Here is a 57,671-nt window from a genome sequence, read left to right as displayed (position 1 = left end):
CAGATTGATATCACCCCAGAACTAGATGGGCTGGTACTCACCGTAGCCGGTCAGTAAGCCCAAATAATTCAGTGAATAGGTAATAAACCATGATGAACGCTCAGCTTCCCCAAGAGACTTGTATTATTGTTGGTGCCAGCCATGGCGGGGTGAACTTAGCTTTTGCATTACGCAAAGAAGGATACACGGGGCGCATTCAGTTAATTGATACTGACAAGCGCGTACCTTATCACCGGCCTCCACTATCCAAAAAACACCTCATTAGTGATGAGCCAGCAGGGCAGTTGCTTAAACCCCTTCAGGCCTATGAAAAAGCTGACATAGACTTACAGTTGGGCGTGACAGTGATTGATGTTGACCCCAGTGAAAAAACCGTGACACTTGATGATGGTTCGTCTCACGTTTACACGCAACTCGTGCTTGCTACTGGCGCGCAGCCGATTATTCCGCCCATTTCTGGGGTAGCGAGCGCAGCGCATTTGTATACGCTTCGCACTGCTAATGATGCGCAGGCAATCGCACAGGCATTTAATACCTGCCAGCAAAAACGCGTGGTGGTAATTGGTGGCGGCTATGTCGGCCTTGAGGCTGCTGCGTCACTGCGACAGTGCGGGGCTCAGGTGACAGTGCTAGAGCGTGAATCTCGTTTGCTTGCCCGAGTGACTGCTCCAGATATGTCTGATTACTTTTATCGTTTACATCAAGAAAATAGGGTTGCCGTATTCAATGCCAAAAACGTCAGCGAAATACAGACCCATAACAACGAAAACCTCGTTATTTGTAGTGATGGCAGCCAATACCCTGCAGACATCATAGTGGTGGGGGTTGGGGTGCACGTGAATACCCATTTGGCTGAAAAGGCAGGGCTGAAAATAGACAATGGCATCGCAGTCGATGCCAATAACCAAACCAGCGATGACAGTATTTATGCGATTGGCGATTGTTGTGCCCAGTTCAATACACATTATCAGCGTTGGTTACGCTTAGAGTCAGTGCAAAATGCCCTTGAGCAAGCCAAAGTGGTTGCGGCAGTGATATGTGCCAAACCCCCAAAAGTGAATGCCATACCTTGGTTTTGGTCAGATCAATATGCGGTGAAACTGCAAATGGTCGGGTTGTCGCAAGGTTATGACAAGGTGGTGGTGCGTCACGAATGCGACAATCCTCAGAGTTTTTCTGTTTGGTATTTTAACGGTGATGAACTTCTCTCAGTGGATGCAGTAAATCACGCCAAGGCGTATGTGCTAGGCACAAAATTTATTACCCAGCGTCAACGGGTAAACATAAGCAAACTACAGGACAGTTCACTTGCTTTGAGCAGTGATTTAGTTGTGCAAGTTTAAACGGTCTTGTTCAAGGCGCTGCGCCAAAGCGTGCATTTTACCCAGCGCATGACCAATCGTCTTTATACTCGTATACACGTCTTAAACTGAAAGCGGCTGCACCCTTTAAATAGCCGCGCCCGATAAATAGCTGCGCCCTTAATAAAAAAGAGCTTGGGCGTTAAAAACCAAGGGCTATACGTTACAGGCTAAAAATACTGCTTTTCAGGTGTTTAACGCTAGCTAGCGCGAATAATGCGAATTTACTTAGGGGAGGGGCCTTAGCCGTACTCCCCGTTATTATGTGGCTAGGCTACACGGCGACCTTTGGTAAAATAATCTCTACTTTAAGCCCGCCATCATCAGGGGTAGACATACGTAATTCGCCTTTATGCTTGTTAATCGCTTTTAGCGCGATGCTCAATCCTAAACCAAACCCATTGGTATGCATTTCATTCCCCGCCCGATAAAAAGGTTGGAGTAACTTCGACATTTCTTCTTCGTTCACACCCGGCCCATGGTCGCGAACGGTAATGAGTACGCTAGTTGGGCGACTTAAGGTCGTTATTTGCACCAGCTCACCGCTTGCAGAATACTTGCATGCATTGCCGATAATATTGTCTAAGGCCTGTAACAAGGCTTCTGGAAATCCCGATATATGCGCTTTGCTATCTGGGGTATATTCCACAGGAACTCCAGGGTAGGTAACCGCCATATTATCAATCACTTGATTGCACAGTGCGTCAATATCGCATGGCTCAGGACTGGGGTTGCTTTGCTCAAGTTTTGAATAATCCAGTATTTGTTGAATAAGCTGATCGATGCGTAAACAGTCGCTGTGTATCTGTTTTACATGTCGGCTGTCCGGCGATTTTTGCTCTATTAACGCCGCTGATACCTGCAATCGTGCCAATGGGGCGCGTAATTCATGAGAAACATCGTGCAGTAATTGTTGCTGAGTACTGGCGGCAGCGTGGGTTTTGTTCACCATAAACTCAATATCAGTGGCCAGATCAGACAGCTCGTCTCCCCGGGTCAGCAGTGTTCTTGGCAGAGGTGTTACTTCCTGTTCATTGGCATAACGGCGGCTAAATGAACCGAGGTAGTTCAGTGGTCGCGTGATGCTCCAACTGAGTAGCGCACTGACCAAAGCGGATGCGAAAAAGATAAACACAAACTGCAATGACTGAAAGCGATACATCAGTTGGGTGTATATTCTAGGTGTTTGCGGCTTTCTACTGAAAACGCGATAAGTGCGACCAGAGGGCCCTAATACTTCATATTCTAAGCGGTCTTCAGGTTTTACTTTGTTAAGCCGGTAGTGATAAATACGCTGGTTAACATCATCTGATATCAGCATAGGCATTAAATGCCCGCGGCGATTTTCTTTTTTGGCAATCCAACTTTTTAATTTTATTGGGCGGCTCGTTTGTACAGCAAGGGCTTGCTCATAACGCCACACAATACGCTCCGCTTGAGTGAGCACATCATTGCGATAGCGCTTGGTGTATTCTTCAGACGAATACTTACTGATGATAACAAAGCCTGTGGCAATCATGACCAACAAGCTTGATAACCAAAAACAAATAAAAATGCGCCAAAATAAACGCTTAAAACCTAGTTTTTGATACGCAGTTGTCAATAAAGCACTCAATCTTCGCATCTTTAGTCGTCGCTTTGGCTTGGTTGTTGTTCAGTTAACATTTGATAGCCGACACCGCGAATAGACTTAATCACATCGTTGATCCCCTCTGACGAGAGCTTTTGACGAATACGGCTGATATGAACGTCCATGGCGCGATCGTATGCCTCAAGAGGGCGATTCAATACTTCTTGGGTCATGTCTTGTTTTGATATTGTTTGCCCTGCGCGCGTCATCAGTAAACTTAACGCATTAAATTCCGCACTGGTTAGCGGCAAGGGGGTGTTATTAACTAAGGCGGTGCGCGTGCCAGTATCTAGCTCGATACCGTGTAACTGAGTATGCACAATTGGCTTTGTGTTCAGACCATTGCCAAGGGAGTTTTCAGTGCGGCGAATAATCGCCTTAATGCGCGCACTGAGTTCTCTGGGGTTACAAGGCTTACCCAAATAGTCATCAGCGCCCATTTCAAGGCCAACGATTCTGTCAATGTCGTCGCCTCTACCGGTCAGCATCAGTATTGGCACTTGGCGTTTTGCGCGCACGCTGCGCAATACATCGAGACCAGACATGCCGGGCATCATTATATCAAGTACGACCGTGTCGAATTCATCGCTTTGCAGTAAGCGTTCTGTGGCAGCATCGCCGGTATGAAGAGTTTCAACCTCAAACCCTTCTGCTTGCAAAAATTCGCTGAGCAAGGCACACAGGGTTTCATCGTCGTCTACTAATAGGATTTTGTATTTTTCAGTTTTCATAAATCAAGATTAACCGCTTTATTTTTATCTGGGGGTAACTTTACTGAACTTTACACTAGCTTAACCCTACTTATCGAACCGAATGTGCATACTGAGCACCGTTGATTAAACAAACTCTTTACCCACGTCATTTATTTTAATGACCCAAACCAAGTAGGAATATTAAGATGAAAAAATTAATTACTGGCGTTTTATTAAGTGCATGTATCGCAACAACTGCCTTTGCGGGCGGCAAACATTCAGACGGACATCGCGGCCAAGGCTTTTTGCCGATCCATAAAATGGTACGCGTACTCGATTTAAGTGATGAGCAAAAAGACCAACTTAAAGCGTTAAAAGCAGAAATGCGCGCAGACCGCCCTGAAAAAGGCTCGCAAACCTCATTAAAAGCACAGCTGGCTGCACTTGATGCCTCTGATGCAAACTATGAGCAAGATTTAAATGAGCTGGCTAATCTTAGTGCTGAACGCGCGAAAGAACGTGTATTAAAAATGGCTGATATGCGGGTCAAAGTGCAACAAATCTTAACCGCTGAGCAGTTAGAAAAGTTTAATGCTATGGCTGAAAAACGCGCCAAACGTCATAACAAAAAACGTCAAGATAACGCTTAAGCACAGCGGCCTAAGCTATCAAAGCTAGGTATTATTTACACCTGTATTTACACCTATAGAATAAAAGAGCATCTTGCACAAAGATGCTCTTTTTTTTGGCTCTCGCTGAGAGAAAACTGATTAACGTGAAATGCTGTAATCTTCGCTGTTCGTTTTTATGGGCTTTCACGCGCTAGCGGGTATGTGAGCCTATGACTTAGTCAGATTATGATTTACTTAGTCTTCTAACACGACGAAGTTACCCTTATCGTCTTTTATAAATGCCATTCCAATGTCGCTTTCGGTAAGTGCGAGGAAACTGTCATCTTTTCGCAGCACAGCACCAAGTGACACATAAGATGAATTACTGGGGTCGAGCATATATTCGTCTGTTTCATTACCCGCTGTGATCCGCCATCCACTGTCGTCATCATACTCGGGTTGTTCTCGATATAAGAAACCCACTGGCTGGTCTTGGTGAAGTATATTGTGGGTTACGAAGCAGCGCTTAATATATTTATCGGGGAGCGAAGGCACAGGATCATCTAAATCTGTGTCCATGATATGGCACTCTCGAAACTCAATGCAATCTCTGTGCTTTAGGTCTGTTATGTACATTGGCTCGTTATTAAGATATCCAGAATACACACCGTTTTTGTGATCGTGTATTTCTACCCACATGCGCTCTGCTGACGGTGCTTCAGGGTCATCGGATGCAAACTCAAATATCAGTTTTACCTGATTACCTGGCTGAAGTTTTGACACCACTTCGTTTGATGGTTTGTAAAAGGTATACGGAAAATCAGCGGCTAATTGCTGCGCATCTTGTAATGTCCAACTTTTGCTTTGCAAAGTATCTCCTATCGTTTTTGCTATCAATTGCAGGGTTATTTTGCCTCATGGTACGTGAACGAATACGGGTTTTCACTAGCAAACTAAGTTGCAAGCGGTTGTACTTTTGAATTATTCAAGGCGTTGTTTACCCGAAGGATTATCTGAGCGAACTCGGTAAAATATGCGTATCAGGGTATGAATAATTTACCCTTAAATACCTGTGTTTAGTCACGTTAGCGTTGCTAGCTACCATTTGCAAAGTAGCGGTCACCTTGCTGTACATGGGCTATAGCGCTTTGTGCATTATGGATATAATTTGGTGTGCTTTATGCTCTTACCTGTTTGCACAACAATAGTTTCTGCAATATCACGTTCTTTAAGGTTGGCAGCTTAGGGTTTGCCGTTTTTCAAAGACGATATCGCAGTGACCAAGACAGTATAACGGAGGACGTAATGAAGAAATTTTTACTACCTATATTAGCGGGCTCAATTTCTTTGGCGCTAAGTACAGCAAGTTTTGCTGGCGATTCCGAAGATGGCAAAAAAATTGTTATGAATGATCTTAAAACTGGCGAAAGCATCGGCAGTGTCATGGTGCGTGATTATGATGATGACGGTGTCGTCTTCACTCCTGAGCTTAGTGGATTAACACCGGGGATGCATGGTTTTCATATTCATGAGAACGGTGACTGTTCTTCGGCAATGAAAGACGGCAAAAACGTATTAGGCGGTGCTGCTGGCGGCCACTTTGACCCTGAAGACACAGATAAGCACAGTGTACCTTGGTCAGAAAAGGGCCACGAGGGCGACTTACCCACATTATTTGTTGATAATAATGGTAAGGCAAGCAAACCGATATTTGCGCCAGAATTGGAACTAGATGATATCGAAGGTAGAGCACTGATGATCCATGCAGGTGGTGACAATTACTCTGATTCCCCCGAAAAGCTCGGCGGTGGTGGAAGTCGCGTAGCCTGTGGTGTTATCGGGGATTAATACCATTTAAGCAAATTAATGCGTACTGGATAAACCTGCTTTTAGCAAAGTCCGGTTTTCATACAGTCCGGTATTAGCATAGATAGAAAAGCGACGTGTTAGTCGCTTTTCTTGTGTTTGTATTCTTGAAATTCAAGCCACAATAAAAACTCTTGGTAAGCAGGGCTGTTTTCGGCTTTAGCCGATTTCCACGCTTTAAACAGGGTAAACTCATCTTGTTTTGAAGACGCGTGCGTGTTGGTTTGATTAGCAGGATTTGCCTTAGCAAACGCGCTGTTGTTGCTGAGCGTATTCTCAGCGGGCTTAACAATCGTACCGCTTGTTTTTTGTTGCGGGTTATCTTGCGTATGCTCCTTGGCTGAATTTTTCTCTTGAGCTGGGGCTTGAGCTTTGCTATCCGCTTCTTTGTCAGAGAATATGTCGCTTAACGAGAATTCCCCTTTTTCCCCTGAAAATATCCCAGGGCCTTCCAGTTCTTCTTGGGCGAGGGCAGGGCCGCTGACGCTCAGCAGCACAGCAAACATGGAATTAAGCACAGCTTTGCTGTGTGGTGGGCGCGGGCTCATTTGTGAACCTTGCGTTATAGCGCGATATAGTGACATTCTAAAAACCTTACCTGATGAAAACGTATAGCCTAGGCAACAATAACGCGATGGGCGTTATTGTTGCGAGACATTTTTAATGCAAATGCACGGCTGAGTTAAGTGCACAGCGGTGATAAGTGCACAGCTTTGAAAGCGCACAGCGATGATAAAAGCGCAGTGCCAAAAGCCTGTGAACTAGCTCAGACGCAAACTAGAACTGCACCATGCCACCAACAGCGAAAGCATTGAAGCTTTCTTCTTCGTCTGTATCGCCCTTCGTTGCCTGTGCCCAGAATCTCACCCCCGCGACGGGTACAAAGTGATACGCAACAGTGGTTCTAGTGTGATCAGGCCCATCAATACCGCTGGCATCTTCAGCGCCATAATTACCCATACTGTAACTAACTGCGTGTTTACCTTGGGTATAGCCTAACTTCCAGTTTAAGAAATCGCTGTCACCACCTGCCACTCGATCGGCCACGCCATAAGTCGCACTAAAGTTAACACCTGAATCATGTAAGTACCCCGCTAAAATACCGTAGCCACTTTCCGAACCAAAGAAGCCTTCAGTGCTATTGCCGTCGATGTTAGCTTGAGGATCTTCATCGTTATCGGCATCACCAAAATCGGTAGACCATGCATTAACACGCCAACCATTAGCCTTGTATTTGACCGCTATTTCATAGCTGCTGTCTTCACCGTATTGGGCGTAAAACTTAGCACCGTCTAAAAACGTAGGTGACTCATACACAAAGCGCTCAAGGAAGATTGATTGCGTTGTGATAAATGGCGTTTGGCTTTCACCAGCAGGGCCGCGGCGGGTTGAACCGAAGCGTTGGCTCATACCTAGAGGGTCTGACCACCAAGTGCCTGACTGGTCAACGTCTGACACAATCCAGGTAATGCTCGCACCTGTGCCCATTTTCACTTTACCAAATTTGCCTTGCACCCATATTTCTTGAATACGGTTTCGCGAGTTCGTACCATCGTGCAGGATATTGGAAACACCTTCATCTAGGCCAATTTCAACCTGTGCACCAAAGGTCAGGTCATTGTATTCAACCGAGCCTTTTACCCCTATGGTCGATTCTGCAAACTCATGGCGACCAAAGTACAGATCGTCAGTCGTGTCGTCTTTAATAATGTTATATAGCACTCGGCCATAAGCGGTCACCTCAGCGTGTGCTGACTGGCTTGCTGCAAGGGGAGAAAGCATGGCTAACGCGAGCATAGATTTTTTCATGTGTGTGTCCTATGTGTGTGTTATTGCAATATAAGATGTTCAGGAAATATCACGACCAGCAGCAAGACCAATACTTGCATCAAAATAAACGGCACTACGCCTTTATAAATAGTCGTGGTTTTAAGAGATTTAGGGGCCACGCCTTTGAGGTAAAACAAGCTAAAACCAAAGGGCGGGGTTAAAAACGATGTTTGTAGATTCATTGAAATTAAGATGGCGAACCAAATTAAATCAATATCTAACACCATGGCAACCGGGGTCAGAATAGGCACTATCAAAAAGGAAATTTCAATAAAGTCGATGAAGAAACCAAGCAATAAAATGGTCACCATGGCCAGCACGATGAAGGTCCACTTATCACCGGGTAAATCTAGAAAGAAATCTTCGACTAAATATTCACTACCAGAATAACTAAACACCATTGAAAATGCTGTAGCGCCAACGAGTACAGCGAAGATCATGGCAGTCACTTTGACCGTTTCGCCAGAAATTTCGTGCACCCCTTTAAAAGAAAAGCGGCCATACATAGCAGACAAAACTAATGCACCCACAGCGCCGATGGCAGATGATTCAGTTGGGGTGGCAATCCCTGTGAATATCGAGCCCAGTACGGTAACAATAAGTAGTAACGGCGGAAAGATGTCTTTAATAGCTTGTACAATGATGGTTCGCTTATCTTCTGTAACGTCAATCGGAGGGCAAAACTCAGGCTTTATTTTTCCTAACACGAGGATGTAAAGGGTATAAACCACTATCAGCAATACGCCTGGAATAACGGCTGCACGAAACAAGTCGCCTACCGGTACGCCCATCACGTCACCTAAAATTATCAAGATAATAGACGGTGGAATGATTTGCCCTAGCGTGCCGGCCGCGCATATTACACCAGCAGCGGTCGGTTGGTGATAATTATTTTTCAGCATGACAGGTAAAGAGATAACGCCCATGGCGACCACGCTTGCGCCTACTACACCGGTTGAGGCCGCTAACAACGCACCCACGATTATGGTTGATACCGCCACGCCACCAGAGATACCGCCAAACAACTTAGCGGAAGACTCAAGTAGACGCTCCGCAAGGCCGGTTTTTTGCAACACAATGCCCATAAAGACAAACATGGGGATAGCCATCATGGTGGTGTTTTCCATGATGCTCATAATGCGATAAGGCATAAAAGCAAATAAGTCTGCACCTAGCACAATTACGCCAATTAATACCGAGACACCGGCGAACGTAAACGCCACTGAATAGCCCAAAAATAAACACAGCAGGGCAATGCCAAATAAAACTAAACCCGTCATTAGATGGCATCCTTATGTTCTGTAGAAGAAGGCGTACTACCCGTGAGGCGTTGCAGTTGTTCAAGCACTACGTACAACGCACATACAATAAGAAACACAGATGAAACAGGGATAACGCCGCGAATAATAAAGCGATGGGGTAACCCGCCGGGATCGGCGCTGCCTTCACCCATTTCATAGGCTTCAAGGGTGTAATCCCAGCTGTAGTAAAGGATCAAGAAGGTCACAGGCAGTACAAAAAATAACGCCCCAAACAGATTGATGTAGGCTTTTACGCGCGGACTGAAGTTGTCATAAAATACATCGACTCGCACGTGGCCATCGGCTTTTAAGGTATAACCAATACCGAACATAAACATAGCTGCGAATAAGTGCCATTCGAGCTCTTGCATACCAATGCTGACTTCATTGAAAAAGTAACGCATGATCACGTCGTAAAACACGTTCAAAATCATTAACATCATCAGCACGCTGCATAAATGGCCAACACCATCGATAAACTTGCCTAGTAACTTAACGACTGAATTCATAATAAATCTCTGACACAGTGGTATCTGCGCTGTCTTCCAAATAACTTATGGAACAGCCAAACAACCAAAGATTAAAAAATGGGATAGGAAGTAAGCTTAGGCAGTCACGATTGCGCCACTGCCCAAGCTAACTAATTACTCGTTTGACTCAAAGCTTTCTAAGTAGGCTTGGTCAGCGAACTTGGTCCAGGCGCGAACTTGTTCTTGGTAGCGCTTGATAGATTTTAAGATTTTGTCTGTTTCTTCATCTTTCGCTGCAAATTCTGCAAGTAGCTCGTCGTTTGCTTCACGTATGGCATTCATGACAGGCTGGGGAAAGGTACGAATTTTCACATCTGGGTATTCAGTTTGTAGCGCCTTAAGATTCACACCATTTTCGTGCGTAGACTGTGAATACATATCGTAAGCGGCGGTTTTCATCGCGATAGTGAGTATTTTTTGTAGATCAGCAGGCAATGAGTCATAAGCTTTTTGATTAACCATAAACTGCAACTCAGTGGCGGGCTCTTGCCAGCCTGTGTAGTAATAAGGCGCTATTTTGTGAAAGCCCATGCGTAAATCTAGCGATGGGCCAACCCATTCTAAAGCATCAATAGTGTTACGCTCTAGGGCGGTGTATAACTCAGCAGAAGGGATATTGGTTGGGCTGGCTCCTAGTTTTGCTAATACCTCACCGGCAAAACCAGGGATACGCATTTTAAGCCCTTTTAAATCTGCAACTGTGTTGATTTCTTTTCTGAACCAACCACCCATTTGCACGCCAGTGTTACCACCAGGGAAAGATAAAATGCCATATTTGTCGTAGGTTTCTTTCATTAACTCCATGCCGCCGCCGTAATAGAACCAAGCATATTGTTCAGGCGCGGTCATGCCAAAAGGCACAGTAGTAAAGAACATGGTGTTAAAATCTTTGCCTTTCCAGTAGTAAGATGCAGAGTGGCCCATTTGGTACTGGCCGCTTTTAACAAAGTCAAAAATACCCAAGGCAGATTTATGCTTATTGGCTGAATCAATTCGAATGGTTAAACGGCCATCTGACATTTCTTTGACCATTTTTGCCATATTCTTGCTAGCATCACCAAAAATCGGAAAGTTAGGCCCCCACGTTTCCGCGAGACGCCAGCGGTATTTTTTGCCATCAGCAGCGCCGGCATTCGCACTAAGCCCTAGGGTTAATATGATGGCACTGAGTAGTATGTGTTTTGCTTTCATTGAGGGTTCCTCTTAAGCGTTTAAAAAGTCACTTGGCTAATTGCTAACATCAAGTGAAAAACTGTTAGAGGAATGTTAAATGTTTGTATGTGTGTAACTATTCGTATGAATGCCCATTTTAACTAGGTAGATTTACCTAGGTAGAAATAGGTTAGCGCGCTAGCGTAAAGCCTGAAATAATCCCATCTTAATATTTACAATAAATTAACACGCTGATTAAGCTCGGCTTCAAGGCTACATCAAGATGACTTTACCCTTTCGCCTGCTGTTTATAGCAGTACTGCAAGTGGTGTTAACCTCTATATTGACTTACTTTTTAGTCACGGATGAATACCGAGATCTATCGAGTCAGAGTGTAGACACGTTAGAAAGTTTTCTTATTGAGCAAAAACATCGAGAACTTCAAAACTATACCTTACTCGCCGTTTCAGCAATGTCTGACGCATATGAAAACAGTGCCATTGACGACGATGAAGCAAAAGCACAAGTAACCGAAATCATCCATGCGATGACTTACAGCGGTAATGATGGTTATTTCTTTGTATATGATGGTGAAGGCAATGGAGTCGTACACCCCAAAGAGCCATACCGCGTGGGGCAAAACTGGTGGGAGCTTGAAGGTGAAAACGGTGACAAAACCATTCAAATACTCATTGAAAATGCCAAAGCGGGTGGGGGATTTCATCGTTACCCTTGGCGTAAACCATCGGCAGATGAAATGTCAGAGAAAATGGGTTACTCAGTTTACTTAGAAAAGTGGAATTGGATGATTGGCACAGGTGTTTACTTAGATGATGTGAACAGCCAGCTAAATAAACTACAGCGTGAAATTGACCAACACATTAATAAAACGAAGCAAATTATTTTAGTCGTCGCGATGTCATCTATCTTTGTTATTTTCTTGCTGGGTTTGATCCTGAATTTGAGCCAAAAGAAGAAGACCGATCAAAAAATCAGTGAGTTAGGGCTAAAGATCATCAATATGCAAGAAGAAGAGCGCCGCCATATTTCCCGAGAATTACACGACGGCATAGTGCAGGTTTTGGTCTCGATTAAGTACTCGTTAGAAGCGACCGGATTGTGGCTTAAAAAGGCTAAGGTAGACAAACCACAACCGCTGGATCATGCACAAAGCAATTTGCAAGATGCGATCAGTGAAATACGTCGTATCTCTCATCATCTGCATCCAAGAATATTAGATGAATTAGGCTTATCAGCAGCGATGGACGCACTGGCCACTGAGTTTAGTGAACAAACGGGTATCACGGTGAATGTAACAAAACCGGCGGTACGCAAATTGGTGCAAAACAGCATTAGTACGACCCTGTATCGGGTGGTGCAAGAATCGCTGATCAATGTGCAAAAGCACGCACGCGCCAGTGAAGTAAATATAGAAATGACCATAAAAGATAAATGGTTAACCTTAACTATCAAGGATAATGGCCAAGGGTTTGACGCCGACAACAACAGTAAAGGCGATGATTATGGTATTGGTTTACGTAACTTAGCGGAGCGAGTGGAATACCATTTAGGCGAGTTTAGTGTGCACTCGTCACAAGCAGGGACACAGGTAACAGCACGCATCCCGAAAACGAGCTACGCTAACACATTACCCGTCAAAGAAGGTCCAGCAGAATGAGCCAGACACAAACCGAGCAACCCACGCGTCTTTTATTGGTCGACGATCACCCTATGGTACAAGGCGGGCTCAGCGCGTGTTTATCATTTTATGACGACATAGAAATAGTCGGCATGACCCACGACGGCAAAGACGCCCTAGAAAAAGCCTTAGCGCTAAAGCCCGATGTTATTTTGATGGATATCAGCATGCCTTCAATGAATGGCATTGATGCCACCGAGATCATTACAGATAGCCTACAAGATACCAAGGTACTGATTTTCAGCATGCACGACAGCCCAGAGTTTGTAACCAGTTCGATACAAGCGGGGGCATCAGGTTATATTCTTAAAGACACCACATCAGAAGAGGTTTATTACGCTGTTAAAGCGGTAGCGAAAGGGCAAACCCATTTTAGTAGCTCAATAGCCAAAATGCTGATTGATAAACCTGCACGAGATACCAGCCAAAAGCTGACTACGCGAGAGCAATTGATTCTAACTCATGTGGCGCAAGGGAAATCGAGTAAAGAAATCGCCCGCATTTTAAATATCAGTTTTCGCACGGTAGAAGCACACAGGCGCAACATGAAAAGTAAGCTTAATATAGAATCTCTAGCCGAACTGATTTGTTACGCCGTTGACCACGGCTTAGTGGAAAAATAAGCCAATTACACTAGCTGCGCCTCGGCCTTACATTTTGATAGATAAGATCTGACAAAATATGCTGCGCAAATCAGTGTCATATGCCAACTTTGGCATAGGCATTTTGTGCATCAAAAGTTCCTATTTAAACCAATGATAAATTCCCTGACTCGTTAAGATTCTAGTATTTAATGGGCTGTACAAGAGGGCAGGTATAAAAGAGCAGGTATAAAAAGCAGGCATAGTGAAATGCAGTGAAGAATGCCGATGTTGCTTGCTGGTATGCTCATCCCTGTTATGTCATTTTGTTTAGTCTCGTTTAGTTTCCCTCAAAAGCACTAAGAGCTTAATTTAACTGTGGAAAATATTTTTCACATAGCATTTAATAGCAAACGGTAAAGTCGGGTTATGGTCAAAGCGACCCCGTCAGCTCTTTTTTGCTCTTGCAATTCTGGGCTTAATAAAGCGCGTGATGGTATGAAGTAAAACCAAAAGGTAGGTGCTGAAAATGACCGGAATAAACATCAATTCGGGAAGTGAACTATGCGGCATTCTCGATAATAAGGGTTAGCATTCAAATCAAGTATGGAGTAAAAATGAAGTATTTAGCCTTAATAACAGGATGTATTTTATTAACTGGATGTGCAACGGGCTATCAAGCACATACTTGGTCTGGCGGTTATAAAGATAAAGAGCTAGGTGAAAACCATTACCTCGTCGAATATTATGGAAATGGTACAACTTCAACTGAAATGCTTAAGACCTTTTGGAGTAAACGCGCTTCAGAGTTATGTCCTAACGGTTATGATGTAATTGGGGAGAACACAGGAAAAACTGATGGTGGTATTTTTCTAGGCGGTATCACTTCTATAGATCATCCTTGGCTAAAGGCCGAAGTTCAGTGCAAATAAATGCTAACAAAAAACATCATGGTGGGAATTTTGCTCGCTGAAAAAGCGCTCCTAAAATCCCCATATGTTAAGCGTTAGTGGCCAAAAGTACCCTTGTATATTTGCTGCAAAATTTAGTTTACTCATCGTTTATTTAATCACAATTTTCTACAATACTTAGGTGGTGTATGGAAGCAACCAGTTTTATTTCTACAAAAGTAGCGACCAAGTTATTAAAGGTGTTAACAAAGGTTTTAAAGAGCAATATCGACAAACGAAATCAAGAACTGGTTAGAATTAATGATATTTTCGGTAACTTTGAAGAACTTGCCAAATTTTATATTCAGCCGAACTGTCAACAAGTTAATCCTGCAGACGAGCTTGAAGATGAAACAATCTCAACAATAAGAGCCGGTATTTTTGAAACTATAAATAAGTTTTTTAATCGAGACTTAATCACCAGAGATGGTGCTAGTCAGATGTTTATTCTCGCCGATGCAGGCATGGGAAAGACTTCTTTGTTGATGATGCTCAAACTTAGTCATTTGATGGCGTTCTGGCCGAAAGATTACCAATGTCATCTATTGAAATTAGGAGCTACGACTTTAGACGATATTAATAAAATTGAAAATAAAACCCAAACTATTCTATTACTAGATTCATTGGATGAAGACAGTCAATGCAAGAAAGGTGGAACATCTGAAAGATTAACAAAGATACTTGAGGCTAGCAGCTGCTTTTATAGGGTAATAATAACTTGTCGAACACAGTTTTTCCCACAAACTACTGAATCTGCTTTCAATACCATGGGGAAAATATCTTTTAATAATTATGATTGCCCCTTGGTTTATCTTTCTTTATTCACTAATGAACAAGTTGATGCATATATAGAAAATCGCTACCCTCGGCGTTTGAAATTTATTCTTAATAGTTTTGATGATCCAAAACAATATAATGCAAAACAAGCAATTAAAAACATAAATTCACTACAGTTTCGTCCTTTCTTGTTGTCTCATGTGGAAACCTTGTTAGAAAGTCACAATAAAGGCGCAACAGAGTACGAATTATATAAAGGTTTGGTTAACACTTGGTTAAATCGTGAAGTTATTAAACTAAGGCAGCACCACAATAAAGATGTAAACAAAGAAGACCTTCTCAAAGCATGTATTTGGTTAGCTGAAACAATGCAGCGGCTAAGTACTCACACAGTAGCTCTAAAGCACTTAATGCAATTATGCCATCGTGAATCAAGTATTGTTTTATTACAAGACCCCGCGGAACGAGTCATTGAAGGAATTGATCACATTGATATAGGGACAAGCTCTTTACTTAACAGAAACTCATATGGAGAGTTTCGCTTTTCTCATTTAAGTATTAGAGAATTTCTTATTGTTTATGGAGTAGAACTCGAGTTCATCGAAGATAAAAGTAATCCTTTTAATAAAACGGATAAGATGTTGACTTTTATTAAGGCAGTTAACCAGTTCAAAATAGGTTTATTTTTCAATGAAGAAAAAGGGTATTTATTAACAGGGTTTAAGTTATTGGAGAGGCAACAATTAGCCAATATTGATTTAAAGTACGCTTCCTTAGAGTACAGCGATTTAAATAACGCTTCGCTAAACAACGCAAACCTTGAAAGTGCAAAGCTTCAAAAAGCGAATCTTCAAAGGGCAAAGTTGCGAGGTGCGAATCTACAAAGGGCAAACTTAAAAGGAGCGGACTTGCAAGGCGCAGATTTAAAAGGAGCGGATCTACGAGAAGCGGACCTAGAAGGAGCTATTTTAAATGGTGCGATTCTGGATGGTGCTAATTTAGATAATGCCAAGTTAATAAATGCTCAGTTAACCTCTTTTATTAAACAGGGAAATACGCCGAGTATAGCTAGCTTGAAAAATGCATCGCTCGAAACAGCAGACTTGAGCAAAGCTAATTTGAATGGTTCTGATTTGACTAATACGTGCCTAGCTGGAGCTAAGCTAGTGGGCTCTCTCCTTTCTGGAGCAAACCTAAGCTTGGCTCGATTAAATGGAGCTGATTTTAAAAGTTCAGATCTAAGCAAAGCTAGATTAGAAAACTCAGATCTCACAAAAGCAGACCTCTCTGGTGCAGACCTAACAAGTGCGCATTTAAATGGAGCAAAGTTGGTAGGTTGTGACCTTACAGAAGCTCACCTAGTTGGTACTGATATATCTGATAGTCAACGAGATGTAGCAATATTTAGACGCTATAAAAATGAGGAACCAAATAAAATAGTCTCTTAATCTGCTAACTATTTTATTATAAATTATGTTAAAGCTACTTAAAGTTAAATGGCCACTAACAAGTCAATTCAGCAGGACAAAAAACAGTTGGCTTTGCTCCTGCGTCGCTAATTTTAACCAACTATTTTTTGCCTCTGATTGAGGCGTTATATGCCAAAAGGATTTTGAATGCCCAAGAATAATCAACTAATAATCGCTGGCAGTTTAAGCATCGTGGCTGCGTTAATTCACATTAGTTGTATTTTCGGTGGCCCAGACTGGTATCTCTTTTTTGGTGCTGGTCAAAGAATGGCTCAACTCGCTGCTCAGGGCGACCCGTATCCCACAATAGTAACGTTGGTAATTGCTTCAATTCTTACTGGCTGGGGCTTATATGCTTTTTCTGGCGCAGGCGTCATTGTTAAATTACCACTACTAAAAACTTGTTTGGTTTTAATCACTGTCATCTATTTGCTGCGCGGTGTCGCAGGCTTAATTGGCCCATTTCTTACATCAGATCCTGTGGTACATCAAAATTCAATCACCTTTTGGTTAGTAAGCTCAATTGTATGCTGTATTTATGGTACGTTTTATTTATTGGGCACAGTAAAGTTATGGCGGCAGTAGAAAGCGTGCTGGCACACCACTACGCGGGCTGGGACGCAAACGCGGGGCTGCTCACTTCGTTCGGATTTTAGCCCACATGTCCGCACTTCTTATTTAAAAGTTATTTTTCAGGGAGGGTTAAGTGCGACTTTATATAATTTTGATTTTTTGTTTTAGTTTATTTTCGTGTTCTAGCACATCGACCATAAACTATGAGCCAGTGTGTTTTGATACTGAAGATGAGGCTAAAACAATAGGTAACATTGTATTTAACCAAGGTTTTAATAATAGAGTCAGCTATTGGGTCACCGGAGATAGCAATATCACGATACCAAGCTTAGGTCTTCTATGGGCTGGTTTTGATCCGCAACCATACTGCCCTTCAGGCGGATATCCAATATTGATTGCCTTCGACTCTAAAAATTCTACTTATGACTCAGATAATGTTCTGCGTTGGGCAAAAACGGTACTTAAAGCAATGCTCAAAGAGCAAGCAATTGAAACATAACAAAAATTCAAGAGAACATTGGCAAGAGCGAGTACCGCAGCTTAATTTGGTGTTATGACCTAGGAGAAAAATTATCAAGTTACTTACGTGGATCACGTTCACTTTCTTATTGTCTAGCGCTGTAGCTGCTCAGTCAAACGAGGAGCTCAAGAGATATTTTCTTGCTGACCAAGAATCGCGTTCGCAAGAAAACTTGAAAAATAAAATATTTCCAAAACTCAAAGATGAAATCGGAAGAAGGATATTTGTTTTCGAAGCCATTTCAAATGGAGGCCTTGTGACGGCAGAAGACTATTTTTATGCTTCTATAATTCTGCAACACACTAATCTTGAATATGTAGGTGAACATTTGAAAAGTATGGGAAATGAAAACCACCTACTTGCCCACTTTTTAGCGAAAAGAGCGTTTGAATTAGGCCATGAGAATGGAGCATGGCTGATGGCCGCAACCTATAATAGGTATCTTGAAAATGTAGGAATAGATTTAAGTAAATACGGATTAAATCATAAAAATAACAAGCTCTTGGCTAATGATGAAACGATTACAGATACGGATAGAATTGAAAAAGGTCTTATCCCAATTGCACGCAAAGAAAAAGTGCAATAGAAAAGTTGGATGCGGTTTTATCAACGCCGGCATAATTAGAGGGGAAGTCGGAAAATTTCCGTGTTAAATACGCGGATGCAATTACAGATTTTATCCGGATAATAATATTGTTAGGCTTTAAACTAGATCGGGAGTCTAAAGTAAAACAAGAGCTGCAATAACGGAGAGTTAGATGTTTAAAAAAGGAAGTTTGTTGGCGATTAGTATAGGTGCTTTAGCTGGGTGCAATCAGCAGAATATAGCGATAGATCAAGAAAGCCTCTGTGAGGTCAAGGGATGGCAAAAAGATGTTACAGCTGCTTCATGTGAAGTAGGCCAAAAAGTTGTATATCTTCCAAGCTCATTCGGTAATGAACAGCTTCCTATTATATTTGCAGCTGTGAATTGTGACCACCGCTTTAGTATCGCGCTCACAAAAGGAGGAGTTTCTTGCATTTATTCTCCCCTTGAATCAGACGAACAGAAAGAAACGACAAATTAAGCCTACGATGCGCTGTTGTAACTTACTTCGTTCGCTGGGACGCATTCTGAGGCGGTCACTTATTAATGCGGATTGGTATTATAGTTAAACTTCAAGGAAGCGTTGTGCAAGCATCACGGAAACTCAAAGACTACTTAACAGAAAGACCAAAACCAAAAGGCATAGATGTTCTTTGTGGTTTGAAGCATTTCGCAATCATTACCTACGCCGTTCCTACTGAAAGGTTTCAAGGTATATTTCCTGATCGATTTAAATTGGACACCGTTGAAATAGATGGTCAGGAAATGGGGCTTATCTCAGTGGTTCCGTTTATCGATGTTGACTTTACGTCTGCAGTATTTCCTTTCCCCAAATTTACAATGGGTCAAACAAACTACAGAATATATATTATCGATACCGAAACAGGGGAACGCTGCGTATGGTTTCTTGGTACTACCTTAGATTCTTGGACGTTAGCGGTGCCAAGATATCTTTGGAATCTTCCTTGGTATGCGGGGAAGGTTAACTTTGACTGTACTTTGAACAAAGCTAATGGTTTGTATGAAAAATACAGTATGAAAACACTATCCGATTGGGCTGAAACTTCTGTTGATTTAGTTCAATCTGAACATGGTAGGTTAGAATTTCCAGGCTTTCCCGACGTCGAGTCAGCTTTGGTCTATTTGACCCACCCTCTAGCTGGGTTTTATTATCGAAGAGACGGCAAGCTCGGTATGTATCGAGTATGGCACAAAGAACTAGAGGTTAAGTCTGCCCAGTTAATATCAGCAAATTTCATGCTTTTATCTGATCTGGGCATTGTAAAAACAGTTGAGCAAAACTCACCGTATAGCGTTTTAATTGAGCCAATAAATGAGTTTACTATTTACTTGCCCCCAGCCACCATTGGGTGAAAATTTAACAAACGCGTCAATTAGGACGCTCAGAAGCTCGCCCCATACTGGAACGTTATATTTTCAAAAGGATTTCGATGAAATTTCTAGTCTTACTACTGGTATTCACATTCAGTGCTTTAGCTCAAGAAGCCCGAGTTAACTCTGAAGTAACTAAGAAAATAGAATCAATTAACAACTATCCACCTCTTAGTGGAGAATGGGCCGGTGAATACTTAATTAAAAGTGCACCTGACGGATTATTAGAAATTATAGCTAAAGCTAAGGAAGGTTTTGCATATGTGTAAACTATTTACATCAATATTAGCTGTATTCGTTTTATTTCAATGTACGAGTATTGTTCAAGCCTCGACTTTGCAAAGTGCATACGAAAATCATCAAAGTAATGTTCAGGTCAAAGGCAGTGGCACCGTTATTCGCATTCTTAAAGACGATAACAAAGGTTCACGGCATCAAAAATTCATATTAAAGCTTTCATCTGGTCAAACAGTTTTAATCGCGCACAATATTGATCTTGCCCCGAGAATTAATTCAATTTCATATGGTGACACGATTCAATTTTACGGCGAATACGAATGGAATAATAAAGGGGGTGTAGTTCATTGGACTCATAGAGATCCAAATGGTCATCATGTTGGCGGTTGGTTAAAGCATAATGGTCGTACGTACCAATAGTTTTATAAATTTCTACTTGGGCATAACTCAACAACGTTGGTATTTTCCTCTCGGCACGGGCGTATGTGGAACAAAGGCAATAGAGATTTATGGGTACTCGACTGGGCAGATATCTGTGCCTAACAAAAGCCCATACTTAAACACGCTAGATCAGCGTTTTTCGAAAGACAGATATTGGCACAAACAAAGCACAATACTTATTCTTTTAAACATCTTGCTTCATAGTCATTAGGTAGGAATAAACGCTAACCAACAACCCAGCCCGACTAATAAACTTCCTGCTATACGGTTCATCCAGCGAATGTTATTGCCGCGATTTAAAAAGAGTCGCAAGCTTTTGCCCCCAGTGGCATAGATCAACATACACAGGAACTCGCTGAGCATAATTAAGCCAACAAGCACCGTCAGTTGACCAGACAGCGATTTGGTTACGCTGATAAAAGGTGGCAGTAGGCTAATCATAAAGGCCCAACCTTTTGGGTTGGCAATAGCAGTAATAAAGCCCTGTGATGCGAGCTTGCCTCGGGATGTAGCACTGATATTTTCGCCCGTTGTAACCTGTTCATGGGCAAAAAACATTTTTATGCCTAAATACGCTAAATAGGTACCACCGACCCACTTAAATACTTGGAATACGCTAGGGTAGTTGAGCATAATGCTGGCAACACCTACCACGGCCGCAATGGCAACCAGCGCCACGCCGATGACTTCACCGGCCATCATCCACAGGGTTCGACGCACACCCACGCTCATACCCAGCGTCATGGCCAATGTCATGCACATACCTGGGGTGATAGAAACAAAGAAAAAGGTCGGAATAAATACCGCTAAAATGGCGAAATCAGGCATAAAACTGCATCCATGTAACTCATGTCATAAGGCTCTAAGCAAGTCTACTTATATTCTTGGGCGGTGCTAAGTAAAATAGTGCCCAAGAGAAAAATTATGTCACGCAGTGTATAGAGTACAGCATAAGGCACAAGGTTTGAGTTAACCTTGTGCCTTATGCGCCCATTGAGCTTACATAACTTGCAGAGCAGAGCAGCGCAGGGCCATTGCCTTAAAAGCCATTGCTCGAATGTACTTGAGCTAATCGAATAAGCTCAGGGCTATTTTACTAGCTACTCAGGCTTACTTAGCCACCTGCTCAGGGCTATTTTACTAGCTGCTCAGGGCTGCTCTCTTGATCTAATGTCTCGGTTAACAGCTCTGGGGTGATGTTGTCTTTTGCTAAGCGAACGGTTAACAACTTGCGCAGCGCTGAGACGATAAAGAAGGTCGTTTCCATTGGCGAGCGATGATAAAAGCTATCCCATGCTTGGCCTTTAAACTCGGTGTAATTATCCATACGTTCAGGATGCAGCTCACTATAAGCAAGATGCACAGCGTGGCCAATTGTGACGTCTATGGTCAGTGCTTCATCGATTTGCAAACTGGGGTTTTGCTCGAAAAAACTACCCAAAGCGCTTAAGGTTTCAACTGTAAGCTGACGGTATTCTGGTGCTTGAATATTATTCAGCATTTGTTCAATGAGTAATGCAAACGCGGCTTCACCCTGCGTCATATCACTGAGCACCATGTCACTGGCAACGCGGTTGCGTTTATCCATCTTGTTACCGATCACCAAGCCTGTTGTATGCTTGAATATACTCCACACTTGCGGAATAAAGCCGGCTGGGCGTCTGTCAATTACACCTTGGTGTTGACGCCATACGTACCATCCTTCAGTGGGTTCAGATAATTCTTCTAATCCTAAATCTTGGTCCCAATCTAACTTACCTGAGTGACACTCAGCGTGCAGCTCTTCGAGTTTGATAGGTAAATCGGTTAGGTTTTGGTATTCCTCAAGCACGGCTTCAATTTGATCTTGAATTTCCGAGGGCGCTAAATTCATGATGTGCTCGTACGCCTCATCAGGGGTTTTGTTGTGCTCGCGGGATATTTGGCTGGTTAACAACACAATAAGGTAACTGACTCTTACGGTAAGTAACTCACTGAACAACTTAGGCCGTGATTTAACAAGCATACCTAGGTTGAGTAATACCTCTTGTGTCAGCACCTGATCACGCACATCTTCTCGGCAGAACTGTTTAATTTTGGTTAGTAGTTCATCATCTTGCAGTGGCTTAGAGATGAGTGATTCATCGCTGTACGCTCGGCCAACTTGTATGAACTTCTGTGCGACTAATAATGCACTGACTGACAAGCCTAAATCGCCATCGACTTTTCCGAGCAAACCGGATGCGTGACGAAGCACTGACCATAAGCGCAATCGCCCTGCTTGCAGGTAAACCTCTTCAATCAATGACCCAACAGTGTGTTGCTGTCCCTGATAGGTTATTTGAGTATCTAAGCTTTGCAATTTACTTAGGGCATCTAACAACGCGATTTGCTGGTAGAGGTTGTCTGACTGCTCTAAGCGGGCGTGCAGGGCGTCAACGTCACTTAGCACACCTATTTCCCGCTCTTGATCGGATGACAAGGCCACATGGTGCCCCGCAAGCGACAAGGCACAAGAGTGCGAAAATAAATCACTTAGGGGCTCTTTGGGTAAAACTAAATCATTGAGTTGCTCGACTCGCTCCACGGCAGAGGTGGGTGCTAATTGCGCCATAGTGCCATGTTTAACCGGTATACCATCAACTTCACCTGTGGCAATTTGCGCCATTAGTTCGAAAAACGAACTGCGATCGCCACCCAACAAATTGTGGGTGAGTAGCACGGTCATTGTAGGGCGACCCACTTCGGTCCAATTGCGGTGCAGGTAACTCAACTCGCTGGTAAAGCGGCGCACGAGAAAATCGATGTCGTAACTTAAAAAGTATTCGTGTTGCATAAATGACGGGGTTAAACAGACCGCACGTTGTTTATTAAACATGTAAAAACGGCTGGTCGTCAGGCTTTTTAGCATACGCGGAATACGGCCCGTCAGGCCTAAACTATCACAACGGCCTACTTGGCCATGCACAGCAGCAATGTCTTCTGGGCGATACACTTTCACTGGCGCAATATCGCTTAAGGTTTCTGTTGCCACCCCATGTGTGGCAAGTTCTTGTTGCAGCATTTCATCTTCAGATAAGAAAATTAATTGCACCACAGGTTTCTTTTTCGGCTTAGCATGGCGGCGGCCTAATGGGTCTAAATCACCGGGGCGCAGCAAGCCATCTTCTAACATAGAGCCCAACAGAAATAGACTTTGTGCCCATACCAAAGGTACGTTTTCATTGGGTAAACGATTTTGTGATTGCGGCTCTGCTCGCTCTGCATCAATCGACTCTTGGGGAACATAGTACAGTTCAGGCAATAGCTTAAAGCCATTTTGTTCTACCAGTACTTTATCTAAACGAGCGCGGTAATGAACAATATTTGGTTTATTGTCAGTGAAAATGGCATCTAAGTATAAGTAGGCATAAAACAGAGGCCATTCAGATTCAATGTGTTCAAATTGCTTTAGTTCTTTATCTTCGTAGTGTAACCGGCCTTCATCTTCAAGCACTGTTTGATGACCATCGCGTAAAAAGCGTTTCAAGCCGAAACGACCTTCTAGCTTATTTACGATGTCGTTTCTTACTTTGTCCGTCAGGGTTTTGTCTTGCACCGCAAAGGCAGGAAAGCCAATAACGCTAAGCAATGCTGCATCGATTTCTTTGGTGTTAGACTCTCTGGGTAACATGGCACTTAAGGTTATGTTGGACTGCGCGATGTTGTCAGGAATAACGTGAATAACCGAGCTAAGGGAGCCTTTTGCACCGTATAAGTTAAAACCAGATAGGGCTTCTAGGGCCGCTTTCGCCATGCCCAAAGAGCTAGCGTTTAGTTCCACGCTACCGCTGTTACTTTTTGCTCCGCGCTCCCAAATGCCGAAATCTGGCGTGCGATAAGCGCGTTCAATGTAGTACACCAGATTTTGGATAAAACAGACTTCTTCGTCAGACCAAATCACATCTAACCCAGAGGCAATCATTTGTGTCAGGGTTAATAAAAAGACCGAGGTCGCATCAATTTGTAAATGCCCCCATTCGGCATCACCCACGACGCTGTCACCAGTGGCGGTATCATACTTGGCGTGCAGGGAATCAATTGGATGGCGTGATGTTTTGAAGGCTTCGACTTTGCTTGATTGCGCCATCATGGAGCGAAGCAGGGCACGCATGAGTTTTACGGTACGCTGCTGTAATTCATATTCACGACCATTGTCGCTGTCTACATTACGATAGGCTAGGGCTAAGCCCCACACGGCTAAAATGCTATATACGTTATCTCTTACCCATGCATCTTGATAATTTCCATGTATGGTAATGGCGGTGCTGGCCGGTAATAGGCCGCTGACCGGGTGTTGTTTATCAAGTATGACCGATTTAACTTGTTGATAATAAGCGTCTAGTTTGGTGTTTAGTTCTAAATTGTGCATACACGATCCTAATTAATTCATAGGAAGCGAATCAATCTGCTTCCGTCTATGCGCAGCGTATCTAATTTGTGATACACAAATATGATACCCACGCTGAAAATGAGTAATGCCAAGTTGTGAATGCTTATATCATCTAACTTGGCTGGCTAATAGTGAACAATAGGTTAAAGGCCATTTCTGTGTTTCTTCGTTATGTCCATTAGCGATGCAATATAACGATGCAATATGGCAAAAATACCAGCAAAGATTGCGCCACGGTGCGCTTAACTTATCAAGCAGTACTGCTAAAGGCCGTGTTTACGCGGGCAAAGCGCAATACACCTAAGGGCGCAAAGCGCGTTATACCTACCAGTGCAAAGCGTGATGGGCCTTGGTGACCGTCAACCATGCTTGTTTACTTAACAACAGTCTATTGTTTTAAGGATGTAACATAGCGCATATAACGCCTAACTTAAACGTTTAAGTTTTTACGGTGTTTTTTATTTCTCTTTTACTGTTGTTCGAGAGTGAACGCTCGATAATGGTGCAAAGCAGTGCTTGAAAATGGCAAGATTTACATTTGTCGTTACAATTAGATGCAAATAAGAATTATTACTATTATGGTATTTGTGAGATACTAAGTTTCGAAACTTGGAGGAACTTAACGAAATGCGTAATGTGATTAAAGAGTGCGTGACCTTCGTTCACCACTGGAATGAAACACTGTTTAGTTTTAAAACGACTCGACAAAAATCTTTTACCTTCGAAAGCGGTCAATTCGTGATGATTGGCCTTGAGCTTGCCGGTAAACCGCTGATGCGTGCATACAGTATCGCCAGCGCCAACTACGCCGATGAACTTGAGTTTTTCAGCATCAAAGTACCCGATGGTGCGCTTACGTCGCAGTTACAAAAAATTCAGGCGGGTGATGAAGTTATGCTCACTACTCGCGCAACCGGTACCTTGGTACCTGGTTACTTACAGCCCGGTAAAAACCTGTATTTATTGAGCACAGGTACGGGCTTAGCGCCGTTTATGAGCATTATTCAAGACCCCAATATTTATGAGCAATACGACAAGATCATACTGGTTCACGGAGTGCGCTGGGCGTCAGAACTGGCTTATCAACAAGAGATTGAAGTGTCATTGCCGAACAATCCGTTCTTTGGCGATCTTGTGCAAGACAAACTACTGTATTACCCAACTGTGACTAGAGAGCCTTACCAGTACAACAGTCTAAAGACAGACGATGGTTTGTGCACCCATGAAGGACGCATCACAGATTTACTGTTGTCGAATAAACTCACAAACGATTTGAATTTAGCAGATATCGACCCAGAAAATGACCGATTCATGCTTTGTGGTAATGACGCGATGTTAAAAGATCTGGCTGGAATATTAGATGCCAAAGGCTTTATGAAAGCCAACTCACGCTCACAAGGGCATTATGTTATCGAACAGGCATTTATCGAAAAATAACGCCATGGCTCTTTGGCAATAGCAGAGCGGTCTAATGAGCGCGATGATAATAAGGTGGTGAGCACTAGGCTCGCCGCACTGCTAATATCAATGTTAACTACAGGCTCTTTACTGCCAGTTTACTGTCTTACATTTCCTTTCTTTTTCTGTCCTGCTAACGCTTTTATTTATGAAGCTACTTTTGTCCATCAAGCAAGTTAACGCACTCGTCCACAAACGCTAACGTATGCTCCCTGCTTTGGCTGTTACTCACTATGACTGAACCTTTAGTTTTATTTATGGGCGAATGGCGTATTTCGTTCTTATATTGAAGGGTTTTGCCTTAGTTGTTATTTACTTTGCCTATATATATTCTCAATACCCAATTAAAAACCCCTTAAATTTAGTTCCGTCAAAATACATGGCAGACGAGGGTTTTAGCATTAGGGAAAATGCTTTTGGGGAGGTGCTATTCTCTTATCAGAAGCTATAGCTATCATGGGCAAGTTGGGTATCAAATTGTACTTCTCAGAGTATGGTGAATAAAGTAAACATAACTAAAGACTGTACTGAAAAGCGTCTCGCTTAGTTTCAGTCATTAGAGCGCGTATTTTCCAGTGAAATAAAACGTTAGACTTCTAGGAGAGATAAAGGTGATTTCACATCTGACGCTAGGGACCAATAACCTGCAAAAAGCTCAACAATTCTTCGAAATAATATTGAAACCCTTGGGGGCAAAACCGGTCGCCAAGACAAGTGAAGTTGTTTTCTTTGCCTTTTCGAATTCGGATACAAAGCTCGCTATAACAAAGCCATTTGACGGAGACTTAGCGACTGCAGGTAATGGCACTATGCTAGCGTTAAAGGCGTCTAGCCAAAACATTGTAAAAAGCGTGTACAAACTGGCAATTGACTTAAAAGCAGAATCCGAAGGCGAACCGGGCCCAAGAAACAACGGAGCCTATTTTGCTGCATATTTTCGTGATTTAGATGGCAATAAAATTGCGGTATTTCATCGAAGTGACGACGCAAATACCTAATACCAATCCACATTAATAAGTGCCCCCTCAGAATGCGTCCAGCGGTTTTTGATTAAGGCGTCGCTATGAAGTAATGGTTGTTCCCTTTCGAATAGTGAGAACGCAGAGCAAAAGCTGCTGGGGCATTCCTTTCAGGCGAGTTTTAAAAGGGCTTACACTGCTTTGCATGACTTCGAAAGAGAACAACTATTCATTCAGTCATGCGCCTTGTTTAAGCCCTTTTAAACTCTCGCTGAGTGATCACTTATTAAAGTGGAATGGTATAACAAACGCATACTAGGTTAAAGATACCATGGCGTGCTGCGAGTATCTTGCCATTGTATTTCAGCTCGCTATGAAGGCGTCATGCTTTAAATACCTGTGCCGTTTAACACTGAAACATAAGAAGGTTATCGTGAAAATACTATTAACATCGCTTTCATTGGGGGCTGCTCTAACATTAGGGGCGGCTGATGCCAACGCCGCTGAAGTAATCGCTATAGAGCAAACTGACCAGGCGCCATTATTCGACGGTCGTTGTGGCAACGAGGAGTGGAAACTAGCAACCAAGATTGAACTTCCAGCGCAAGTAGCCGTTTATCTCATGCACGATAGAAATTCCCTATTTGTTTGCGCCAAAGGCAAAGCAGAAGACTATACGGTCATCGATCTCTATATCGAAGACGCCCAAACGGGGCATTTTCACAACCTTCATGCATCAGCTCAGTTAGGGCAGCGATTGCGCACAGACAAAGAGTGGAGTGAAACCAAATTCTGGGAACTGGAAGACTGGAGCGGATTCTGGGTGCCTTATGCAGGTAATGAAGAAACCGAAGAGGGAGTCCGAACTAAGTTTCTAGAGGGATCACATCGGGAAATTCAGGTTTTGCGCAAGAAATTCCTAGGTAACAGCTGGAAAATGATGATTGAGGTCAGCGGCGTTCATCACGAAGGACAGTATGGCGCCCAATTCATTTACCCTGACAATGCAGTTGATATCGATGAGTCGACCTGGGGGACATTTTCATTTTCGAATTCTAAATCCGTTAGAGACTGAACCTCAAGCCATACAATTTACTTCAGGCGGATGGATGCTACTCAGTCACCGCTCATTTCAACCGATATACCTAAAAAGGACAGCAGGTTAATATGCAAATCTGGAAAGCGAATAATAACCATATCGAAGAAGCATCAAAAATTTTTGACCTTTATCGTCAGTTTTATGGGCAAGAATCTGATATTGATGCTGCATCTGATTTCCTGTCTGAACGCTTTTTAAAGAACGACTCTGAGTTCTTCATAGCAGTTGATTCAGACGGTTTAGCTTTAGGCTTCATTCAGCTATACCCCTCATTCTCATCTGTCGCCATGAAAACAATGTGGTACTTAAATGACTTGTTCGTGTTACCCAACGCGCGAGGGAAGGGGATAGCGAGTGGCCTACTAAAACATGTAGAAGATTTCGCCAGAAACAACGCTAGCTTTTCGCTTAAGCTAGCGACGGCTGTTAATAATGAGGCAGCGAAAGCACTATACGAAAAAAATGGCTATTATAAAGTGACTGCATTTGACCATTATGTACTTCGAACAGACACGGTGACACAATCAAATTGAGCGGTTCAAGGCCTCGTTAAGCCACTAATGCGAGGCTAGCGCAAACTAACGACTGTCTATTACTGCACGGCATTGTCACACATTTACACGCGGGTTCAGTCGTATCGCTGCTATTGATGTCAATTTGTTATTGCTTTTGTTTGCTGCTTTAGCGGTCATTCCATGAAGGGGTTAAAAATGAAAAAAGTAGATTATGCTTCTGGGCTTTGCGCCTTATTTTTAGCACTGATTTATATCGCTGCATTTTTATATTTTGGCGCTTTTTGGGCCTATCCGCACTCTGCTGAGGTATCTGAACAGCTTGAGTATCTTTCGCGTAATCACCTTTCAATAAGCATTGTTTACTTTTCAATCTATATCTTATTTGGTGTTGTATTGTCGGTCTTGGTTTTAGGGCTTTCAGAGAAACACGCCACACTCAGAACACTTTATCTAAGTAAGCTCGCTACTTTATTTGGCGCGTTATGGGTCGGCCTTGTTATCGCGAGCGGCATGATATTTATTATAGGCTTGGGCTCGGTTGTTGAGCTGGCAGCTATAAATAGTGAACGCGCATCAGAGGTTTGGTATATCGTATCCTTGCTTACAGAAAGCTTAGGAGGCGGCAATGAATTAGTGGGTGGTGTGTGGGTGCTATTAATCAGTCTATGTAACTTGTTTAGCAACATATTTTCTAGATGGCACAATTACCTTGGTCTATTCGTTGGTGTTGCTGGTATAGCAACTGTCTATCCAGCTGGCATTTTCACTGAGATTTTTGGTGTTTCGCAAATAGTTTGGTTTATTTGGTTAGGTTTAAGTTTCATTGGGCACGCGAACGTGAACACGAACGCTAACACGCAAAATCAGGCGGTCACCTAAACGGGCGGCTGTTTATCCCTTGGCAAAATCTACTAAAGAGCAGACGTTATTGGAAAGTTGAAATGTACAGCTGTGTAGAGCAAATAACGGTGTGGCTGTGCATCACCATGAGCATGATAAGAGTCCACCCGCTAAAAGTATTGGTCCTTAGCGGGTTTACGACTTTAGCGGGTATCGCTACGTACACGTTTTATTCGCCGTTTTGCACCGGCATTCTCCCAGAGTCACGATTTTCCCAACCATGGCCATTAAATGGGTCAACACCTAGCTGCTGCATAATATAAGGAAAATCAACGTTTACCCAGTTATCTACAATTTTACCGTCTACCACTTTCCAAAAATCCATGTAGCGGATCTCGACCCGCTTTCCTGTCGGCTCAATGCCCATGAATGTGCCAGAATGCACGGCTTCTTGGCGGCCAAATGCAGCACACCATTCTCCTTGGGTAACACGGGCTTCATCAATACATACTTTGTCAGAAAATGCGGCTTGAAAAGGGCGCTGCCAATTGTCTTGGAACTCTTTCAAACCTTGCTTAAATCCACATCCGGCGTTACCCATCCAGCGAAAATTTTCACTGAAAAAGCGGCCCATGTTGTCAATATCATGGTCGTTTAACCCATCCACCATTGAATCAATGGTATCTATGGTGTCTTGCGTTTTTGATAAGTCGTTGTCTTTTGTAAGAATGCCTTGTTCTGGACGAGAACCTTTCATTTCATATCTCCCGAAAAGTGATAAGTGTATTAAGTCGTCAACCTAGCTCGAATACCGCTACAGCGGTGTGTTGAGCAAGGAGTTAAATGTAGGTATGCACCTAATAAAACTGGGTAAATCACTCACGCGATTACCCAGTTTTAAAAGTTAAGTAAGCGCAGCGCGCTTAATTATTCAAATTTGTATTGTAAGCTAACACCGTATGTACGCGGGTTATTCCAGTTTGCTTGAATAGAATTGATTGGCAAACTATTCAGAACCTGCGATTGAACTACCGCACGCGTTAACACTTCTTCATCAGTTAAATTGTTGGCAAAGAAATCGATGTTTAGGTTTTCGTTTACTTCCCACGAGACGCGGGCCGTCACCATGGCGTGAGCATCAACCTTAGTTTCTGGGATGTTAATGTCGAAAGCGTAATGGTCATCAACAAAGTTTACATGTAGGTAAGGCGTAACATAGCCACCATTTGACAATGCATATTCATAACGTGCGCTCAAACCAAGGGTATAGTCAGGCGACATGGCAGGGGAGTAACCTGCAAAGCTAAACTGACTATTCGGGTCATTGATATCTTGACGACCATCAATATTTCCCAAGCCCAATAATGGTTGAAGCTGTGAATTGCCTACCGCGAAATCATCGGCAAACTCGGCGTCAAGTAACGATAGCGTGGCATTAAGAGTAAGCTCGCTAAGCGGGCGCCACTCTAAATCAGCTTCTAGGCCATAGGTGTCAACCTGTCCACCGTTTTCATAATACTCAAACGTTGTACTTACCCCTGTCGCTACACACTGACCAACCGTTAGGTCAGAAGTCGTGTCGTTACAAGACACTGCAAAAAGCTGTGCTTTTACATCATCATATTGGTTAGCAAATGCCGACACGTTAAAGCGCACTGTGTTGTCAAACAAAAAGCTCTTTAAACCGACTTCATAAGAGATAACTTCTTCGTTGTCATACAAGGCGTTAGCTCCGCGATTGACTACGCGTGCGTCGTTCGCTCCACCTGTGCGATAACCAGTGGCTGCGCTGGCGTAAACCATCACGTCTTTTGCAACATCAAGCTCGTAAGCTAATTTCCACAATACTGCAGAATCGTCCCAATCCGGAATTGAATCGCCAGTAAAGGTTTTTTCGTCTTCATTGTAACGAAGCCCAACTAACAGGCGGTTGCTATCGTTAATTTGATAACGCGCTTGACCAAATATGGCTATCGAATCTACTTCATGTGGATCGTGGTTCGGGTTGCCCCACGATGGAACCGTAATTGAATCAGGTTCACCATTGCCGGTTGTGTCTTCAGGCCACAACCATTCCCAATCCGCTTCTTGAGAGAACAAATACACGCCAGCTATCCATGAAAAGGGGCTCTCACTTTCAACTGATGACAACTGTAGCTCAGTAGAGAAGGCTTTTTGGTCATCTTGACGGCCAAAGCCACCCACAAAATCAACACCGCCGTCGCTGTAATCGTTGTCGTAAAACTGCTCGCCTGATAATTCAGAATAGTTGGTGGTCCACTTAGCGTTGACCCATTCCAGCGCCCAATCAAGGGTCAGGGTTGCCGACCATGCTTCTTGATTATCAAAAGACACGGCGTTTCTATAAACATCGTAAGGACCCTCATCATCACGCTCGGCATTAGCAGGCTGATAAATATGCCCAGGTGTTACCGTGGCATTCGGGTTATAAATACCCGAGCCTGGCTCGGTTTCAGATATTTGGTAGCCGGCTGTTTGTTGGTAGCCCCAAATTGCTTCTGAGTTAGCATCTTTTTTGCTGTAATCAACCCGCAATAGGGCAGTAAAGTCTTCTGAGAATTCGTATTTTGTGGTGTTGCGTAAGTAGAATTGATTCTTCTCACGTAAATCATCCGACGAGCCTGGAAGAAAATGGTTTTCAATCATGCCGTCGTGTCGGTCATGGCTCATTACAAAACGCGTCGCCGCTTTATCACCAAGCGGCAAGTTTAATATGGCTTCATAAGCTGAACGGTCATAGCTACCGTGAGTCAGTTTAGCTGAGCCGCTTGTATAGCCAAGTTCTGGCTGCTTTGATATCACGTTAATACTGCCCGCGAATGTATTTCTTCCGTATAAGGTCCCTTGTGGCCCGCGCAATACTTCTATACGTTCAACATCAACATACGCTCCCAATCCACCGGTTGTGGTTGGCACGTAAATACCATCTTGAAAAATACCCACGACTTGTTCTGCAATACCGGTTCCTGCTACACCAACCTCATTGGTACGTGCACCGCGCATAGCGGGGCGAACTTCACCGCCGGAACTACCGATTCTTAATCCAGGGACGACATTTTCAAGACCATTTATACTTTCAATGCCATTGCGCAGTATGTCATCTGCACTTAACGCACTTACAGAAGATGAAACTTCCTGCAAATCCTGAGACTGCCTGTTAGCTGTTACTTCAATGCGCTCAACACCCGTTGAAATTGCTTCGTTGTCAGAGGTTTCTTGCTGAGCGTTTGTACAAAAACTAACACCAATTAGAAGTGCACTTTGTATGGCACGGGAGAGGTATGTTGTATGGTACGTTTGTTGATCTCGTTTCATCGTGATAGTTCCCGGAGTTGTAAAACCTTATTTGAAGTAACAGTGAATACACTGCGCTTTTCAAACCATATATAACGCTAATTAACACTAGGCCACATCGGTTTGTTTAATTCTTGTGCTATAAACATACAACTCAAATAACTTCGAAGTCAATAAAAAATGTTCAAGACTTGTTAATTCATAACTTTTAAGTTTTTGTTAATAACCATGAAGCATTCATAACTAATTGTTATGTATGAATTATTAATTGATTTTGAGTGGTAAATAAACTGATGTAATGATCGATTCCGAAGTATAATAACGTGACTTAAAGTCATTGTGACTGGTCTTATCAGAGCGAGTGTTTGCGTATTTTATACCGTGTGCTGAGAGGCAGGGAGAGAGTTAATTAAGCAGATGTAGGGCAATATTTTTGCTTAAAGCCAGCCCGTTACAGAGGTCTTCTATGCTGGGCTGACGGTAACTGAATAAGACTACTTTTATAGGTAGTCTGATACTTTTTATGGGGGTAAACGTGAGACTAGCTGTAAGTAGTCGTGCGCGTTAAAATATCTAAACCTTGCTGTTTTAGCCAGTAAGGTACATCCATTAGCACCCAGTTTTCCAATAGCTTATCGCCTTTGCGATAGTACACATCAACTACTCGCATATCAGCTCGGATCCCCGAAGCTGGCATACCAAAAAGGCCTCCGCTGGCCGTGTTTGATAAGTTCGGCCATCCAAAGAAACACGCGAAATTACCTTCACTAAAACGCGCCACATGACCATTAAAAACCTTATCTTTCAGCCCCTTACGAAATGGAAACATGTGTTGCTGCTGATAACGTTCGATAGTATAGGTAGCACCTATACCCGCTGGTCCGTACCACACCATGTCTTCGCTCCAGCACTTAGCTAATAGCTCAGGAGGGCAATTGTCGTTGCCGGATTTATTCAGTGAATCGAGATCTTTCACCATCTCTTCGACGAGCTCTATAGTCTTTTTAGACTCAGCAGGATCTTGGTCTTCAAATAGCAATCCATTGTGGTCACATGGGCCTGGGTAAACAAAACTATGACCAGTCTCAACTGGTAAAGGTTGAAGCCCAACCTGCTGCATTAACGCGATTAAATCGAAGAAAATAGCGTGACTTATTATCTTATTGTTTTCGACTTCGAAAAACTCAGCATAGCGCAAGAATGTTAGTTTCCCTGTGCTTCTTATATTAAGAAACGGGGCGTCAAACAGACCAGCAAAGTGGCCCATAGACATTACCCATTTACCGTTACCGACTCCGTTTTCACCTGCCATAAAAATGTCTTCACGGCGCTTCATACGTGTAAAGCTCTGCTTTAAAGGAACCCACAATTCTTGTACTAATTGTGCTGGCGTTGTGCAGCTATCAAACGGATACCAAGCATAAACTTTAGCATTATCAGTAATATAAGACTCAATCACTTCTTTTACATCACTGGCCTGACTTTCGTCAAAGGCTGCTTGGTAGGACCTAACAATGGCTTTTTCGCTACTAAAATTCATGTCTCGCACCTTGTTTGTTTAAGAATTTGTAAATTTCGACTGAAATAATTAATGACTTCGAAGTCATTATGTATTAGGTTGAGTATTATTGTAAATAGAAAGCGCGCTTATTAAACAGACAGAGTAAAGAATATGACTGACAATTTTGGCGTTTTAAACTGGTCTATCCTAGGTGGATACATCATTGCAAACCTTCTACTAGGTTTGATCATAGGTAAAAATATAAAAAATTCCGACGATTTTTATCTCGGCCAGAAACAAACCCCGTGGTGGGCGATAGGTATTTCGGTTATCGCCACATACGTTAGTGCCATGACTTTTCTGGGGGCACCTGCATGGGCCTATTCAGAAGGTCTGTCAGTGGTCGCGTTGCACCTAAATTATCCGCTGGTCATTATGGCGGTCATTATCTTTTTCTTTCCTTTCTTTTATAACGCAGGCGTGGCGTCAATCTACGACTATCAAGAGCGAAGATTCGGAAAACGGGCCCGAGCCATGGTGTCGAGTATTTTCATACTAAGCCAAATTATGAGCTCAGCGGCCATTCTCTATGCCACGTCTCTTGTATTGTCTTTTATAACCGGTGTGCCCGTTATGTGGTCTATTGTCATGGTAACTGCAATCGCACTTATCTATACCATGATGGGGGGGATTACCGCGGTCATTTGGACGGATGTTATTCAGTCGGTCATCTTATTTGTGGGGGCTGGTATTATCATGTACGCCCTTTTGCAAAGCGGTGATACTACGCTTTCTTCATCAATGAGTGAGCTTAAATCGCAGGGCAAGCTTAACCCGCTTAATTGGGACTTTGACTTTACCGAAGAGACCACGGTCTGGAGCGGTATTATTGCCATGTCGCTCTATCACATCACCGTTTATGGTACTAACCAAATGATGGTGCAGCGTACATTGGCAGCGAAGAACATCGGTGATGCGAAAAAGTCTTACTTGCTCATGGGTTTCTGTGCGTTCTTTATTTACTTCTTTTTTATTGTGCTTGGTGTGTTGTTTTACGACTTTTATCAAGGCAAAGAGTTTGAGAACAGCAATACCATCATTCTACAATTTGCTGCTGACTACGGTTTACCCGGGCTTATGGGGGTTATTGCCGCCGCAGTAATGGCTGCATCTATGTCGAGCTTAGACTCGTCGTTTAATTCCTTATCTACTGTGGCCACAATCGATTTTTACAGAAAGTACTTTAAAAAAGATGCCTCTGAAGCTCACTACCTTAAAGCTTCACGTTTCTTCACTCTATTATTCGCTGTACTTATCATCTTTCCGGCCATTGGTTACCACCTGTACAGTGAAGGGTCAATTTTAGAGATTCTTTCTAAAGTCGGATCGTATTTTGTTGGTGCGCAAATGGGGATGTTCTTTTTGGGCTTTTTCTCGAAGCAAACCACTGAGAACGGACTCATTGTCGGCACGATAAGCGGTTTTATCGTAGTGACATTAGTCGCGCTAAACACTGATATTGCATGGCCTTGGTACTGCATCATAGGTGCAAGCGCCAACATTGTGGTGTCTATCGTTGCCAGCCGTCTGATTGATGGCGTTCAACATGACTACAACGCCTATACCATTAAAGGGCAGCAAGCATATTTTGCGCGCGAAGGGCTTAACGAGAAAGAGCAGGGATGGTATCGCGTACCGGGTCGTATCGATCCTATCAACTACATATTGTTTGGGTTCTTCATACTCACAATTGTGTTCTTATTTTCAATTCAATTTATGTTTTAAAAAGCCAAACTCAGCGCTTTTGAGGAAGATTCTATGAGCGAAACATCCATCGCAAAAACGGTGTATTGGCAGCCTCTGCATGACATGCTGGACCCTGCACGAAGTAAAACGCAAACCTTAGCGGGTTTTGACGACGAGTTTGTCGATTTAGCAGACTACATATTGCGTATCACCCATCGTATTTGGGAGCAAAAGAACATTGGGGCCTGTTACGATTATTACGCTGACTTCTGCCCTGTGCATACGCTAGGAGGCTACGCTGACAGTGTGGATGTGGTCATACAAAATACCCTGAAAACCATTGCGGCGTTTCCAGATAGATCGCTTATTGGGGAAGATGTAATTTTCCGCGAAGAAGCTAACGAGGTGTATTACTCATCGCACCGTATTACCAGCATTATGACGAACAAGGGCCCGTCTGAATTCGGCGCTCCTACTGGTAAAACGGGCCGTGTTACCACCATCGCCGACTGTATGTGCAAAGACAATAAAATCTTTTATGAATGGCTGATGCGCGACAACAGCTTTCTTATTGCGCAGCTAGGTATTTCGCTTGATGACGCGGCGGCGTTTCAGGCTAACTTTTCGCTATCGAATACGTTTACCCAATGGATAAATGAAGAGTATAGCCGCACCGCTGCGAATGAGGCGTCTCTCGGGGATGACTTGTCTGAGCAAGATAAGCCGTGGGGAGATTTCGCCAAGGCCTGGGCAGAAAATCTTTTTAATAAACGTATGTTTAATCAACTGTCTCATTTTTATAAACCTAATGCTGCTGTGCAATGGCCTGGAGGACGTCAAGCCACAGGCAATGCAGCTATCAGCGGCATGTTGATAAAATGGTTAGCCAGTTGCCCCGATGCCAACATGGTAGTCGACCATGTGTGTGTCACCCATTATGACCAAAACCGTGTTCATCTAGCGCTGCGCTGGGGCGTAGCGGGGCATTACAATGCCACCGACGCCAAGTACGCACAGTTTAATCAGCAGCCTCATTATATTTTGGGGGCGTCTCATTTTGAAATCGAGGGTGGACGCATCGCTAGAGAATGGACCGTATTCGATGAAGTTGCTGCACTGGCGAACCTTATGCGAAAACTACCAAATGAGGCGGAGGCATAAGCATGCTAAGTACAATTCAACAATTGCTAGAAAAACGAGATACCAAAACCTTAACCCATGCACTCATCCACTCAAGCCGCTGGTTATTGGGTGAAAGGTTACATTATGGCCCAGTGCAACAGCGGGGGTTAATGGCAAATTGGCTAGACATAATGAGCCGCTCGGGCAGTATTGAACAAGTCGCAACCTTACAAAGTGGTGATATTGATGCTGGTCTATTTTGTCTTACCTCTTCGTCGAGTAAAACGTATTTCGTAACCATGTGCGAACACAGTGACGGCGCAATAAAGCAGCTACTTCAATGGGTAGACAGTGCCTCTTTAGCCAAACACTGCGCCGATGATGAAAATGTAGCAGGTTCGACTAACGCCACATCAGTGGACTTTTGGCCCGAGCCTGATCCACTGCAACTAAGTGAGTTTGACCCGCAACTTCATCGATACACCACCCACGCGGGCATTAGTGATGTGCTCAATGGCAGCTTAAGCGACGCTCTCAACACCAAGCTGACTGCTTGGTGGCAGATATGGCAAGGTTTCGATTCAGCAGGGATCGAAAGCGTTTACACAGGCGAGAGCCATTTAAGCGTGAATAGTACAGTGGTAAACGGCGAGGGCACTACCTCGTCTTCTATTACTTCTTGGCTTACGCAGCTTGAAGGCAAGCTGCACCGCCGCTACAGCCAGCTTGAGCAGGTAGTGGCAGATAATAATAGTGCGCTGGTAAGATGGCGCATAGACGCAGATATTAAGACAGACAATGGGCTTGTGCGGGTTCGTTTACCCATTGTCACTATGCTGACATTTAAGCAAAACAAAATTGAAAGTGAATACTGGGTAATTGACGCGCTAGCCTTTGAAAAGCGCTTTTCAACGCCACTACCGTTCTAACGTCGGTAACTAACGTAGAAAACGTTAGTCTTTCGCGCCTCTCAATGTAGAGGCGCTTTTTTTTGGGAAGTTAAACTGTTTTTAAAAAGCCTGAATAGTTAGATCATCCATATATATCGCCATCCAGTGTGACTTGTTAAAAAAACCTCAGATTTAGAGGCTGCTGAGAGCGAAAAGCAGTCATTAGCGAATTAGTAAGCAAGGCCGTTTATTTATCCAAATAAGCTGAGTCGCTCCCATATTCAGGAAAGTGACCCAATCGCTCGTTTTTGTTCTTGTCATTTTATCCAGATCGCCAGTTTTCCTTTATGTAGCAATATGATAGTTAGTTTGGTATTAATAGCGGAAGTATAAAAGTGAGCGATGCGTCGGCAGAAAAACGCGCAAATCGCGCTATATTAAATTGTTAGCACTCTCAGGAGAAACATGGACGATTCAACTAGATTGAGACAGGGACTTTGTCGTCTTCTCACACAAGCAGAAATCGATTTCGAAATGTGGCAGGCAATGCGTGATGAAAAGCGCAACAAAAAGTTTCAAGGTAAGTTAAAGCGGTACTCGAGGTTTTATATAGCGGCCGAAAACGCTTTATTTAATTCGCTAATAATTATTCTTTATAAGACAGTCGAAAACCGAAAGGACACTATTAATATTAACAGTTACAAGAAATCGTTGACCGGCAACATTTCTGAAGATACTCAATTCGCTTTATCCGAAACTGAAAAGAGGATAAAGCCACTTGTAACTAAAATTTGTATCCTCCGTAATAATACAGTTGGTCATCAGTCAGTGAGCCTCGCTGCTGGAGATGTTTACGACAAAGCTGATTTATGGGTAAGTGAGATAAGCCAGCTAATTAATGATTTACAAGAACTAGTATATATATTGGCAAAAGACGTCCAAGATACCCATGTAACATTCAATTTAAAAGGTACGCAGTCGTTTAAAAATTTAGTGGATGATTTAACGTGCTAACAAACAAATGTTGCTGACCCAAACCCACTGGCTGCGGCTCGTGCCTCACCAATTATAGCCAGTAAGTTTGTGCAGCAAATTCGGACGTTATGTGAACAAGGAAGTTATGAGCAAACTATTCATTATTTTATCCCTAACAGTATTCATTTGTGCTTGCTCTCAAGAGTCCAGCTATGACGAATGTATCTTAAAGCACATGGAGGGGGTTAACAGCGACCAAGCTGCTAAATTAATTCATAACTCCTGTCGGAGTAAGTTCAAAGGTACCAATCTCCCTGATTCTTCTATTTTAACAAATGAGCAGACTTCAAAAATTTCTGGTAAGGCTGGGCCAGGCTTTCAAGCTAATTATTTTACGGGTGATATATATAACGGAAATCAAGAAGTAACCATAACGTCAATTGAAATAGCTATATATTCTGAGGGTGGCGACTTTGATGAAATCAAAAACTATAATGCTACTGCATATATTCCGCCTCTCAGTACAGGGACTATCGGCTTTAGTTTTATTCCTGTGAGCGGGAAAATTAAGTGGCATATCATTCGTGCAAAGGGCTTCGCAAATACTAACAGAGACAGCCATCTTTAGAATCGTATAAAAAACTCTGCTGCTTAGGGGAAAATACCCCTAAATAAGCGTCAAAGTACTTTTGCTCTGTATGATTAGGGATTTTTACTGGAATATTAAGCGTTGAGGGAGAAAAAGGCGTGAAAGGTCAATTTTTAGGCAAACGCCTACGTTACAAGAGATGCATTAGATGTGTTAGTTACAATGTCTTATGCGCGTTTTAACAACGCTTTAGCTTTGGTCATTCCTCTCAGTCGTTGATGATGAGTATGACGCTTAAACGCATTCATCATTTGTTCTGCGCCTGCTGCGTAGCAGAAGTGTTTTTCAAACTCAGTGGTTAAGGTTAGCCATTGAGCAGAATTTAAGCCTAGTCGTTCTAAAATTGGGCTTTGAGTATTATCGATATGACCGGCCTTATCATCACGAATGCATCGGCCCGTAGTGTCGACGAGCTCACAATAGTCTTTCAGTGAGTAGGGGATACCTTTGGGCATATTTTCACAAGGGTTTCCCACAAAGGGTGTTACTACTAACAGAGACAGCCATCTTTAGAATCGTATAAAAAACTATTCTGCTTAGGGGAAAATACTTGCTCAATAAGCGTCAAAGTACTTTTGATCTGAGTGATTGAGAATTATTACTGGAATATTGAGCATTGAGGGAGAAAACGGCGCGCAAGGTCAATTTTTAGGCAAACGCCTACGTTACAAGAGATGCATTAGATGTGTTAGTTGCAATGTCTTATGCGCGTTTTAACAACGCTTTCGCTTTGGTCATTCCTCGCAGCCGTTGATGATGGGTGTGGCGTTTGAACGCATTCATCATTTGCTCCGCACCTGCGGCGTAGCAGAAGTGTTTTTCAAACTCAGTGGTTAAGGTTAGCCACTGAGCAGAATCTAAGCCGAGTCGTTCTAAAATTGGGCTTTGAGTATTGTCGATATGACCTGCCTTATCATCACGAATACAGCGGCCTGTTGTATCTACCAGCTCACAATAGTCTTTCAGTACTTATCGAGACACCCATACTAAAAAATCGTCAAGATAATCTCTAGTTTCATGGCGGAATTATCGCTCAATAAGCGATACGGTGCTTTGCTCTGACTGATTGAAGGCTTTAATGGAACAGTGAGTGGTGAAGGACGAAAACGGTGAGTAAGGTCAGTGTTTGGACAGGCATGAACGTTACAATCTAGGTATCCCACACAAAAAGGAGCGTCGCACACAGCGGGAAACACGATGACAAATTCATCGGGAATAAAATTTGAACAGCTTTAGCTGGCTTCGAAGAAGTGAACGACATGGATGTTGTGAATAAAATAGGGCGTATCGATTAAACTAATTTGGCTTTTTCGAGGTTGAGGCATAATCCATCTACCTGACAGAATGAAACAAAAATTAAGTGTAGTTCAGCCCTGAAAATTGACCATTATTATCATGGGTGTCTTTCTTTTTTTTTTCGTCGATATCAATATTTTGATTATTGCAAAAACAGTTCAGAACAATGCTTGTCCATTTTAAAGCGACTTAGATCATTTCCTGGTATTTTTTTGATGATTTCAGTGTCTATTAAATAATCTAAATAATTTATGTGAGACTTTATAGATATATTTCTGAGGTTATTGAAATCTCTTTGTAACCTTTTTCGATTACCTTCCAAATCAATAGTAACACCGCTAAGAGATTCAGCGAGCACACAATAAGAAAATGCATAAGCTTTCGTCTCTATCTTTCTTTTATTTTTGAATATCCCGTCAAAACCACCATTTAACGCTTGAGACACGTGCATTGTTTCATGTATTAACACCATCAAGAGAAACAATTCTTTGTTAATCTCAAAACTTTTAAGAGATTCAGCATCAACAAAAACAGAAAAGTGATAGAATCCATCCTTATAAACAACTTGCGACTCAAAGTTGTCACTGAGTTTTGTGGCTATCAGGTCGATTTTAAATCGGTTGTTAAGTTTTTCCTTACCAATTCCATTCACTATAAAATTAGTGATTTTAAAATCGGGGTAGTTAGTTCTTATTATAATGTCTTTGTTATAAAAAATTATTTTAAGGCCATCTTTGTCATTACCAAGCCGGTCAAAAGATATACGTTTTTTACTGTTAGTTAAATTATTTAGAGAGTTAACGAAAATTCCCTTCTTTGTTTTCTCCACGGTGAAAGCACGTTTGATGTAACCATCTTCATTGAGCTGCCTGTAGCCATCATCTACACTTTGATAACTACTACAGGCAGATAAAAATAAAAAAGTTGCAAATAAAAATACTATTTTCAAAAGTTTATCGCATACTAATCTACGGAGCAAAAATAGGGGAGGGACCATCATGGCAGGTGTGATTGTAAGTTGCAGCGGCAAGACTATTTCCTTCATACTTAAAATTCGTTGTTACACGCCCGTCCTGCTGAGTAGTTACTGCAGTAATTGCCATAAGTGATTGAAATGGCGAGAGCAAATGATCGTCTAGATTATTAGGTGCCCTGATCCTGTTCGTAGATAACTGTCGTGGTTCCGTCTCCGACTGGAACCTTAGTCCAGCCTGCTGCCAGCGAAGCTCAAAAGAGCCAGAGATATGATTATGTATTTTATTGAAGAATAGTAATTGTGTATAGATTTCCCTCTCTCAGATTAAATTTCCACTTTAAACATCAAACCAAGGTCAAGTCAAATACCTTTCAAATGTACTCTTGTTAAGAATAATCAACTTTTCTACGTCAATGCAAACTATCAAAACACCCATACTAAAAAATCGTGAAGATAATCTCTAGTTTCATGGCGGAATTATCGCTCAATAAGCGTTAGGGGGCTTTTGCTTTGACTGATTGAAGGCTTTTAATGGAATAGCGTGTGTTGAAGAACGAAAACGGTGAGTAAGGTCTGTGTTTGGACAGGCATGAACGTTACAATCTAGGTATCCCACACAAAAAGGAGCGTCGCACACAGCGGAAAACACGATGACAAATTCATCGGGAATAAAATTTGAACAGCTTTAGCTGGCTTCGAAGAAGTGAACGACATGGATGTTGTGAATAAAATAGGGCGTATCAATTAAACTAATTTGGCTTTTTCGAGGTTGAGACATGCATAACCTACCTGACAGAATGAAACACAAATTAAGTGTAGTTTAGCCTAGAAAATTGACCATTTTTATCATGGGTGTCTTTATAACTTTCTATTACCGCGCGTGCCGCGCGCACTGATGTAGGCGGAACAGTTTTTGCAGAAAACCAAGACTAACGTATTCGTCACCTTGTCGCGGACGGTAGTTTGTGTAAGAAGGTAAAAAATGAGTGAAAAAATTTCACAGAATCTGTTTTGAGGAGAAACGATGACTGGCCATAACGACCAAACACCAATAAGGCGGCTTCACCCAATACATGGGATGCTGCTGGCGGCTACTGTCCCGCTATTTTTTTGTAGTTTGTTAAGCGACATTGCCTATGCACAAACTTATCAGATTCAGTGGACCAACTTTGCTTCGTGGCTAATTGCAGGTGGGCTGGTGTTCGCAGGCTTGACGTTGTTGTGGACCATCATCGATTTGGTGCGTGCGGATCACCGTGGGCATCTGATCTTACATATCGTAATGTTGCTAGCGACATGGCTGGTGGGTTTTTTCAATTCGCTTATCCATGCAAAGGACGCTTGGGCAGTTATGCCAATGGGCCTTGTTCTGTCGGTGATTGTTTTTTTATTGGCTTGCGGAGCAACTTGGATTGGCTTCGCAAAATTTGGTGTAGGAGGTAAGCGATGAAATATACTGGTCTGTTAACAACTTTTGCCTTTACCGTGCTACTAAGTGCCTGTGATAGCAACGATTCTGCTTCGATTGACCAAGGCTCTAATCCTACGCTACCAAAACCTCAGCGTGGGCTGCTCCCTGCTATGACAATTGCGAAACCGACGCCTTGGGGGGATCAAATGCCAACAGCCCCTACGGGCTACACCGTCTCCGCTATTGCAACTGATCTTAAAGTGCCTCGTCAAACGCTAGTGCTGCCAAACGGGGATATTCTGGTTGCCGAGGGCAAAGGCGGTAATGCACCCTCATTGAAGCCAAAGCATTTTATCGCCGGATACATTAAATCAAAAGGCACAACAAAAGTGGCGAGCGGCGATCGACTCACGTTGTTGCGTGATGCTGACGGCGATGGTACCTACGAACTCCAGACAGTTTTTGCAGATAATCTTAACGCACCTTACGGGCTCGCGTTGATTAACAATACCCTTTACGTTGCCAATCAAGACGCGTTGGTGCGCTTTGACTATAGCGACGGACAAACCAAAGCAAGTGCAGCGCCGGAAGAAGTCACCAAGCTACCTTCGCAGATTAATCACCATTGGACCAAAGCCATGACTGCCGGCCCCAATGGTCGCTTCTTGTATGTCGGCATTGGTTCTAATAGTAATATCACAGAGCGCGGGATGGTCGCTGAAGTAGACCGTGCGATGATTTGGGAAATAGATGCAGAAACCGGGGCGTATCGGCCCTACGCTACTGGCCTACGCAATCCAACCGCGCTTACCATACAACCTGGAACGGGTCAGTTATGGGCGGTGGTAAATGAGCGAGATGAGATTGGCCCGCAACTTGTGCCGGACTTCCTTACCTCAGTAAAAGACGGTGGATTTTACGGTTGGCCCTATAGCTATTGGGGGCAAAATGTAGACGAGCGAGTACGGCCACAAGATCCGAAAAAAGTCGCATCCACAATTGCCCCGGATTACGCATTGGGGGCACATGTCGCTGCTTTGGGAGTCGATTTTTCCGAGCCGGTTATGGGCGCTGAATTTGCAGATGGTGTATTCGTCGGTGAGCATGGCAGCTGGAATAGGGAAGACCCAGCCGGCTACAAAGTGGTATTTGTTCCTTTTAGCAATGGTCGGCCCGCTGGAGCACCGGTAGATTTTCTTACGGGCTTTTTAGGTGGAGACGGGAAGGCTCGAGGCAGGCCAGTTGGCGTGACTGTGGACCCGCGTGGTGCACTTATCGTCGCCGATGACCTTGCTAACGTTATTTGGCGGGTCACGCCTCGCTAAAATTTAGACTGGAGAATAGCAATGACAAAAAACTTAACTAGACACCCATATTAAAAAATCGTGAAGATAATCTCTAGTTTCATGGCGGAATTATCGCTCAGCAAGCGTTTCGGTGCTTTGCTCTGACTGATTAAAGGCTTTTACTGCAACAGTGAGTGGTGAAGGACGAAACAGCGTGCAGGGTGAAATGTCGGTAAGGCTCGAGGTTACAATATATGCATGATATGCAATGTTCGAAATTGATTTAGGCTCGCTTTAGCAGCTCTTTCGCTTTGGTCATTCCCCGCAGACGTTGATGATGGGTATGGCGTTTGAACGCATTCATCATTTGCTTGGCACCTGCTACGTAGCACAAGTGTTTTTCGAACTCAGTGGAAAGCGTAAACCACTGAGCTGAATCTAAACCTAGTCCCAAAGTAATAAAGCACTCAATCGAAGCCTAATCAACCAACATAAAGTGTTCGGTTGATGTAATTTTGGGTGTCTAGATTGTTGTTGAATTGATTAAGATCACTAAAAGACTTTTTAATACTGACTATACTCAATCCGCTGAAATGGCGTCGAGTCTATTTTGGTGAAGCTGGTAATGTCATTGCAAAAACACTTTTTACATTGTGAAGGAGAGTAATATGCGCACACGTAATATTTTATGGCCTACAGATTTTTCCGATACTGCATCACATGCTTTGCAATATGCCATTGAAATGGCGAATTTATATCAAGTGGGCATTCGTATTTTACACGTTGTCGAGCAGCCTTCAGGTGATGAGAATTATATGCTCCTTGCAATAACGCCCCAAGAATTAGCAGAAAATATGGAAGACGCTGCGGCAAGTAAAATGCACGAATTATTAAGTCAATTGAATACCAATTTGAAGATTGAAACGGTAATTCGACATGGTGATGCCATCAATGAGATTTTGGCCGAGAGCAACAGCGGCGATATTGGCATGGTGGTTATTGCTAGTCACGGAAGAACCGGACTTTCTCATTTTTTAAATGCTAACGTGGCAGAATCAATTATCAGAAAATCTGAGTGCCCAGTGTTAGTAGTCAAATGAAATCAGCGGTTATCTCTTGTCCCGTTGTGGTTTTAGGCGGGATGGACGTGTACACCGAGTTGGATAAAAAATGAGTTCTCAGCAACGGTAGACACGGAGCTTAGCAGCGCTAAGGTGATAGCTTTTTAGCTTTACCAATATGTAACTTTTGGGCTTTCCCTCTTGAATTGAGACAATGATGAATGCCTGCAATTGGTACAAAGGCGACCTAACAAAGGTCGCCTTTGTGATACCTTCAACTACTAGCGTAAATTCAAATACTTACGCTTTATCAAAGGTTTCACGTAGTGCTTTGGCGCCGCTTAACATAAAGCCGTGGTCTGAGCTAAGTAAAAACAAAGATACGCCTTTTTCTTTCCAGTAGCCTAGTTCGTTTAAATTGCCCACGAACATGCCTGTGGCCTTTCCGGCTTTGTGGCTTACTTCAACTAAATGCTCTACCGCCTGTTTAACCGCTGGGGCATCGGCACTGGTTTCGCCTAGCGCTACGGTTAAATCCATGCGGCCTATAAACAAACAATCAACGCCGTCAACCTGCGCAATTGCTTCGATATTTTCAATGGCATCTAAGTCTTCAAGCTGGGCAATAACGGAAATATTTTTGCCCGCTTGCAAATTGTGGCTTAACGACTTGGTTGTATATCCTGCAAACCGGCTTGAACCCGCATAGCCTCTGCCGCCTGCACCATAGTGACAATGCTTTACAATCTCGCTTAATTGCTCGGCTGTTTTAACATGAGGCACAACTACGCCATCTGCGCCCATGTCTAGTACATTTAATAGTGTTTCTGGCGCATCGTTAGGGGTTCTTACTAACACTGGCATACTACCAGCTCGCGCAGCAAGGATGCAGGTATCTAGATCGTGGCGAGAAAACGGCGCGTGTTCTGCGTCTAGGCAAATCGCGTCCATGTCACTATGGGCAAGTACTTCAATTACATTGTAATGGGGGGTTTTAACGAAGGTGCCTAACAGGCTTTGTTTATTTTTGAGCTGCTGCTTAAGCATGGGCGGCGCCTCCAAAAAAGTTGTACAGGTGCAAATTTACCTTGTCGCTTTGTTCAAGCGAGGCAAAATGGCCGGCATTTTCAATTAACACAAGCTCGCTGTTTGCTGCTAACTGGTGCATTCTTTGTTGCTCTGAGGGGGGGCAAAGCACGTCATTACAACCACCCATAAACAACATACGATGATCGCAATTGGCCAATAGCTCACTCGCATCCGGTCTTGTGGCAAGTATTTCTAGCTGCGCTTTATAGCGCGCAATGCCCGTATCTTCCGCCATTTGCGCTATTAATCGCATAATTTCATCATTTGCTGAGCTTAAGTAAACCGAGCTGAAATAATCGTGTATTAACCTATCTAAGCCATGCTCAATTGCATAGTTTAGGTGCTCGTTTCTCACGGTTCGGCCTTGCGGTTTATCGGCGTGCGCGTTGCTGTCTAACAGCGCTATTCTGTCAATTCGTTCAGGACAGCGAGTTAAAAGTTCAAATGCAACCATGCCTCCCATCGAGAAAGCACAAATGTTGAATCGCTCGTCTGCTTTGAAACGGCTAAGTGCGTAGTCTGCCGTTTCGCTTAGGTTGTCGTGCTGGTCATACTCCAAGGTTATGCAGTTGTGACCAGCTCTGCTTAAGGTGGTAATTTGGTCCGAGAAAACGGCCTTATTACAAAGTGTTCCGGGTATAAATAGTAAGTTAGTCATCGTCTCTTGGCGCGGCGGCAACCGAATTACCTTCTATGAGCTTGCCCGGCCAATACCGTGTTTCTGGCGGTACTTCGGGGTTCTCAATCAGGTTAATTAAGGTTTCTACTGCTGCTTTTGTCATAAAATAGGTTGGCTGACTTACGGTAGTCAGCTGGTAGCTGTGCCAACATGAGGCACTGATACCATCAAACCCAACAACTGAAATATCTTCTGGCACCCGCAGGCCCAGATTTTGTCGAATTTCATCAATAGCACCGATCGCCATTGAGTCGTTGGAACATATAATTGCAGTAGGAAGTGGGTTCTTTTGTGCGTAGGCACTCAAACACTCTCTGGCAGAATCATAGCTGTAGTCACCGTAAATTACAGTGGTGTCAGTGAAGCCATGGGCCAGTAACGCATTTCTAGCACCATTCAATCGGGCGCGAGCCACGTCAGAATCTTTTGGCCCTGCCATAATTAGAAAGTGTTGGTGGTGATGGCTAACCAAAATATCGATCAACATGCGAAGCCCTTGGTCGTGGTTACAACACACTGAGCTTACGCTGTGATCTGGAAGCTCGCGGTTGTACAACACCACAGGGATATTGTGCTTGGCGAACTGTGTCACACTGTCTGGCTCAAAGTGTGCGGTCAGCGCTATTACGCCATCTACTTGGTAGGCGAATATTTGCTCCATAACCATTTCTAGCTGATCAGCATCATCAAGCGTAAATAAAAGTACCCGTTTATTTTTGACAGCAATGTGCTTGTTTAACTGTGCTAACACCTCGGGAAAGTTCACATTCGCTCGAGATGAGATGATCACAGCCACCATACCCGTGCTTCGATTTATCAGCATGCGGGCGATAGCGTTCGGCTTATAACCTAAGTCTTCGGCGGCTTTTATGACCTTATCTCGGGTTTTTTTAGATACACTAACGCCTGGGCGATACACCCGCGACACTGCCGATTGTGAAACTCCTGCTGCATGGGCGACGTCATAAGACGTCACCCTAGTTTTTTTATTCAATTATTTTTTTCCATAACGACGTAACCGAATGTCAGCCTGTTCTTTGTGACCTGCAAAACCTTCAATGGCACATAAGCGTGAGCAGTATTCGCCAACCATGACTGACGCTTCCTCGGTAACACGCTGATATGTACAGGTTTTCAAGAACTTACCAACCCATAGACCACCAGTATAACGACCTGCGCCCTTCGTGGGTAGAGTATGATTTGTTCCAATACATTTATCACCGTAAGAAACGTTTGTTTCAGGCCCTAAGAACAACGCTCCGAAGTTGCGCATATTTTTCTGAAAGTAGGGGACGTCTTTGGTCATTATTTGCACATGCTCAAATGCCAAATCGTTGGCTACTTGCAACATTTCGTCGTAGGTATCACATACGATAACTTCGCCATAGTCTCGCCATGCCACAGCGGCAACATCGGCAGTAGGTAGGATAGTGAGCTGGCGCTCTACTTCAGCCATTGTGTCTTTTCCGAGTTGTTCACTATTGGTCAACAGTATCGCGGGAGAGTTAAGGCCATGCTCAGCTTGACCAAGCAAGTCGGCGGCGCACAGTTCACCATCAACACTGTCATCAGCAATTACTAGGGTTTCTGTTGGGCCGGCAAATAGGTCGATACCTATGCGCCCGAACAATTGGCGCTTTGCCTCTGCAACAAACGCATTACCTGGCCCTACAATCATACTTACCGGCTCGATGGAATCGGTACCTACCGCCATAGCAGCAATGGCTTGTACGCCACCAAAGGTATAAATTTCATCAGCCCCGGCTAAATCCATCGCAACAATTACTGCGGGTGCAGGTTTACCGTGGAATGGAGGCGTAGCTGCCACAACGCGTTTAACCCCAGCTACTTTTGCGGTCACAATACTCATGTGCGCTGAGGCAACTAACGGGTATTTTCCGCCAGGCACATAGCAACCTACGCTATCTACTGGAATATTTTTATGGCCCAGTACAACACCTGGAAGCGTTTCAACTTCTACATCTTTCATTGACTCACGTTGAATAGTGGCGAAATTGCGTACTTGCTTCTGCGCCCACTTAATATCGCTTATTTCTTGTTCACTAAGTTGTTCATAACACGCATTAATTTCTTCTTTGCTTAATCTGAACGACTCCGGAGTCCATTTGTCAAATTGACCAGAATATTCTGATACAGCGGCATCTCCACGCTGCTCAATGTCGCTAATTATATTTTCGACAATTGTTTTAACTTTTTGATTATCAATAGCTTTTTCGTCTTCTTGCTTACCTTTCTTCAAGTGCTTGATCATGGTCTATTCCTCTATATTGGTGAATGGGGTGTTACATTAATCGTACAAATATTTAGCTTGATCTTTACTGAGAATTACATAAAAATGACTTCGAATGCAATTATTATTTTGAGGTGATGTGTGGCTTTCTCTAATGACCTGTTAAAAGACAAGACCATTTTGATCACAGGGGCGGGCAAAGGCATTGGCAAAGCGTGTGCTTTGTTAGCTGATAAGTGCGGTGCAACTGTGATAGCAGTGGCGCGCACCGAAACCGATCTTATTGATTTGAAAAATGAGAGTTCCCAGCGCTTGAGTTATTGGGTAGGCGACGTACAAGATGCGGCGCTTTATGAAAAGATCCGTTCATTACCGTCTCTGCATGGATTAATTAATAACGCTGGAACCAACCGTGTCGCCCCCATGGCAGAGCAAAGCGATGAAAACATCGACGATATTTTAAATTTAAATATTCGTTCGGCATACAAGGTTGCACAGGCAGCTATCACACCCATGCTTAATAGCGCTGCGCCATCTATGGTGCACATGTCATCTCAAATGGGGTTTGTCGGCTCGCCTGGACGAACCCTGTATTGCTTAAGCAAGCATGCGATTGAAGGTTTGACTAAGGCAATGGCTGTTGAGTTGGCGCCCAATAACATTCGCGTTAATAGTGTTGCCCCCACATTCATCAAAACACCGATGACCGAACCCATGCTTAAAGAGCCTGCGTTTGCCGAAATGGTTATGAACAACATTCCCTTACAGCGCTTAGGTAGCGTTGAAGATGTAGCGAATGCATGCATATTTCTACTCAGTGAATTGTCTATGACCACCACGGGTAGTTGTCTTAAAGTCGATGGCGGTTGGACCGCCCAATAAAAACGAGGTATCACTGTGTCAGTATTATCCGAACGTTTAGTCCGTTATGAAGAATTAATCCCGTGTCGCAATGCGTTTATTGATACGCGCTCGCCTGGCAGTGATCAAAAAGAAAACTTTACGATTATTGGCCCAGGGGTAGCAGAAAACCCCGACCAACATGTTCATATCGCTATTCCTCACGGTTTTAACATAGGGGGAGCCCGTCAACCGCCTGGGTGTTTGAACTCGCAGCACAGCCATTTAACGGAAGAAGTTTTTGTTATTTCGCAAGGCAGCTGGCACTTCTCGACAGGGGTAGATGGCTCCGACGCTGTGGTCCGCTTGGAAGAAGGCGACGTTATATCTATCCCTATGGATTTATTTCGTGGCTTCGAAAATGTAGGGGAAGGGGCAGGGTATCTTTACGCCGTATTAGGCCAAGATGACCCAGGCCGCGTGCTTTGGGCGCCGCAAGTTTTCGATATGGCAAGCGATTACGGGTTGGTACTTCTTGAAAATGGCGGCTTAGTTGACACAACCTTAGGTCAGAAAATGCCTGACGGTGTGGCCCCAATGCCAAAGACCTCAGCAGAACAGATTGCCCAGCATCGGGTAATCGATGATAAAACCCTTGAGCAGTGCGTTGTACGCGTCAGCGATTTCTCATTTAGCAATGGCACCGCGCTCACGAAAGGCACTGATGTGTTAGAAGCGCCACTCATTGGCCCAGCAAGCCCTGATGAGAAGCTTGGTGAAACGAAATTAAACTGGTCTCATGGGTTTTGTGTTCGTGCACTGAAATTCCAAGCTGGCTCGTTCATCGCCGGGCATAAACGCCAAGAAGAAGAGGTTGTCTTTGTGCAAGAAGGCAGTATCAAAATGCACATTGATGGCGAAGCACTTATCTTAGGCAAGGGCGACACATTTACCACGCCCATTGGCGCAACACGCAGTTTTGCGCAACACGGCGATGATATAGCATTAGTGTATGTTACACGTCGGGGAGATACTGCAAAGGCCCCAGAGTTTTTAGACTAGAAGGCTAAAGCGATGTCTACGTATACAAATATTCAACTAAAAAAGAAGTTTCTACCGTTTCGGCAAGCTCAGTACGACTTTGATTTAGAAAAGCTAAAAGCGCTAGGTGATGATCTTTTCTCAAATGATGCCGCGATTAAGTTTTGTGTCCCGTTTGACGATATGGTCGGTCACCGAGAAATGCTTGATACGGTATACGCGCCGCTATTGGAAGCGGTCCCCGATCTTGAACGTCGAGACACCATTGTTATGGTGGGCGAAGACGACAAACAGCTTCGTTGGCTCGGGTGCTGTGGTTACTACACAGGGCGTTTGGCAAAACCTTGGTTAGATATTCCAGCCACGGGCGATCAGATACACATGCGCTTTCACGAGTTTTATCGCTTCGACGGGGAGAAAATTGTCGAAGTACAGGCCATTTGGGATTTGCCAGAAGTGATGATGCAGGCAAAGTGCTGGCCCTTTAGCCCAAGCTTAGGTACTGAGTGGCATGTACCTGGCCCTTCTACTCAAGATGGCATTCACCTACTTGAAGAAGACAAGCTAATAACAGTACAGAGCCAACAGCTTGTGCTAGACATGCTAAATAGTTTAGGTAATTTTGCCGAAGGTGGCGTTGAGGCAATGAACCTAGACAAATATTGGCATGCTAAGTCAAATTGGTATGGCCCGTCAGGGATAGGTACCGGGCGCGGTATTCAAGGCTTTCGCAATACACACCAAGAAGCATTTTTAAACGGTATGCCGAATCGCGTGGGTGATCCAGCGAATGGCCATTTATTTTCTGAAAACAACTATGTTGGGTTTACCGGCTGGCCGGGTATGAGCATGACGATTTCGGGTGATGGCTGGCTTGGTATTGTACCTAACGATAAACCCATCACGATGCGCAGCTTAGATTTTTGGCGAAACGAAAACGGCATGATCCGAGAAAACTGGGTGTTGGTTGACTTGCTTCATGTTTACCGCCAATTGGGTGTCGATGTATTCGCTCGCGTAAAACAGTTGACCCGTAATAAATATCGATAACGTCCGATTTAGTTATTGAAATCATAAGGTTTTATTAAAAAACGAGTGGGAAATATGGCTGCTGTAGTTGCTTCTTTGAGTCATTGCGATCAATCCGCTTGATAACAAGTTAAGTACCATAGATTCGCCGAGCAGCATCATTTTTGACGTGTTTGTTTTTAAAATTTATATCGTCAACCACAGTACTAATGTTTAGATTCACTTAAGGAATTTACAAAATGAGCAATATTACCCAGACAGCCGAGTTGTTTTTTGATGCTTGTGAAACAGGAAAAGGCTGGGATGCGTGCAAAGCATATTGCCATCCTAATGCTACCTTTTCTGCACAGGCAGGTGTTTTGTCCGATATAGGAAATGTAGAAAGTTACACAGCATGGATGCAGTGGCTTTTAACTGCGGTTCCCGATGGTCATTATGAATTGAAAAGTTTTTCAACCGACGAGAAGCGCAATTGTGTCACGGCTTTTGGTGTACTTCATGGTACTCAAACCGGCCCCAGTGTTTCTGGTGAGCCAACTGGTAACGTTATTGCGGCTGACTACGTTTATGCCATGCAATTTGAAGGTGGGTTAATAAGCCATGTGACAAAGATATGGAATGATTCAGTTAGCCTTCAACAGCTAGGGTGGGCATAATTGCCCATCAAGGTTTTATAGGTCAGCCCAGAGACCAAATTTAGCTAATAGATAAACAGCCAACGGACCTTGTGGTTGGTTTTTAGTCACCACTTTGCAGACGTAGAGATATGCTGATTCTCGATTTTCAAGGACGCCGCTCTGCGATTCAGGTCCGGTTTTATTCGAGCGTGCGTTTGACGTATTCGAACAAATATATACTCAATTCAAAACCATCACTGAAACAGGTTTTGTGTATTTAACCCAGCCCTTAGATGCTTTTTATTATCGCCATGATAGTGCATTAGGTACTTATCCAGTGCGGCCCAAGTCATGTGAGAATGGATATATGGATGGGGTTTGGCCTGCAAATCTAGAATCTGCCTTACTGTTTTATTAACTCGTTTAATTTTTATTTACCCAGGTAAAGCAACAAACTGCCTACAGCGTAATGGTTAAACTAATGAAAAATTTACTATTTATTTACCGCCTAAAGTGGTGAAATAGAAAAATAGTACCCACATAAACCTGAGCTATGCTCTCATTAGAAAAGGGCATTAAATGAGAATTAAATTAATAGCTATCTTATTAACTTCAGTGATTTCATCAGGATGTGCTAGCACTTCAGACAAAGTAGCAAAGGACTTTTTCGATGGTGCTAATTCGAATGCGAAAAGCAGGCAGCTAGAACAAGCTAACTCGGTATATAGCAAAAAGCGTGACTACAAAAACGAGGCAATAGAGGACTCTATGTCAGGAGTACTTACTGCTCTTTTTCGTGGCATATTTAGCTCAGGTAAAGCTAGCGATAACTCGTATTAGCCTGTTTGAGAATGTGTTTGACAAATTCATAAAACCACTTGTCCCGCATTTTGGCAGCCAATTGGCAACTAATACGCGCAATCAGGGCGACTTAGCTCACTTTACCACCCAGTGTTACGCTCGGTTATTACTGCGCGGTGAGCAATTCAAGGAATGAAAATGTACGTTAAATTAATGACAGGCTCAAAGCTTGGTAAATTTAAGCTTTGCACAACACTGTCGCTGCTTACCTTCTTCACTATGTTTGTATGTATCAATACATACGCTGCAGATAGCGATATCGACGAAATCCATAAGTTAGTCTCTGGAAATTCTCTAAGGATCGTGAATTATGCCGCAGAGAGTATTATCTATTTTGATTCAGATGGCTCATTTAGCCACCTTGCTGTGCAAGGTGAAACGAGTCAGGGGAAATGGCGGACAACGAAAGATAGTATGTGCGCAACTGTACTTCCACAGCCATATAATCCACCTAAAGAGTTTTGCCTTTACCTTAAAGGTCGTAAATTCGGTGAAACTTGGACTGAAATAGATGAGCATAACGGGGAGGTAAAGCGAACGTTGCTTAATGGGCATCCCCCTCAAAAGTAAACAACGCGCTAAGTCATATAGTGTTGAACAACGCGCTGTGCTTGGACTTTATTGCTCCCTCTGAGGGTTAGTAAGGAGCAGTGAGGTTTTTACTATTCATCTACCAGTACTTCAAAACCACCGTAAATCATACGCTTTCCATCAAATGGCATTGGCGCGGTCGCCGGGTCAAAGCGGGGATCGTCCATACATTTTTGCATGCCTTGGTCTCTGATTTCTTTTGACGGCCATGTTATCCAAGAAAACACGATAGTTTCATCGGCTTTCGCCTGTACAGCCATTGGAAATGACGTGACTTCGCCATCTGGTACATCGCTGCCCCAGCACTCTGTGCAGGAGATAGCGCTGTATTCTTGCTTAAAAATATTAATGCAGTACTTGGCGTATGCTTTGTACTCTTCTTTATTGGCGGTGGGGACTGCGACTACAAAACCATCGATATAAGACATATGTCACCTCATTAACTGGCTCGTTGATTGGTTATCGTAAACCGTTGGGAATATTAGCCTACTGGTATTTTGCCGATTTGGGTAGTGCATTTATCATACACGCTAGGTAGTTATTCAAATCCGCATAAAAAAGCAGATAAAAAAGCATTAAAAAAGGCGCAATACGTGCGCCTGTTTTAAATTGACTGGCCAGGGTTAATACGCCTGCTGAGGCTTGAAATTCCTGACCAGAGTAGAGCGCCGTTAAGCGCTTTTTGCTTGTTTAAATAAGCTAGGGCCTGCGGCAACCAGTGACTGACCATTGTCGGTATCAGTGAATTTATCGAAGTTATCTACAAATAAGCTCGCTAAATCAGTGGCCTTTGTGGTCCATTGGTTTTCATTGCTGTAGGTTTTACGTGGGTCAAGAATATCGCTGTTCAATTCACCTAGTTGCTGGGGAATTTCTAAATTGAAAATGGGTAAGACGGTGGTTTTCGCATCATCTAATGAGCCATCTAAAATTGCATCAATAATCGCCCGCGTTGCTTTAATTGAAATACGCTTGCCTGTGCCGTTCCAGCCAGTGTTAACCAAGTAAGCTTGAGCACCCGCGTCTTGCATTCGATTTTTAAGCACTTTGGCATATTGAGTGGGGTGCAAGCTTAAAAACGCCGCACCAAAGCAGCTTGAGAACGTAGGCGTGGGCTCGGTTATTCCTCTTTCTGTACCAGCTAATTTAGCGGTGAAGCCAGACAAGAAGTAGTACTGGGCTTGCTCGGGCGTTAGCTTAGACACTGCTGGCAATACGCCAAACGCATCTGCAGTTAAGAAAATGACTTTATTAGCATGCCCAGCCCGTGAGACAGGTTTTACAATGTTGTCAATGTGATGAATCGGGTAAGATACACGGGTGTTTTCGGTTTTGCTGTTATCATCAAAATCGATTTTGCCGTCGGCATCGACCGTCACATTTTCAAGTAGGGCATCACGGCGTATTGCGTTGTAGATATCCGGTTCGTTTTCTTTGCTCAAATTAATGGTCTTTGCGTAACAGCCACCTTCGAAATTGAACACGCCGTTGTCATCCCAACCGTGTTCGTCGTCGCCGATTAACTCACGATTCGGGTCGGTGGATAGAGTGGTTTTACCTGTACCAGACAAACCGAAGAACACAGCCACATCACCGTCTTTTCCTACATTGGCACTGCAATGCATTGAGGCGATATTTTTAAGAGGCAGCAAGTAGTTCATCATAGAGAACATGCCTTTTTTCATCTCGCCGCCGTACCAAGTGCCGCCAATTAGCTGTACTTTTTCGGTTAAATTAAAAGCAACAAAATTCTCAGAGTTCAGCCCTTGCGCTTGCCAGTTAGGGTTAGTTGTTTTCGCGCCATTCATGACCACAAAGTCAGGCTCGTAATCGGTTAACTCAGCATCAGTAGGGCGTATAAACATGTTTTTAACGAAATGCGCTTGCCACGCGACTTCGGTAATAAAGCGTACTTTTAACCGGGTATCTTCATTTGCGCCGCAGTAGGTATCCACCACGAACAAACGTTTGCCGCTGAGCTGCTTAGTGACCAGCGCTTTAAGTTCGTCCCATACTTGGGGCGTGATCGGCTTGTTGTCGTTTTTGCCTTGATCAGACCACCACACAGTATCTTTGCTGACATCATCGCGCACTATGTATTTGTCTTTTGGTGAGCGGCCGGTGAATTTCCCTGTGTTGACGTTAACGGCACCTAATTCAGTCACAACACCCTTCTCATATCCCTCAAGATCTAGGTTGGTTGTTTCTTCAAATAACGTTTCATACGAGGGGTTGTGTAAAATTTCGCTAACATCGTTAATACCGATTTTGGCTAAATCAGCCAACAATTTTTGTACATTCATAAACTAACCCTTCATTTAATAGTGGCGGTGGATCTTATAGAGCTGCGACGGCGATCACTCAGTATGTGTATTTTAAACACTTTCAGGGTTGTTTTGAAAGTCAGCATGTAATGAAACATCATTTATTTCATAATTTGGAAATAAATAGTCATAAAACCATTTGTTTCGTTAGTTTCAGGCGGGAGTATCGGGAGATAGCTAACTATAAAGGTGCGAATAAGGCTATGCCATTGGAAACTAAGCTAATTTCAGTTGGTCTTATAACTATATGATTAATAGTATTAAATTGCATGTTGGATGTATTTTGTAAGCGTGGTGTTAACAGATAAACCGGTTATTCTGTTCCCGATAGGCTGATTTGGCCGCTATCATGCACTTAGCATGATAATGATTATTTTTGTAATCAATTGTGAAAGCTTACAGATTGATGCTGTTTTATAGCGATTTGGCGATTTTTTAGGAAGAGGAAAAATTGCGCTAGGGATAAACAAAACGCTCAAAGCGCTAGGCGTAACATTAATACCATTCCACTTATTAATGCGGATTGGTATAACCTTGCTGCGGTTGTATTAACGCGGGGGAGGGGATGCGTGTTTTTTTGCTTTTTCCATTTTTGGGCCGGGCCACTCACAGGGCGCTCTAAAACTTGATGCAAGGGGCGC

General features: G+C 43.4%; 55 protein-coding genes and 2 pseudogenes (1 of these 57 only partly in view). 34 read left to right on the top strand and 23 right to left on the bottom strand.

Going from position 1 to position 57,671, the window contains the following annotated elements; all coding sequences use genetic code 11:
- Together GCHA_RS06715 and GCHA_RS06710 are read left to right on the top strand one after the other, a co-directional pair.
- On the top strand, window positions 1-57 hold the 3' portion of the coding sequence (locus GCHA_RS06715) for a 2Fe-2S iron-sulfur cluster-binding protein (RefSeq protein ID WP_007986431.1). 255 nt of this gene lie to the left of the window's left edge; the window shows 57 of its 312 coding nt (coding positions 256-312); its start codon lies off the left edge, out of view; its stop codon occupies window positions 55-57.
- A gap of 32 nt (window positions 58-89) precedes the next feature.
- On the top strand, window positions 90-1,343 hold the full coding sequence (locus GCHA_RS06710) for an NAD(P)/FAD-dependent oxidoreductase (RefSeq protein ID WP_007986429.1): 1,254 nt from the start codon (window positions 90-92) through the stop codon (window positions 1,341-1,343).
- Window positions 1,344-1,635: 292 nt separating this feature from the next.
- On the opposite strand, the gene GCHA_RS06705 is transcribed toward GCHA_RS06710, so the two are convergent.
- Together GCHA_RS06705 and GCHA_RS06700 are read right to left on the bottom strand one after the other, a co-directional pair.
- Window positions 1,636-2,985, bottom strand: coding sequence for a sensor histidine kinase (locus tag GCHA_RS06705; protein WP_007986428.1), 1,350 nt, complete (start codon window positions 2,983-2,985; stop codon window positions 1,636-1,638).
- Between the two features lie 2 nt (window positions 2,986-2,987).
- On the bottom strand, window positions 2,988-3,722 hold the full coding sequence (locus GCHA_RS06700) for a response regulator transcription factor (RefSeq protein ID WP_007986426.1): 735 nt from the start codon (window positions 3,720-3,722) through the stop codon (window positions 2,988-2,990).
- 167 nt (window positions 3,723-3,889) lie between these two features.
- Between GCHA_RS06700 and GCHA_RS06695 the strand changes: the two genes are divergently transcribed.
- A complete protein-coding gene (locus GCHA_RS06695; protein WP_007986424.1) occupies window positions 3,890-4,333 on the top strand; it encodes a Spy/CpxP family protein refolding chaperone in 444 nt (147 codons plus the stop codon).
- Window positions 4,334-4,549: 216 nt separating this feature from the next.
- On the opposite strand, the gene GCHA_RS06690 is transcribed toward GCHA_RS06695, so the two are convergent.
- Window positions 4,550-5,164, bottom strand: a complete 615-nt coding sequence (locus GCHA_RS06690; RefSeq protein ID WP_007986421.1) for an immunity protein Imm33 domain-containing protein — start codon at window positions 5,162-5,164, stop codon at window positions 4,550-4,552.
- A 435-nt stretch (window positions 5,165-5,599) separates the two neighbouring features.
- Between GCHA_RS06690 and sodC the strand changes: the two genes are divergently transcribed.
- Window positions 5,600-6,142 (top strand): superoxide dismutase family protein, encoded by a 543-nt coding sequence (sodC, locus tag GCHA_RS06685; protein WP_007986418.1) that lies wholly within the window; start codon window positions 5,600-5,602, stop codon window positions 6,140-6,142.
- A 98-nt stretch (window positions 6,143-6,240) separates the two neighbouring features.
- On the opposite strand, the gene GCHA_RS06680 is transcribed toward sodC, so the two are convergent.
- The 5 genes from GCHA_RS06680 to GCHA_RS06660 form a co-directional block, all read right to left on the bottom strand.
- On the bottom strand, window positions 6,241-6,708 hold the full coding sequence (locus GCHA_RS06680; protein WP_007986417.1) for a hypothetical protein: 468 nt from the start codon (window positions 6,706-6,708) through the stop codon (window positions 6,241-6,243).
- A 229-nt stretch (window positions 6,709-6,937) separates the two neighbouring features.
- Entirely contained in the window at window positions 6,938-7,969 is a 1,032-nt protein-coding gene (locus tag GCHA_RS06675; RefSeq protein WP_007986416.1) for a porin family protein, read from the bottom strand.
- Window positions 7,970-7,989: 20 nt separating this feature from the next.
- The gene (locus GCHA_RS06670; RefSeq protein WP_007986415.1) at window positions 7,990-9,270 is read right to left on the bottom strand and encodes a TRAP transporter large permease; all 1,281 of its coding nucleotides are present in this window, start codon (window positions 9,268-9,270) and stop codon (window positions 7,990-7,992) included.
- Entirely contained in the window at window positions 9,270-9,800 is a 531-nt protein-coding gene (locus GCHA_RS06665; protein ID WP_007986414.1) for a TRAP transporter small permease subunit, read from the bottom strand. Before GCHA_RS06665 ends, GCHA_RS06670 begins: the two co-directional genes overlap by 1 nt.
- A 135-nt stretch (window positions 9,801-9,935) precedes the next feature.
- A complete protein-coding gene (locus tag GCHA_RS06660; RefSeq protein ID WP_007986413.1) occupies window positions 9,936-11,012 on the bottom strand; it encodes a TRAP transporter substrate-binding protein in 1,077 nt (358 codons plus the stop codon).
- Window positions 11,013-11,256: 244 nt separating this feature from the next.
- Here GCHA_RS06660 and GCHA_RS06655 point away from each other — a divergent pair, with 244 nt between their 5' ends.
- The 11 genes from GCHA_RS06655 (at window position 11,257) to GCHA_RS06605 (ending at window position 20,177) form a co-directional block, all read left to right on the top strand.
- A complete protein-coding gene (locus tag GCHA_RS06655) occupies window positions 11,257-12,651 on the top strand; it encodes a cache domain-containing protein (RefSeq protein WP_007986412.1) in 1,395 nt (464 codons plus the stop codon).
- Entirely contained in the window at window positions 12,648-13,295 is a 648-nt protein-coding gene (locus tag GCHA_RS06650; protein WP_007986411.1) for a response regulator, read from the top strand. The genes GCHA_RS06655 and GCHA_RS06650 overlap by 4 nt, the downstream gene beginning before the upstream one ends.
- Before the next feature lie 575 nt (window positions 13,296-13,870).
- Complete coding sequence (locus GCHA_RS22315; protein WP_007986410.1) at window positions 13,871-14,185, top strand: CC0125/CC1285 family lipoprotein; 315 nt, start codon at window positions 13,871-13,873, stop codon at window positions 14,183-14,185.
- Between the two features lie 167 nt (window positions 14,186-14,352).
- On the top strand, window positions 14,353-16,428 hold the full coding sequence (locus tag GCHA_RS06640; protein WP_007986408.1) for a pentapeptide repeat-containing protein: 2,076 nt from the start codon (window positions 14,353-14,355) through the stop codon (window positions 16,426-16,428).
- Between the two features lie 168 nt (window positions 16,429-16,596).
- Window positions 16,597-17,034 carry a hypothetical protein gene (locus GCHA_RS06635; RefSeq protein ID WP_007986404.1) on the top strand — a complete coding sequence of 146 codons (438 nt, stop codon included), beginning with the start codon at window positions 16,597-16,599 and terminating at the stop codon, window positions 17,032-17,034.
- 121 nt (window positions 17,035-17,155) lie between these two features.
- Window positions 17,156-17,521 carry a hypothetical protein gene (locus tag GCHA_RS06630; protein WP_039992184.1) on the top strand — a complete coding sequence of 122 codons (366 nt, stop codon included), beginning with the start codon at window positions 17,156-17,158 and terminating at the stop codon, window positions 17,519-17,521.
- Window positions 17,522-17,714: 193 nt separating this feature from the next.
- Window positions 17,715-18,128, top strand: coding sequence for a hypothetical protein (locus tag GCHA_RS06625; RefSeq protein ID WP_153810704.1), 414 nt, complete (start codon window positions 17,715-17,717; stop codon window positions 18,126-18,128).
- 172 nt (window positions 18,129-18,300) lie between these two features.
- Window positions 18,301-18,609 carry a hypothetical protein gene (locus GCHA_RS06620; RefSeq protein WP_052017988.1) on the top strand — a complete coding sequence of 103 codons (309 nt, stop codon included), beginning with the start codon at window positions 18,301-18,303 and terminating at the stop codon, window positions 18,607-18,609.
- Window positions 18,610-18,713: 104 nt separating this feature from the next.
- Window positions 18,714-19,502, top strand: coding sequence for a DUF2071 domain-containing protein (locus GCHA_RS06615; RefSeq protein WP_039992210.1), 789 nt, complete (start codon window positions 18,714-18,716; stop codon window positions 19,500-19,502).
- 77 nt (window positions 19,503-19,579) lie between these two features.
- Entirely contained in the window at window positions 19,580-19,789 is a 210-nt protein-coding gene (locus GCHA_RS06610) for a hypothetical protein (RefSeq protein WP_007986396.1), read from the top strand.
- A complete protein-coding gene (locus GCHA_RS06605) occupies window positions 19,782-20,177 on the top strand; it encodes a DUF3465 domain-containing protein (RefSeq protein WP_007986394.1) in 396 nt (131 codons plus the stop codon). Before GCHA_RS06610 ends, GCHA_RS06605 begins: the two co-directional genes overlap by 8 nt.
- A 228-nt stretch (window positions 20,178-20,405) precedes the next feature.
- Here the strand turns inward: GCHA_RS06605 and GCHA_RS06600 are convergent, their stop codons facing one another.
- Window positions 20,406-21,026 carry a LysE family translocator gene (locus tag GCHA_RS06600; protein ID WP_007986392.1) on the bottom strand — a complete coding sequence of 207 codons (621 nt, stop codon included), beginning with the start codon at window positions 21,024-21,026 and terminating at the stop codon, window positions 20,406-20,408.
- Window positions 21,027-21,330: 304 nt separating this feature from the next.
- On the bottom strand, window positions 21,331-24,588 hold the full coding sequence (locus GCHA_RS06595; RefSeq protein WP_007986390.1) for a glycoside hydrolase family 15 protein: 3,258 nt from the start codon (window positions 24,586-24,588) through the stop codon (window positions 21,331-21,333).
- 648 nt (window positions 24,589-25,236) lie between these two features.
- On the opposite strand from GCHA_RS06595, the gene GCHA_RS06590 reads away from it, so the two are divergent.
- The 5 genes from GCHA_RS06590 (at window position 25,237) to GCHA_RS06565 (ending at window position 29,519) form a co-directional block, all read left to right on the top strand.
- Window positions 25,237-26,046, top strand: coding sequence for a ferredoxin--NADP reductase (locus GCHA_RS06590; RefSeq protein WP_007986386.1), 810 nt, complete (start codon window positions 25,237-25,239; stop codon window positions 26,044-26,046).
- A gap of 632 nt (window positions 26,047-26,678) precedes the next feature.
- Window positions 26,679-27,065 (top strand): VOC family protein, encoded by a 387-nt coding sequence (locus tag GCHA_RS06580; protein ID WP_007986384.1) that lies wholly within the window; start codon window positions 26,679-26,681, stop codon window positions 27,063-27,065.
- 292 nt (window positions 27,066-27,357) lie between these two features.
- The gene (locus GCHA_RS06575) at window positions 27,358-28,101 is read left to right on the top strand and encodes a hypothetical protein (RefSeq protein WP_007986382.1); all 744 of its coding nucleotides are present in this window, start codon (window positions 27,358-27,360) and stop codon (window positions 28,099-28,101) included.
- A 92-nt stretch (window positions 28,102-28,193) separates the two neighbouring features.
- Window positions 28,194-28,658 (top strand): GNAT family N-acetyltransferase, encoded by a 465-nt coding sequence (locus tag GCHA_RS06570; protein WP_007986380.1) that lies wholly within the window; start codon window positions 28,194-28,196, stop codon window positions 28,656-28,658.
- 177 nt (window positions 28,659-28,835) lie between these two features.
- Window positions 28,836-29,519 carry a hypothetical protein gene (locus tag GCHA_RS06565; RefSeq protein WP_039992181.1) on the top strand — a complete coding sequence of 228 codons (684 nt, stop codon included), beginning with the start codon at window positions 28,836-28,838 and terminating at the stop codon, window positions 29,517-29,519.
- A gap of 190 nt (window positions 29,520-29,709) precedes the next feature.
- Here GCHA_RS06565 and GCHA_RS06560 read toward each other — a convergent pair whose 3' ends face one another.
- From GCHA_RS06560 to GCHA_RS06550, 3 genes are all read right to left on the bottom strand, one after another.
- On the bottom strand, window positions 29,710-30,237 hold the full coding sequence (locus tag GCHA_RS06560) for an ester cyclase (RefSeq protein ID WP_007986376.1): 528 nt from the start codon (window positions 30,235-30,237) through the stop codon (window positions 29,710-29,712).
- A 170-nt stretch (window positions 30,238-30,407) separates the two neighbouring features.
- Complete coding sequence (locus GCHA_RS06555) at window positions 30,408-32,816, bottom strand: TonB-dependent receptor (RefSeq protein ID WP_007986375.1); 2,409 nt, start codon at window positions 32,814-32,816, stop codon at window positions 30,408-30,410.
- Between the two features lie 520 nt (window positions 32,817-33,336).
- Window positions 33,337-34,335, bottom strand: coding sequence for an ester cyclase (locus GCHA_RS06550; RefSeq protein WP_007986373.1), 999 nt, complete (start codon window positions 34,333-34,335; stop codon window positions 33,337-33,339).
- Window positions 34,336-34,467: 132 nt separating this feature from the next.
- Here GCHA_RS06550 and GCHA_RS06545 point away from each other — a divergent pair, with 132 nt between their 5' ends.
- The 5 genes from GCHA_RS06545 (at window position 34,468) to GCHA_RS06525 (ending at window position 39,657) form a co-directional block, all read left to right on the top strand.
- Window positions 34,468-36,081, top strand: coding sequence for a sodium:solute symporter family protein (locus GCHA_RS06545; protein ID WP_007986371.1), 1,614 nt, complete (start codon window positions 34,468-34,470; stop codon window positions 36,079-36,081).
- 33 nt (window positions 36,082-36,114) lie between these two features.
- Window positions 36,115-37,203 carry a nuclear transport factor 2 family protein gene (locus tag GCHA_RS06540; RefSeq protein ID WP_007986370.1) on the top strand — a complete coding sequence of 363 codons (1,089 nt, stop codon included), beginning with the start codon at window positions 36,115-36,117 and terminating at the stop codon, window positions 37,201-37,203.
- A gap of 2 nt (window positions 37,204-37,205) precedes the next feature.
- Window positions 37,206-38,093, top strand: coding sequence for a nuclear transport factor 2 family protein (locus GCHA_RS06535; protein WP_007986369.1), 888 nt, complete (start codon window positions 37,206-37,208; stop codon window positions 38,091-38,093).
- Between the two features lie 426 nt (window positions 38,094-38,519).
- A complete protein-coding gene (locus tag GCHA_RS06530) occupies window positions 38,520-39,068 on the top strand; it encodes an AbiU2 domain-containing protein (protein WP_052017987.1) in 549 nt (182 codons plus the stop codon).
- Between the two features lie 106 nt (window positions 39,069-39,174).
- On the top strand, window positions 39,175-39,657 hold the full coding sequence (locus tag GCHA_RS06525) for a translocon-associated protein subunit alpha (RefSeq protein ID WP_007986367.1): 483 nt from the start codon (window positions 39,175-39,177) through the stop codon (window positions 39,655-39,657).
- A 188-nt stretch (window positions 39,658-39,845) separates the two neighbouring features.
- Here the strand turns inward: GCHA_RS06525 and GCHA_RS06520 are convergent.
- The 3 genes and pseudogenes from GCHA_RS06520 to GCHA_RS06515 all read right to left on the bottom strand — a co-directional run.
- Window positions 39,846-40,169 (bottom strand): annotated as a pseudogene (locus GCHA_RS06520) (transposase); the annotation flags it as partial.
- 211 nt (window positions 40,170-40,380) lie between these two features.
- Window positions 40,381-40,644 (bottom strand): annotated as a pseudogene (locus GCHA_RS22520) (transposase); the annotation flags it as partial.
- Between the two features lie 472 nt (window positions 40,645-41,116).
- Window positions 41,117-42,004, bottom strand: coding sequence for a hypothetical protein (locus tag GCHA_RS06515; RefSeq protein WP_318248948.1), 888 nt, complete (start codon window positions 42,002-42,004; stop codon window positions 41,117-41,119).
- A gap of 970 nt (window positions 42,005-42,974) precedes the next feature.
- Here GCHA_RS06515 and GCHA_RS06510 point away from each other — a divergent pair.
- Both GCHA_RS06510 and GCHA_RS06505 read left to right on the top strand, forming a co-directional pair.
- Entirely contained in the window at window positions 42,975-43,400 is a 426-nt protein-coding gene (locus tag GCHA_RS06510; RefSeq protein WP_007986362.1) for a DUF2231 domain-containing protein, read from the top strand.
- Window positions 43,397-44,686, top strand: a complete 1,290-nt coding sequence (locus GCHA_RS06505) for a PQQ-dependent sugar dehydrogenase (protein ID WP_007986360.1) — start codon at window positions 43,397-43,399, stop codon at window positions 44,684-44,686. The genes GCHA_RS06510 and GCHA_RS06505 overlap by 4 nt, the downstream gene beginning before the upstream one ends.
- A 244-nt stretch (window positions 44,687-44,930) precedes the next feature.
- Here the strand turns inward: GCHA_RS06505 and GCHA_RS23010 are convergent, their stop codons facing one another.
- The gene (locus tag GCHA_RS23010; protein WP_007986358.1) at window positions 44,931-45,101 is read right to left on the bottom strand and encodes a hypothetical protein; all 171 of its coding nucleotides are present in this window, start codon (window positions 45,099-45,101) and stop codon (window positions 44,931-44,933) included.
- 214 nt (window positions 45,102-45,315) lie between these two features.
- Between GCHA_RS23010 and GCHA_RS06500 the strand changes: the two genes are divergently transcribed.
- Window positions 45,316-45,747, top strand: a complete 432-nt coding sequence (locus GCHA_RS06500; protein WP_007986357.1) for a universal stress protein — start codon at window positions 45,316-45,318, stop codon at window positions 45,745-45,747.
- Between the two features lie 261 nt (window positions 45,748-46,008).
- Here the strand turns inward: GCHA_RS06500 and GCHA_RS06495 are convergent, their stop codons facing one another.
- The 4 genes from GCHA_RS06495 to hisD are packed head-to-tail and all read right to left on the bottom strand — an operon-like array spanning window position 46,009 to window position 49,748.
- A complete protein-coding gene (locus tag GCHA_RS06495; protein WP_007986355.1) occupies window positions 46,009-46,755 on the bottom strand; it encodes an HpcH/HpaI aldolase family protein in 747 nt (248 codons plus the stop codon).
- Window positions 46,748-47,455 (bottom strand): alpha/beta fold hydrolase, encoded by a 708-nt coding sequence (locus GCHA_RS06490; RefSeq protein WP_039992177.1) that lies wholly within the window; start codon window positions 47,453-47,455, stop codon window positions 46,748-46,750. The genes GCHA_RS06495 and GCHA_RS06490 overlap by 8 nt, the downstream gene beginning before the upstream one ends.
- Window positions 47,448-48,470, bottom strand: coding sequence for a LacI family DNA-binding transcriptional regulator (locus tag GCHA_RS06485; RefSeq protein ID WP_007986351.1), 1,023 nt, complete (start codon window positions 48,468-48,470; stop codon window positions 47,448-47,450). The genes GCHA_RS06490 and GCHA_RS06485 overlap by 8 nt, the downstream gene beginning before the upstream one ends.
- Window positions 48,471-49,748 (bottom strand): histidinol dehydrogenase, encoded by a 1,278-nt coding sequence (hisD, locus tag GCHA_RS06480; protein ID WP_007986349.1) that lies wholly within the window; start codon window positions 49,746-49,748, stop codon window positions 48,471-48,473. It abuts the gene before it with no gap.
- A 120-nt stretch (window positions 49,749-49,868) separates the two neighbouring features.
- Here hisD and GCHA_RS06475 point away from each other — a divergent pair, with 120 nt between their 5' ends.
- The 6 genes from GCHA_RS06475 to GCHA_RS06450 all read left to right on the top strand — a co-directional run bounded on the left by GCHA_RS06475 (window position 49,869) and on the right by GCHA_RS06450 (window position 54,685).
- Window positions 49,869-50,609 carry an SDR family NAD(P)-dependent oxidoreductase gene (locus GCHA_RS06475; RefSeq protein ID WP_007986348.1) on the top strand — a complete coding sequence of 247 codons (741 nt, stop codon included), beginning with the start codon at window positions 49,869-49,871 and terminating at the stop codon, window positions 50,607-50,609.
- Between the two features lie 15 nt (window positions 50,610-50,624).
- Window positions 50,625-51,629: a cupin domain-containing protein gene (locus GCHA_RS06470; protein WP_007986347.1), complete on the top strand. Its 1,005-nt coding sequence runs from the start codon at window positions 50,625-50,627 to the stop codon at window positions 51,627-51,629.
- A gap of 12 nt (window positions 51,630-51,641) precedes the next feature.
- On the top strand, window positions 51,642-52,658 hold the full coding sequence (locus tag GCHA_RS06465; RefSeq protein ID WP_007986346.1) for an ester cyclase: 1,017 nt from the start codon (window positions 51,642-51,644) through the stop codon (window positions 52,656-52,658).
- Between the two features lie 218 nt (window positions 52,659-52,876).
- Entirely contained in the window at window positions 52,877-53,293 is a 417-nt protein-coding gene (locus GCHA_RS06460; protein ID WP_007986344.1) for an ester cyclase, read from the top strand.
- A 540-nt stretch (window positions 53,294-53,833) separates the two neighbouring features.
- Window positions 53,834-54,094, top strand: a complete 261-nt coding sequence (locus tag GCHA_RS22515) for a hypothetical protein (protein WP_083881839.1) — start codon at window positions 53,834-53,836, stop codon at window positions 54,092-54,094.
- Window positions 54,095-54,253: 159 nt separating this feature from the next.
- On the top strand, window positions 54,254-54,685 hold the full coding sequence (locus GCHA_RS06450; protein WP_007986342.1) for a hypothetical protein: 432 nt from the start codon (window positions 54,254-54,256) through the stop codon (window positions 54,683-54,685).
- Window positions 54,686-54,777: 92 nt separating this feature from the next.
- On the opposite strand, the gene GCHA_RS06445 is transcribed toward GCHA_RS06450, so the two are convergent.
- Together GCHA_RS06445 and pckA are read right to left on the bottom strand one after the other, a co-directional pair.
- Window positions 54,778-55,134: a DUF1428 domain-containing protein gene (locus GCHA_RS06445; protein WP_007986341.1), complete on the bottom strand. Its 357-nt coding sequence runs from the start codon at window positions 55,132-55,134 to the stop codon at window positions 54,778-54,780.
- A gap of 243 nt (window positions 55,135-55,377) precedes the next feature.
- Complete coding sequence (pckA, locus tag GCHA_RS06440; RefSeq protein ID WP_007986340.1) at window positions 55,378-57,009, bottom strand: phosphoenolpyruvate carboxykinase (ATP); 1,632 nt, start codon at window positions 57,007-57,009, stop codon at window positions 55,378-55,380.
- Window positions 57,010-57,671 lie beyond the last annotated feature (662 nt).

This window comes from Paraglaciecola chathamensis S18K6 (genome assembly GCA_000314955.1).
GTDB lineage: Bacteria > Pseudomonadota > Gammaproteobacteria > Enterobacterales > Alteromonadaceae > Paraglaciecola > Paraglaciecola chathamensis.
Note: the sequence above shows the minus strand (reverse complement) of the source record. Positions and strands in the feature narration are given on the sequence as shown.

What these genes read in the sequence shown, in the direction of transcription:
- GCHA_RS06555 (WP_007986375.1), bottom strand. Translation starts at nt 32,816, where the DNA reads ATGAAACGAGATCAACAAACGTACCATACAACATACCTCTCCCGTGCC.
- GCHA_RS06525 (WP_007986367.1), top strand. Translation starts at nt 39,175, where the DNA reads ATGAGCAAACTATTCATTATTTTATCCCTAACAGTATTCATTTGTGCT.
- GCHA_RS06675 (WP_007986416.1), bottom strand. Translation starts at nt 7,969, where the DNA reads ATGAAAAAATCTATGCTCGCGTTAGCCATGCTTTCTCCCCTTGCAGCA.
- GCHA_RS06495 (WP_007986355.1), bottom strand. Translation starts at nt 46,755, where the DNA reads ATGCTTAAGCAGCAGCTCAAAAATAAACAAAGCCTGTTAGGCACCTTC.
- GCHA_RS06465 (WP_007986346.1), top strand. Translation starts at nt 51,642, where the DNA reads ATGTCTACGTATACAAATATTCAACTAAAAAAGAAGTTTCTACCGTTT.
- GCHA_RS06510 (WP_007986362.1), top strand. Translation starts at nt 42,975, where the DNA reads ATGACTGGCCATAACGACCAAACACCAATAAGGCGGCTTCACCCAATA.
- GCHA_RS06680 (WP_007986417.1), bottom strand. Translation starts at nt 6,708, where the DNA reads ATGAGCCCGCGCCCACCACACAGCAAAGCTGTGCTTAATTCCATGTTT.
- GCHA_RS06490 (WP_039992177.1), bottom strand. Translation starts at nt 47,455, where the DNA reads ATGACTAACTTACTATTTATACCCGGAACACTTTGTAATAAGGCCGTT.
- GCHA_RS06500 (WP_007986357.1), top strand. Translation starts at nt 45,316, where the DNA reads ATGCGCACACGTAATATTTTATGGCCTACAGATTTTTCCGATACTGCA.
- GCHA_RS06575 (WP_007986382.1), top strand. Translation starts at nt 27,358, where the DNA reads ATGGCGTGCTGCGAGTATCTTGCCATTGTATTTCAGCTCGCTATGAAG.
- GCHA_RS06590 (WP_007986386.1), top strand. Translation starts at nt 25,237, where the DNA reads ATGCGTAATGTGATTAAAGAGTGCGTGACCTTCGTTCACCACTGGAAT.
- GCHA_RS06650 (WP_007986411.1), top strand. Translation starts at nt 12,648, where the DNA reads ATGAGCCAGACACAAACCGAGCAACCCACGCGTCTTTTATTGGTCGAC.
- GCHA_RS06640 (WP_007986408.1), top strand. Translation starts at nt 14,353, where the DNA reads ATGGAAGCAACCAGTTTTATTTCTACAAAAGTAGCGACCAAGTTATTA.
- GCHA_RS06710 (WP_007986429.1), top strand. Translation starts at nt 90, where the DNA reads ATGATGAACGCTCAGCTTCCCCAAGAGACTTGTATTATTGTTGGTGCC.
- GCHA_RS06600 (WP_007986392.1), bottom strand. Translation starts at nt 21,026, where the DNA reads ATGCCTGATTTCGCCATTTTAGCGGTATTTATTCCGACCTTTTTCTTT.
- GCHA_RS06560 (WP_007986376.1), bottom strand. Translation starts at nt 30,237, where the DNA reads ATGAAAGGTTCTCGTCCAGAACAAGGCATTCTTACAAAAGACAACGAC.
- GCHA_RS06670 (WP_007986415.1), bottom strand. Translation starts at nt 9,270, where the DNA reads ATGACGGGTTTAGTTTTATTTGGCATTGCCCTGCTGTGTTTATTTTTG.
- GCHA_RS06665 (WP_007986414.1), bottom strand. Translation starts at nt 9,800, where the DNA reads ATGAATTCAGTCGTTAAGTTACTAGGCAAGTTTATCGATGGTGTTGGC.
- GCHA_RS06695 (WP_007986424.1), top strand. Translation starts at nt 3,890, where the DNA reads ATGAAAAAATTAATTACTGGCGTTTTATTAAGTGCATGTATCGCAACA.
- GCHA_RS22515 (WP_083881839.1), top strand. Translation starts at nt 53,834, where the DNA reads ATGAGAATTAAATTAATAGCTATCTTATTAACTTCAGTGATTTCATCA.
- GCHA_RS06610 (WP_007986396.1), top strand. Translation starts at nt 19,580, where the DNA reads ATGAAATTTCTAGTCTTACTACTGGTATTCACATTCAGTGCTTTAGCT.
- GCHA_RS06545 (WP_007986371.1), top strand. Translation starts at nt 34,468, where the DNA reads ATGACTGACAATTTTGGCGTTTTAAACTGGTCTATCCTAGGTGGATAC.
- GCHA_RS06605 (WP_007986394.1), top strand. Translation starts at nt 19,782, where the DNA reads ATGTGTAAACTATTTACATCAATATTAGCTGTATTCGTTTTATTTCAA.
- hisD (WP_007986349.1), bottom strand. Translation starts at nt 49,748, where the DNA reads ATGATCAAGCACTTGAAGAAAGGTAAGCAAGAAGACGAAAAAGCTATT.
- pckA (WP_007986340.1), bottom strand. Translation starts at nt 57,009, where the DNA reads ATGAATGTACAAAAATTGTTGGCTGATTTAGCCAAAATCGGTATTAAC.
- GCHA_RS06540 (WP_007986370.1), top strand. Translation starts at nt 36,115, where the DNA reads ATGAGCGAAACATCCATCGCAAAAACGGTGTATTGGCAGCCTCTGCAT.
- GCHA_RS06660 (WP_007986413.1), bottom strand. Translation starts at nt 11,012, where the DNA reads ATGAAAGCAAAACACATACTACTCAGTGCCATCATATTAACCCTAGGG.
- GCHA_RS06570 (WP_007986380.1), top strand. Translation starts at nt 28,194, where the DNA reads ATGCAAATCTGGAAAGCGAATAATAACCATATCGAAGAAGCATCAAAA.
- GCHA_RS06565 (WP_039992181.1), top strand. Translation starts at nt 28,836, where the DNA reads ATGAAAAAAGTAGATTATGCTTCTGGGCTTTGCGCCTTATTTTTAGCA.
- GCHA_RS06445 (WP_007986341.1), bottom strand. Translation starts at nt 55,134, where the DNA reads ATGTCTTATATCGATGGTTTTGTAGTCGCAGTCCCCACCGCCAATAAA.
- GCHA_RS06635 (WP_007986404.1), top strand. Translation starts at nt 16,597, where the DNA reads ATGCCCAAGAATAATCAACTAATAATCGCTGGCAGTTTAAGCATCGTG.
- GCHA_RS22315 (WP_007986410.1), top strand. Translation starts at nt 13,871, where the DNA reads ATGAAGTATTTAGCCTTAATAACAGGATGTATTTTATTAACTGGATGT.
- GCHA_RS06460 (WP_007986344.1), top strand. Translation starts at nt 52,877, where the DNA reads ATGAGCAATATTACCCAGACAGCCGAGTTGTTTTTTGATGCTTGTGAA.
- GCHA_RS06705 (WP_007986428.1), bottom strand. Translation starts at nt 2,985, where the DNA reads ATGCGAAGATTGAGTGCTTTATTGACAACTGCGTATCAAAAACTAGGT.
- GCHA_RS06655 (WP_007986412.1), top strand. Translation starts at nt 11,257, where the DNA reads ATGACTTTACCCTTTCGCCTGCTGTTTATAGCAGTACTGCAAGTGGTG.
- GCHA_RS06595 (WP_007986390.1), bottom strand. Translation starts at nt 24,588, where the DNA reads ATGCACAATTTAGAACTAAACACCAAACTAGACGCTTATTATCAACAA.
- GCHA_RS06530 (WP_052017987.1), top strand. Translation starts at nt 38,520, where the DNA reads ATGGACGATTCAACTAGATTGAGACAGGGACTTTGTCGTCTTCTCACA.
- GCHA_RS06700 (WP_007986426.1), bottom strand. Translation starts at nt 3,722, where the DNA reads ATGAAAACTGAAAAATACAAAATCCTATTAGTAGACGACGATGAAACC.
- GCHA_RS06620 (WP_052017988.1), top strand. Translation starts at nt 18,301, where the DNA reads ATGTTTAAAAAAGGAAGTTTGTTGGCGATTAGTATAGGTGCTTTAGCT.
- GCHA_RS06505 (WP_007986360.1), top strand. Translation starts at nt 43,397, where the DNA reads ATGAAATATACTGGTCTGTTAACAACTTTTGCCTTTACCGTGCTACTA.
- sodC (WP_007986418.1), top strand. Translation starts at nt 5,600, where the DNA reads ATGAAGAAATTTTTACTACCTATATTAGCGGGCTCAATTTCTTTGGCG.
- GCHA_RS06450 (WP_007986342.1), top strand. Translation starts at nt 54,254, where the DNA reads ATGTACGTTAAATTAATGACAGGCTCAAAGCTTGGTAAATTTAAGCTT.
- GCHA_RS06535 (WP_007986369.1), top strand. Translation starts at nt 37,206, where the DNA reads ATGCTAAGTACAATTCAACAATTGCTAGAAAAACGAGATACCAAAACC.
- GCHA_RS06550 (WP_007986373.1), bottom strand. Translation starts at nt 34,335, where the DNA reads ATGAATTTTAGTAGCGAAAAAGCCATTGTTAGGTCCTACCAAGCAGCC.